The 55,405-nt window shown below is 69.8% G+C and carries 57 protein-coding genes (2 of these 57 running past the window's edge); 21 read left to right on the forward strand and 36 right to left on the reverse strand.

All coding sequences use genetic code 11. From position 1 onward, the window contains the following. Together MIAR_RS17085 and MIAR_RS17090 are read right to left on the reverse strand one after the other, a co-directional pair. Positions 1-119: the beginning of a serine hydrolase domain-containing protein gene (locus MIAR_RS17085; protein WP_285638342.1), read on the reverse strand. Its footprint begins 1,165 nt before the window's first position; only the first 119 of its 1,284 coding nucleotides appear in the window; it begins with the start codon at positions 117-119; the stop codon falls past the left edge of the window. A gap of 62 nt (positions 120-181) precedes the next feature. Beyond that, on the reverse strand, positions 182-1,564 hold the full coding sequence (locus tag MIAR_RS17090) for an ATP-dependent DNA helicase (protein WP_425561612.1): 1,383 nt from the start codon (positions 1,562-1,564) through the stop codon (positions 182-184). A 70-nt stretch (positions 1,565-1,634) separates the two neighbouring features. Between MIAR_RS17090 and MIAR_RS17095 the strand changes: the two genes are divergently transcribed. Next, positions 1,635-2,708 carry a hypothetical protein gene (locus MIAR_RS17095; RefSeq protein WP_285638346.1) on the forward strand — a complete coding sequence of 358 codons (1,074 nt, stop codon included), beginning with the start codon at positions 1,635-1,637 and terminating at the stop codon, positions 2,706-2,708. A gap of 21 nt (positions 2,709-2,729) precedes the next feature. On the opposite strand, the gene MIAR_RS17100 is transcribed toward MIAR_RS17095, so the two are convergent. The 8 genes from MIAR_RS17100 to MIAR_RS17135 all read right to left on the reverse strand — a co-directional run bounded on the left by MIAR_RS17100 (position 2,730) and on the right by MIAR_RS17135 (position 9,480). Further along, entirely contained in the window at positions 2,730-4,730 is a 2,001-nt protein-coding gene (locus tag MIAR_RS17100; protein WP_285638348.1) for a bifunctional copper resistance protein CopD/cytochrome c oxidase assembly protein, read from the reverse strand. 148 nt (positions 4,731-4,878) lie between these two features. Continuing rightward, a complete protein-coding gene (locus MIAR_RS17105; protein WP_285638350.1) occupies positions 4,879-5,166 on the reverse strand; it encodes an HU family DNA-binding protein in 288 nt (95 codons plus the stop codon). Between the two features lie 369 nt (positions 5,167-5,535). Continuing rightward, on the reverse strand, positions 5,536-5,841 hold the full coding sequence (rpsN, locus tag MIAR_RS17110; protein WP_285638352.1) for a 30S ribosomal protein S14: 306 nt from the start codon (positions 5,839-5,841) through the stop codon (positions 5,536-5,538). Between the two features lie 3 nt (positions 5,842-5,844). Then, positions 5,845-6,015, reverse strand: coding sequence for a 50S ribosomal protein L33 (rpmG, locus tag MIAR_RS17115; protein WP_045250846.1), 171 nt, complete (start codon positions 6,013-6,015; stop codon positions 5,845-5,847). Next, the gene (gene rpmB / locus MIAR_RS17120) at positions 6,015-6,251 is read right to left on the reverse strand and encodes a 50S ribosomal protein L28 (RefSeq protein WP_285638363.1); all 237 of its coding nucleotides are present in this window, start codon (positions 6,249-6,251) and stop codon (positions 6,015-6,017) included. The genes rpmG and rpmB overlap by 1 nt, the downstream gene beginning before the upstream one ends. 159 nt (positions 6,252-6,410) lie before the next feature. Continuing rightward, positions 6,411-7,295, reverse strand: a complete 885-nt coding sequence (locus MIAR_RS17125) for a carbohydrate ABC transporter permease (RefSeq protein WP_285638365.1) — start codon at positions 7,293-7,295, stop codon at positions 6,411-6,413. Beyond that, the gene (locus tag MIAR_RS17130) at positions 7,292-8,221 is read right to left on the reverse strand and encodes a carbohydrate ABC transporter permease (protein WP_285638366.1); all 930 of its coding nucleotides are present in this window, start codon (positions 8,219-8,221) and stop codon (positions 7,292-7,294) included. Before MIAR_RS17130 ends, MIAR_RS17125 begins: the two co-directional genes overlap by 4 nt. Then, positions 8,218-9,480, reverse strand: coding sequence for an ABC transporter substrate-binding protein (locus tag MIAR_RS17135; protein ID WP_285638368.1), 1,263 nt, complete (start codon positions 9,478-9,480; stop codon positions 8,218-8,220). The genes MIAR_RS17130 and MIAR_RS17135 overlap by 4 nt, the downstream gene beginning before the upstream one ends. 190 nt (positions 9,481-9,670) lie before the next feature. Between MIAR_RS17135 and MIAR_RS17140 the strand changes: the two genes are divergently transcribed. Together MIAR_RS17140 and MIAR_RS17145 are read left to right on the forward strand one after the other, a co-directional pair. Further along, a complete protein-coding gene (locus MIAR_RS17140) occupies positions 9,671-10,879 on the forward strand; it encodes a Gfo/Idh/MocA family protein (protein WP_285638370.1) in 1,209 nt (402 codons plus the stop codon). After that, positions 10,869-11,873 (forward strand): LacI family DNA-binding transcriptional regulator, encoded by a 1,005-nt coding sequence (locus MIAR_RS17145; RefSeq protein WP_285638372.1) that lies wholly within the window; start codon positions 10,869-10,871, stop codon positions 11,871-11,873. Before MIAR_RS17140 ends, MIAR_RS17145 begins: the two co-directional genes overlap by 11 nt. 39 nt (positions 11,874-11,912) lie before the next feature. On the opposite strand, the gene MIAR_RS17150 is transcribed toward MIAR_RS17145, so the two are convergent. The 8 genes from MIAR_RS17150 to MIAR_RS17185 all read right to left on the reverse strand — a co-directional run bounded on the left by MIAR_RS17150 (position 11,913) and on the right by MIAR_RS17185 (position 19,273). After that, positions 11,913-12,617 (reverse strand): DNA-3-methyladenine glycosylase, encoded by a 705-nt coding sequence (locus MIAR_RS17150; RefSeq protein WP_285638373.1) that lies wholly within the window; start codon positions 12,615-12,617, stop codon positions 11,913-11,915. A 32-nt stretch (positions 12,618-12,649) separates the two neighbouring features. Next, positions 12,650-14,680, reverse strand: coding sequence for a TolB-like translocation protein (locus tag MIAR_RS17155; RefSeq protein WP_285638375.1), 2,031 nt, complete (start codon positions 14,678-14,680; stop codon positions 12,650-12,652). Further along, positions 14,670-15,437: a TIGR03943 family putative permease subunit gene (locus tag MIAR_RS17160; RefSeq protein ID WP_285638377.1), complete on the reverse strand. Its 768-nt coding sequence runs from the start codon at positions 15,435-15,437 to the stop codon at positions 14,670-14,672. The genes MIAR_RS17155 and MIAR_RS17160 overlap by 11 nt, the downstream gene beginning before the upstream one ends. 4 nt (positions 15,438-15,441) lie before the next feature. Next, on the reverse strand, positions 15,442-16,497 hold the full coding sequence (locus MIAR_RS17165; protein ID WP_285638379.1) for a permease: 1,056 nt from the start codon (positions 16,495-16,497) through the stop codon (positions 15,442-15,444). Then, entirely contained in the window at positions 16,494-16,919 is a 426-nt protein-coding gene (locus tag MIAR_RS17170) for a Fur family transcriptional regulator (RefSeq protein ID WP_285638381.1), read from the reverse strand. The genes MIAR_RS17165 and MIAR_RS17170 overlap by 4 nt, the downstream gene beginning before the upstream one ends. Before the next feature lie 36 nt (positions 16,920-16,955). After that, entirely contained in the window at positions 16,956-17,129 is a 174-nt protein-coding gene (locus MIAR_RS17175; RefSeq protein ID WP_285638383.1) for a hypothetical protein, read from the reverse strand. 69 nt (positions 17,130-17,198) lie between these two features. After that, positions 17,199-18,593 carry a DivIVA domain-containing protein gene (locus MIAR_RS17180; protein WP_285638385.1) on the reverse strand — a complete coding sequence of 465 codons (1,395 nt, stop codon included), beginning with the start codon at positions 18,591-18,593 and terminating at the stop codon, positions 17,199-17,201. Positions 18,594-18,700: 107 nt separating this feature from the next. After that, positions 18,701-19,273, reverse strand: coding sequence for a TetR/AcrR family transcriptional regulator (locus tag MIAR_RS17185; RefSeq protein WP_285638387.1), 573 nt, complete (start codon positions 19,271-19,273; stop codon positions 18,701-18,703). A gap of 75 nt (positions 19,274-19,348) precedes the next feature. Between MIAR_RS17185 and MIAR_RS17190 the strand changes: the two genes are divergently transcribed. Beyond that, positions 19,349-20,035 (forward strand): DUF899 family protein, encoded by a 687-nt coding sequence (locus MIAR_RS17190; RefSeq protein WP_285638390.1) that lies wholly within the window; start codon positions 19,349-19,351, stop codon positions 20,033-20,035. 25 nt (positions 20,036-20,060) lie between these two features. Here the strand turns inward: MIAR_RS17190 and MIAR_RS17195 are convergent, their stop codons facing one another. From MIAR_RS17195 to MIAR_RS17205, 3 genes are read right to left on the reverse strand one after another with little or no spacing between them, the layout of a single operon-like run. Then, complete coding sequence (locus MIAR_RS17195; protein WP_285638392.1) at positions 20,061-20,918, reverse strand: metal ABC transporter permease; 858 nt, start codon at positions 20,916-20,918, stop codon at positions 20,061-20,063. Next, positions 20,915-21,781: a metal ABC transporter ATP-binding protein gene (locus MIAR_RS17200; protein WP_285638394.1), complete on the reverse strand. Its 867-nt coding sequence runs from the start codon at positions 21,779-21,781 to the stop codon at positions 20,915-20,917. Before MIAR_RS17200 ends, MIAR_RS17195 begins: the two co-directional genes overlap by 4 nt. Then, positions 21,778-22,806: a metal ABC transporter solute-binding protein, Zn/Mn family gene (locus MIAR_RS17205; RefSeq protein ID WP_285638396.1), complete on the reverse strand. Its 1,029-nt coding sequence runs from the start codon at positions 22,804-22,806 to the stop codon at positions 21,778-21,780. Before MIAR_RS17205 ends, MIAR_RS17200 begins: the two co-directional genes overlap by 4 nt. Positions 22,807-22,949: 143 nt before the next feature. Here MIAR_RS17205 and mshB point away from each other — a divergent pair, with 143 nt between their 5' ends. The 9 genes from mshB (at position 22,950) to MIAR_RS17250 (ending at position 34,754) form a co-directional block, all read left to right on the forward strand. Then, positions 22,950-23,852 (forward strand): N-acetyl-1-D-myo-inositol-2-amino-2-deoxy-alpha-D-glucopyranoside deacetylase, encoded by a 903-nt coding sequence (gene mshB / locus MIAR_RS17210; protein WP_285638398.1) that lies wholly within the window; start codon positions 22,950-22,952, stop codon positions 23,850-23,852. After that, positions 23,852-24,970: an ROK family protein gene (locus tag MIAR_RS17215; protein ID WP_285638401.1), complete on the forward strand. Its 1,119-nt coding sequence runs from the start codon at positions 23,852-23,854 to the stop codon at positions 24,968-24,970. The genes mshB and MIAR_RS17215 overlap by 1 nt, the downstream gene beginning before the upstream one ends. Continuing rightward, positions 24,967-26,142 carry an extracellular solute-binding protein gene (locus MIAR_RS17220; protein WP_285638403.1) on the forward strand — a complete coding sequence of 392 codons (1,176 nt, stop codon included), beginning with the start codon at positions 24,967-24,969 and terminating at the stop codon, positions 26,140-26,142. Before MIAR_RS17215 ends, MIAR_RS17220 begins: the two co-directional genes overlap by 4 nt. Before the next feature lie 8 nt (positions 26,143-26,150). Next, complete coding sequence (locus MIAR_RS17225) at positions 26,151-27,236, forward strand: ABC transporter ATP-binding protein (RefSeq protein ID WP_285638404.1); 1,086 nt, start codon at positions 26,151-26,153, stop codon at positions 27,234-27,236. Next, a complete protein-coding gene (locus tag MIAR_RS17230) occupies positions 27,236-28,978 on the forward strand; it encodes an ABC transporter permease (protein WP_285638405.1) in 1,743 nt (580 codons plus the stop codon). Before MIAR_RS17225 ends, MIAR_RS17230 begins: the two co-directional genes overlap by 1 nt. A 57-nt stretch (positions 28,979-29,035) precedes the next feature. After that, the gene (argH, locus tag MIAR_RS17235) at positions 29,036-30,541 is read left to right on the forward strand and encodes an argininosuccinate lyase (RefSeq protein ID WP_285638407.1); all 1,506 of its coding nucleotides are present in this window, start codon (positions 29,036-29,038) and stop codon (positions 30,539-30,541) included. Positions 30,542-30,561: 20 nt separating this feature from the next. Next, positions 30,562-31,446 carry an ROK family protein gene (locus MIAR_RS17240; RefSeq protein WP_285638409.1) on the forward strand — a complete coding sequence of 295 codons (885 nt, stop codon included), beginning with the start codon at positions 30,562-30,564 and terminating at the stop codon, positions 31,444-31,446. Positions 31,447-31,606: 160 nt separating this feature from the next. Then, a complete protein-coding gene (locus MIAR_RS17245; protein WP_285638411.1) occupies positions 31,607-34,402 on the forward strand; it encodes a PIG-L family deacetylase in 2,796 nt (931 codons plus the stop codon). Between the two features lie 127 nt (positions 34,403-34,529). After that, a complete protein-coding gene (locus MIAR_RS17250) occupies positions 34,530-34,754 on the forward strand; it encodes a hypothetical protein (protein ID WP_285638413.1) in 225 nt (74 codons plus the stop codon). Between the two features lie 45 nt (positions 34,755-34,799). Here MIAR_RS17250 and MIAR_RS17255 read toward each other — a convergent pair whose 3' ends face one another. The 6 genes from MIAR_RS17255 to MIAR_RS17280 form a co-directional block, all read right to left on the reverse strand. Beyond that, positions 34,800-35,375 carry a DUF1349 domain-containing protein gene (locus MIAR_RS17255; protein WP_285638415.1) on the reverse strand — a complete coding sequence of 192 codons (576 nt, stop codon included), beginning with the start codon at positions 35,373-35,375 and terminating at the stop codon, positions 34,800-34,802. Positions 35,376-35,407: 32 nt separating this feature from the next. Continuing rightward, positions 35,408-36,730, reverse strand: a complete 1,323-nt coding sequence (locus MIAR_RS17260) for a dihydrolipoamide acetyltransferase family protein (protein WP_285638417.1) — start codon at positions 36,728-36,730, stop codon at positions 35,408-35,410. 53 nt (positions 36,731-36,783) lie between these two features. Continuing rightward, a complete protein-coding gene (locus tag MIAR_RS17265) occupies positions 36,784-37,764 on the reverse strand; it encodes an alpha-ketoacid dehydrogenase subunit beta (RefSeq protein ID WP_285638419.1) in 981 nt (326 codons plus the stop codon). Beyond that, positions 37,761-38,888, reverse strand: coding sequence for a thiamine pyrophosphate-dependent dehydrogenase E1 component subunit alpha (locus MIAR_RS17270; protein ID WP_285638421.1), 1,128 nt, complete (start codon positions 38,886-38,888; stop codon positions 37,761-37,763). Before MIAR_RS17270 ends, MIAR_RS17265 begins: the two co-directional genes overlap by 4 nt. Before the next feature lie 87 nt (positions 38,889-38,975). Beyond that, on the reverse strand, positions 38,976-40,154 hold the full coding sequence (locus MIAR_RS17275; RefSeq protein WP_285638424.1) for a MalY/PatB family protein: 1,179 nt from the start codon (positions 40,152-40,154) through the stop codon (positions 38,976-38,978). After that, entirely contained in the window at positions 40,151-41,224 is a 1,074-nt protein-coding gene (locus MIAR_RS17280; protein WP_285638426.1) for a histidinol-phosphate transaminase, read from the reverse strand. Before MIAR_RS17280 ends, MIAR_RS17275 begins: the two co-directional genes overlap by 4 nt. Before the next feature lie 139 nt (positions 41,225-41,363). Here MIAR_RS17280 and MIAR_RS17285 point away from each other — a divergent pair, with 139 nt between their 5' ends. After that, a complete protein-coding gene (locus MIAR_RS17285; RefSeq protein ID WP_285638427.1) occupies positions 41,364-41,765 on the forward strand; it encodes a phage holin family protein in 402 nt (133 codons plus the stop codon). A gap of 26 nt (positions 41,766-41,791) precedes the next feature. On the opposite strand, the gene MIAR_RS17290 is transcribed toward MIAR_RS17285, so the two are convergent. Next, a complete protein-coding gene (locus MIAR_RS17290) occupies positions 41,792-43,123 on the reverse strand; it encodes an alpha/beta hydrolase (protein WP_285638429.1) in 1,332 nt (443 codons plus the stop codon). 8 nt (positions 43,124-43,131) lie between these two features. After that, positions 43,132-43,395, reverse strand: coding sequence for a hypothetical protein (locus MIAR_RS17295; RefSeq protein ID WP_285638431.1), 264 nt, complete (start codon positions 43,393-43,395; stop codon positions 43,132-43,134). Positions 43,396-43,508: 113 nt separating this feature from the next. Between MIAR_RS17295 and MIAR_RS17300 the strand changes: the two genes are divergently transcribed. Genes MIAR_RS17300 through MIAR_RS17310 form a run of 3 tightly spaced genes read left to right on the forward strand, consistent with a single transcriptional unit; the run spans position 43,509 to position 45,827 of the window. Beyond that, positions 43,509-44,054, forward strand: coding sequence for a low molecular weight protein-tyrosine-phosphatase (locus MIAR_RS17300; protein ID WP_285638433.1), 546 nt, complete (start codon positions 43,509-43,511; stop codon positions 44,052-44,054). Further along, on the forward strand, positions 44,051-45,448 hold the full coding sequence (gene purB, locus MIAR_RS17305) for an adenylosuccinate lyase (RefSeq protein ID WP_285638561.1): 1,398 nt from the start codon (positions 44,051-44,053) through the stop codon (positions 45,446-45,448). Before MIAR_RS17300 ends, purB begins: the two co-directional genes overlap by 4 nt. A gap of 10 nt (positions 45,449-45,458) precedes the next feature. Beyond that, positions 45,459-45,827: a DivIVA domain-containing protein gene (locus tag MIAR_RS17310; RefSeq protein WP_285638435.1), complete on the forward strand. Its 369-nt coding sequence runs from the start codon at positions 45,459-45,461 to the stop codon at positions 45,825-45,827. A gap of 120 nt (positions 45,828-45,947) precedes the next feature. On the opposite strand, the gene MIAR_RS17315 is transcribed toward MIAR_RS17310, so the two are convergent. Then, positions 45,948-47,366 carry an MFS transporter gene (locus MIAR_RS17315; RefSeq protein WP_285638437.1) on the reverse strand — a complete coding sequence of 473 codons (1,419 nt, stop codon included), beginning with the start codon at positions 47,364-47,366 and terminating at the stop codon, positions 45,948-45,950. A 221-nt stretch (positions 47,367-47,587) separates the two neighbouring features. On the opposite strand from MIAR_RS17315, the gene MIAR_RS17320 reads away from it, so the two are divergent. Then, positions 47,588-48,676, forward strand: coding sequence for a PQQ-dependent sugar dehydrogenase (locus MIAR_RS17320; RefSeq protein WP_285638439.1), 1,089 nt, complete (start codon positions 47,588-47,590; stop codon positions 48,674-48,676). Positions 48,677-48,679: 3 nt separating this feature from the next. Here the strand turns inward: MIAR_RS17320 and MIAR_RS17325 are convergent, their stop codons facing one another. Together MIAR_RS17325 and MIAR_RS17330 are read right to left on the reverse strand one after the other, a co-directional pair. After that, positions 48,680-49,063 carry a hypothetical protein gene (locus tag MIAR_RS17325; RefSeq protein ID WP_285638441.1) on the reverse strand — a complete coding sequence of 128 codons (384 nt, stop codon included), beginning with the start codon at positions 49,061-49,063 and terminating at the stop codon, positions 48,680-48,682. Continuing rightward, the gene (locus MIAR_RS17330; RefSeq protein WP_285638443.1) at positions 49,060-49,701 is read right to left on the reverse strand and encodes an acyl-CoA synthetase; all 642 of its coding nucleotides are present in this window, start codon (positions 49,699-49,701) and stop codon (positions 49,060-49,062) included. Before MIAR_RS17330 ends, MIAR_RS17325 begins: the two co-directional genes overlap by 4 nt. A 158-nt stretch (positions 49,702-49,859) precedes the next feature. Here MIAR_RS17330 and MIAR_RS17335 point away from each other — a divergent pair, with 158 nt between their 5' ends. After that, the gene (locus MIAR_RS17335) at positions 49,860-50,189 is read left to right on the forward strand and encodes a helix-turn-helix domain-containing protein (RefSeq protein ID WP_285638445.1); all 330 of its coding nucleotides are present in this window, start codon (positions 49,860-49,862) and stop codon (positions 50,187-50,189) included. 195 nt (positions 50,190-50,384) lie between these two features. Here MIAR_RS17335 and MIAR_RS17340 read toward each other — a convergent pair whose 3' ends face one another. Together MIAR_RS17340 and MIAR_RS17345 are read right to left on the reverse strand one after the other, a co-directional pair. Then, positions 50,385-50,972: a ClpP family protease gene (locus tag MIAR_RS17340; protein WP_285638447.1), complete on the reverse strand. Its 588-nt coding sequence runs from the start codon at positions 50,970-50,972 to the stop codon at positions 50,385-50,387. After that, positions 50,969-51,616 (reverse strand): ClpP family protease, encoded by a 648-nt coding sequence (locus tag MIAR_RS17345; protein ID WP_285638449.1) that lies wholly within the window; start codon positions 51,614-51,616, stop codon positions 50,969-50,971. Before MIAR_RS17345 ends, MIAR_RS17340 begins: the two co-directional genes overlap by 4 nt. Before the next feature lie 263 nt (positions 51,617-51,879). Between MIAR_RS17345 and MIAR_RS17350 the strand changes: the two genes are divergently transcribed. Then, on the forward strand, positions 51,880-52,800 hold the full coding sequence (locus MIAR_RS17350) for a DMT family transporter (RefSeq protein ID WP_285638451.1): 921 nt from the start codon (positions 51,880-51,882) through the stop codon (positions 52,798-52,800). Positions 52,801-52,852: 52 nt separating this feature from the next. Continuing rightward, positions 52,853-54,562, forward strand: coding sequence for an AMP-binding protein (locus MIAR_RS17355; RefSeq protein WP_285638452.1), 1,710 nt, complete (start codon positions 52,853-52,855; stop codon positions 54,560-54,562). A 173-nt stretch (positions 54,563-54,735) separates the two neighbouring features. Here the strand turns inward: MIAR_RS17355 and MIAR_RS17360 are convergent, their stop codons facing one another. Next, on the reverse strand, positions 54,736-55,131 hold the full coding sequence (locus tag MIAR_RS17360) for a hypothetical protein (protein ID WP_285638453.1): 396 nt from the start codon (positions 55,129-55,131) through the stop codon (positions 54,736-54,738). Positions 55,132-55,281: 150 nt separating this feature from the next. Continuing rightward, positions 55,282-55,405: the 3' end of an MATE family efflux transporter gene (locus MIAR_RS17365; protein ID WP_285638454.1), read on the reverse strand. 1,361 nt of this gene lie beyond the right edge of the window; the window shows 124 of its 1,485 coding nt (coding positions 1,362-1,485); its start codon lies beyond the right edge, outside the window; its stop codon occupies positions 55,282-55,284.

Here is a 55,405-nt window from a genome sequence, read left to right on the forward strand (position 1 = left end):
TTCGGCGGCGTGTAGGTGAGGTCGGGCTGCGATGATCCCGTGCATCCGGTGAGAGCGAGAGCAAGGGCGACGGCGCCGACGACGGCGGCACGCAGGCGGCGCGGCGAACGAAGATGCATGTATCGACTCTCCCGGGGTTGGACCCTCCGAGTCTAGAGTGCGGATGCTGGGAGCACGCCCCTCAGGCCTTCGCGACCTGCTCGGCCTGCCTGGCCTCCCACGCCTCGCGCATGAAGCGGCGCACGTCCTCGTCCACCTGGATGTCGCGCGGCCGCAGCGGCCGGGACAGGTACAGGCCGTCGAGTGAGGTGAGTCTCGACAGCGCCACATACGTCTGGCCGGGCGCGAACGCCCCCGACCCGAGATCGACGATCGCCCGATCGTAGGTCTTGCCCTGCGATTTGTGGATCGTCACCGCCCAGGCCAGTCGCAGCGGGAACTGCGTGAACTCGGCGACCACCTCGCGGGAGAGCGTCTTGGTGCCCGGGTTGTAGGCGTACCGTAGCCTCTCCCAGACCGCCGGCTCGACGTCGAACTCGTCGCCGTCGATGTCCACCCGCACAGTGCCGCCGAGGATGCGGGTGACCGTGCCGATCGAGCCGTTGACCCAGCGCGGCGGCTCGCCCTGCATTCCCACGTCGTTGCGCAGGAACATCACCTGCGCGCCGACCTTGAGCTTCAGCTCGGCATCCGCGGGGTAGTTGCCCTCGCCACGACCGAAATCGCCGCTGACCTCGGCGTGCGCGGTCTGCTCGCGCCCGCCGAGAGCGGCGAGATGGCGGCTGTTGATGCTGTTGACGATGTCGTTGCGGGTCGCGAGCGTGATGATCGGCGGCTCGCCCGGCTCGGGGTCGGGAGGCGTGCGTGCCCCGCGCTCGTTCAGCACGTCCGCGATGTCCTTGGTCACCCGGCCGTATCGCACGGCGTTCAGCATCGACTTGAACCCGTCGTCGGACTGCCGGTGGATCTGCACCAGCTCGTGCACGTGCAGCTTCGCGCCGTGCTCGCCGATGTCCAGCATCCCGCCGTCGTCGCCGGCGAGTCCGCCGGTCCAGACCTTCGCGTCGAAGAACCAGAACGACCGGTAGTGGTCCTGGATGTAGCGCAGCTCGTCGCCCCGCGGTGGCACGGGCGCCAGCTGGTAGGGGTCTCCGAACATGACCACCTGCACGCCGCCGAACGGGATGCCGCGCTTGCCCCGCGCCTGGCGCAGAGACCTGTCGATCGCGTCCATCAGGTCGGCGTTCACCATCGAGATCTCATCGATCACGAGCGTCTGGATGGCGTTGAGGATGCGGCGGGTGGCGTCCGACTGCTCGATCTCGCTCTCGGCGATCAGCCCGATCGGCAGGCGGAACAGCGAGTGGATCGTCTGACCCTCGACATTCAGCGCGGCCACGCCGGTCGGTGCGCAGATCGCGATCTGCTTCTGGGTGTTCCAGGCGAAGTGCTGCAGCAGGGTCGACTTGCCCGTACCGGCCCGGCCCGTGATGAACACGTGCTCGTCGGTGTCCTCGATCAGACGGAACAGCGCCTGCTGTTCATCGGAGAGGGTCACGGACACGCACCCCATGTTAAGTCCTCTGTGTCGCCGCTCGGCTCCGTCCCAGCCCCCGCTCCCTAGACTTGTCGGCATGATGCAGGGTCGGGGGGTGTCACGGCGACGTTCTGCGCTCCGCACCGACCTGACGATCCTCGGGGTCGTGGGGGTGCTGCTCATCGCTGCGCTGGGCGCCGGAGGCATGTCGCTGTACCAGCAGGTGTACAGCCCGTCCGCCTTCGTGCAGCGCTATCTCGACCTGCTCGCCTCCGGCCGTGCGGCCGACGCGCTTCAGGTGCCGGGCGTCTCGGTGGACCTGTCCATCAAGAAGGACACCGACATCCATGCCACCGCATCCGAGGCGCTGCTGCGCACCGCCGCCCTCGCGCAGCTGACCGACTACACCGTCACCTCCGAGACGCAGAAGGGCGGCGTGTACCGCGTCTCGACCGCGTACCGCGCTGGCGGCGTGCGCGGCACCTCCACCTACCGGGTGGTGCAGGACGGCTGGGTGGGCGTTGTCCCCAACTGGCGGTTCGAGCGCAGCCCGATCGCCGAGGTCGAGCTCACCGTGCGCGGCGCGGACGTCTTCAAGGTGAACGGCTTCGAGCTGGACCGCCGCCAGGTGTCGGACAAGGGCGCAGGCGCTTCGCCGCTCGATCCGCTGCATCTGCTGGTCTTCACTCCCGGGGCGTACTCGGTGACCGTCGACACGCCGATCGCCGCGACCCCCGGCGTGCGCGTGCTCGCCGACAAGGCGCTCGCGCACACGCCGGTCGACGTGCAGGCGCAGCCGACCCCCAAGTTCACCGAGCTCGTGCAGCAGCGCGTCGGGGAGTTCCTCACCGCCTGCGCCACCCAGCAGGTGCTGCTGCCGACCGCCTGCCCGTTCGGGCTCGAGGTCTCCAACCGGCTGGCGGACGGCTCGCTGCCGAAGTGGTCGATCACGCAGCAGCCTGTGGTGACCGTGGTTCCCGACGGCGCGAACTGGAAGATCCCCCCGACGGATGCGGTCGCGCACATCGTGGTCTCGATCAAGTCCGTCTTCGACGGCTCGGTGCGCAAGGTGTCCGAGGACGTGCCCTTCCAGATCGACGGCACGATCAGCATCCAGCCCGACGGCACCGCCTCCATCCGGGTCGGCTCCCCGAACATCGACCCCGAATAGCCTCGCTGCAGCCGGCGCAGATCAGGACCGCGATGCGGCGCGGCGGTCCTGATCGGCCAGCTTCGAGAGCCGGGCGTTGTACTCCTCGAGTTCGGCGTCCCCGTCACGGTCGGCGGCGCGATCACTGCGGCGCTGCAGCCGGTCATCCGACCGCGACCACTGGATCGCGACCGTGATCGCGAGGATCAGGGTGGGGATCTCGCCCACCGACCAGGCGATGCCGCCGCCGATGTACTGATCCTCCATGGGCGTCGGGCCCCAGGTGCGGCCCATCGAGCCGAACCATTCGGCGACCATGAGCCCGTTCTGCATCATCAGCGCCATGCCGAAGAACGCGTGCATGGCCATCACGGCGATCAGGGTGATCAGGCGTCCCGCGTGCGGCAGGCGGTACGGCACCGGGTCGACGCCGACCAGCGACATCACGAACAGGTAGCCGGAGATGAGGAAGTGGATGACCATCCACTCGTGCCCGAGATGGTCGTACAGCGACCAGCGCACCAGGTCGGTGAAGTAGAAGGCCCACAGCGAGACGATGAAGATCGCGGCCGCGACGATCGGATGCGTGATCACCCGGGAGAACGGCGAGTGCACCGCCCACATGATCCACTCACGGGCGCCGCGGGTGCCGTCCTCGCGCTTGTGGATCGCGCGCAGCGCCAGCGTGATCGGCGCGCCGCTGACCAGCAGCAGCGGGATCGCCATGCTCAGCACCATGTGCCCGGCCATGTGCACGCTGAACAGGTACTCCTGGTACGCGTTGAGCGGGCCCGACGTGACCCACAGCAGCAGGAGCATCCCCGAGAGCCAGAAGATCGTGCGATGCACGGGCCAGGCGTCCCCGCGCCGGCGCAGGCGGACGACGCCGGCGATGTAGAAGAACACCGCGAAGCCGATCACGACCGCCCAGAGCACGTCGATGTCGTAGGAGGTGAACCAGCGGTCGAGCGTCAGCTCGGGAGGCAGGGGCGAATCGGTCAGCCGCTGAGCCGCGGTCGGATTGGCGGGGGCTTCCTCACCGACGGGCGGAGGCGTGCGTGCCAGCGCCGCGGCGGCGCCGGATGCCATACCCATCAGCAGCAGCTCGCCCAGGATGAGCGTCCAGAACGACCGCTTCTCGTCCGCGCCGCTGAACCGGGGGATGAGCCTGCGGCGGTACCACGCGCCGAACAGGCCCAGGCACAGCAGCAGGATCGCCTTGCCGAGCACGATCAGGCCGTAGGGCGAGAACAGCTCGCTCCAGCTGCCGAGGGCGACGACGGTGCGGGCGATGCCCGAGACGGCGACGACGATGAAGGCGATCAGCGCGATCGAGGAGTACCTCTCGACGAGGACCGGGAGGTCCAGGGCATCCGTCTTCTTCTTGCTCGTGGCCTTCGCGGCGCTGCGCAGGACGATCAGCAGCAGGATGCCGCCTACCCAGGCGGCGGCCCCGAGCGTGTGCAGCAGGATCGCGTTGACCGCGATGTTGTGGCCCTCCACGTCGCCGGAGTGCCCCTGCGTCGCAAGCGGGAGGAAGGATGCCGCGGCGAGGCCGGCGGTGATGAGCGTGCCGGTCCAGCTGCGCCAGCCGAAGGCCAGCAGCGTGATCACGGCGCCCATCAGCACGGTGATCAGCCAGGCCTGACCCAGCGGGAGCGTGAGCAGGAACGTGCCGAGCTGCTCGCCGAAGGTGCGGTCGGCGGAGAGCTTGGGATTGAAGGCCGCGAGCAGCGTCATCCCGGCGGCGATCGCCGAGCTGACCGTGAAGATCGCCGCGCCCACGGATGCCGTGTCGAGAGCGATGTCGAAGGGGCGCGAACCGCTGCGCAGCCCGAACAGTGCGAGCACCAGGGAGCCCAACATGGCCGCGCCCGCGAGGTTCGCGATCAGCTTGACGGCCGGCAGCCCCCACATCACGATGGGCCCCGGATCCAGGAGCTTGGGCGGCACGGCGCCGCCGCCAACGACGAGCGCCGCGATCAGGCCGAACGCCGCGCCGGCGAGGAGGATCGCGAGGCCGACGAGACGGTACGACTTCACCCCTCCAGCCTACGGCGGTTGCCTGTGGACGAGGATCCGAAGCCGTACGTGCGGCACGCGGGCGTGCGTGCCCGGTGGCGCGGCATCGGCACACGCCGGGCACGCAGAAGGCCGCCCCCGCAGGGACGGCCTTCGTGGTGGTGCGGTCTTACTTGACAGCAGCCTTCAGCTTGGAGCCGGCGGTCACCTTGACGCGCTTGCCAGCGGGGATCTTGATCTCGGCGCCGGTCTGCGGGTTGCGGCCGGTGCGGGCGGCGGTGGCCACCTGCTCGAACGAGATCCAGCCCGGGATCGAGACCTTGCTGCCCTTGGCGACAGCGTCGGAGACGGTGCCGAACAGCGAGTCGAGGACGCGCGAAACAGTGGCCTGGCTCTCGCCGGTGGCGGAAGCGATGCTCGCGACGAGCTCGGTCTTGGTGATGGACTTGTCAGCCATGTCATCCTCCAGCGACGACGGTCCGTCGCATCGTGTTGATTTCGGAGTTCCCCCCGTCGGTCGATCGACCGCCTCGAATGTATCAACCACAACCGACAAAACCGCGTCATTTCGCGGGTTTTGGCATGTTTCTCGGCGTTTCCATTCACTTCAGTCACATCAGTCACAGGTTCGCGTGGTCACCGGCATCCGTCCGGCCCAGCCCCGCATCCGAAAACAGGAGAATCGCCCGGAACAGGAGAATCCCATGCAGCATCCTCATGTTTCGGGCGATTCTCCTGTTCCGGGCGACACGCACACCCGGGCACGGACTCCAGGTACGCGTAAGGGGCGAGGATCCGAAGACCCTCGCCCCTTTCAAGCGGATACTTACCAGCTCGACTTGGTGATACCGGGCAGCTCGCCGCGGTGCGCCATGTCACGGAAGCGGACACGCGAGATGCCGAACTTCGTGAGGACACCACGGGGGCGGCCGTCGATGGCGTCACGCGAACGCACGCGAACCGGCGACGCGTTGCGCGGCAGCTTCTGCAGGCCGATGCGGGCGGCCTCGCGGGCCTCATCGGTGGCGTTCGGGTCGACCAGGGTCTTCTTCAGCTCGGCACGACGCTCCGCGTAGCGGGCGACGATGACCTTGCGCTGCTCGTTCTTGGCGATCTTGCTCTTCTTGGCCATGTCTTAACGCTCCTCTCGGAATTCGACGTGCTTACGGACCACCGGGTCGTACTTCTTCAGCACGAGGCGGTCGGGGGTGTTGCGACGGTTCTTCTTGGTCACGTAGGTGTAACCGGTGCCTGCCGTCGAACGCAGCTTGATGATCGGACGGATGTCCTGAGCCTTCTTGGCCATTAGAGCTTCACACCCTTCGCCTGGAGGTCCGCGACAACCTTCTCGATGCCACGAGCGTCGATCACCTTGATGCCCTTGGCGGACACGTTCAGCGTGATCTTGCGACCGAGCGACGGAACGAAGTAGGTCTTCTTCTGCACGTTCGGGTCGAAGCGGCGCTTCGTCCGGCGGTGCGAGTGCGAGACGTTGTGACCGAAGCCGGGAACAGCACCGGTCACCTGGCACACTGCTGCCATGTTGTGACTCCTTCTATACCGTGAGGCCGGACGGCCTCACCCAAGATCCCTTGTCTGCATCCCACCCTCGAACACGGCCACAGAGCCGGGAGGAAGGAGTGGGACACGAACTGCGCACAGGAGTGTGCACAGACAAGGAGTCAGCTTACCAGAACCGGATCACTTCTCCGAACCGGCCACCATGCCCTTGATGAAGTACTTCTGCAGCACCAGATAGACGATCAGCACCGGCAGGGCGGAGAGCAGGGATGCCGCCGCAGCGGCGCCCACGTCGCTCGAGGTGGTGGAGAAGAACGTCGCGGTCGCCGGCGCGATCGTGCGCATCTCCGGGCTGCGCATCAGGTAGACGCTCAGTGCGTAGTCGTTCCACACGTTCACGCTGGTGAGGATCACGACCGTGGCGGTGACCGGCTTGAGCATCGGGACCACCACGCGGAACAGCACCTGCACGGCGTTCGCGCCGTCGACCGACGCGGCCTCCTCGATCGAGATCGGCAGCCCGCGCATGAACGCGGTGTACAGGAAGATCGCCAGCGGCAGCTGCGTGGCGGTCATCACCAGGATCGTGCCCCAGTAGGTGTTGATGGCGTGCCACTGGCTCATCATCGAGTACAGCGGCACGAGGATCGACAGCGGCGGGATCATGATGAGTCCCACCACGCCGGCCAGGACCAGCTTGTTGCCGATCGTGGGGCGCCGCGCCAGCGGGTAGGCGGCGAGGGCACCGAGCACGCACACGAGCACGGTGGCGCCGAGAGTGACGATCGCGCTGTTGCCGATCGCACGCAGGATGCCGCCCTGCTCGATCGCGGTGGCGAAGTTCTGCCAGTGGATGCCGGTGAACGGCGGCAGCCACTGCGAGGACAGGTCGCTGCGCGCCTTCATCGCCGAGGTGACGGTGATGTAGAACGGCAGCAGCTGCAGCACCACCGCGAGCAGCACGCCCGCCCCGATCGCGAGGCGCGCGGGCCACGGCGAGCGCGGGGCGGATGCCGTGCGCCGGGCGTCGCCGGTGACCACGGATGCCGTGCTCGTCGCGCTCACAGCTGCTCCAGCCTTCGCCGGTTGAGCGCGGTGTTCAGCACGAGGGTGAACACCGCGATGATCAGGAACAGCACCACGCCCATCGCCGAGGCGTAGCCGGCGCGCTGACTGCCGAAGTACATCTTGGCGATCAGCGTCGACACGGAGTTCGTGGAGTACCCGGGCCCGCCGGCCGTGAGCACCTGGATCACGTCGAACAGCTTCATGCCGCCGATCAGATTGAGCACGATGCTCGTCGCGAACGCCGGCTGCAGCATCGGGAGCGTGATGCTGCGGAACGACTGCGCGGCATTGGCGCCGTCGAGTCGCGCGGCCTCGTAGTACATGGTGGGGATCGACTGCAGGCCCGCGAGGTAGATCACCATCGAGATGCCGACGAACTGCAGCGAGTTCACCACCACGATCAGCGCGATCGCCGTGCCGGAATCGCTGAGCCACGCGGTGCGCTCACCGCCGAGCGCGATGACCAGGTCGTTGAGCCCGCCGCCGTTGTAGGCGAGGAACAGGTAGTACATCGTGCCCATCACGATCGGCGAGACGAGCACCGGCAGGTAGATGATCGCCCGGGCGACGCCGCGCCCTCGCACGTGGCGGTCCAGTGCGAGCGCGAGCCCCAGTCCGATCACCTGCTGCAGAACGGTCGACCCGATGCCGTACAGAAAGGTGTTCCCGAGCGCGGTGCGGAAGTTCGGATCCTCGAACAGCCGCAGATAGTTCGCGGGGCCGACGAAGGACCGGTCGGGCGAGTAGCCGTCCCAGTTCGTCAGTGACAGCAGCACGCCGTTCAGCAGGGGCCACAGCATGAACACGCCGAGCACGGCGAGCGCAGGCAGGTACAGCAGGTTGAGGCCGCGGCTCGCGAAACGGGGGACCGACCCCTCGGTCCCCCGTCTCGGCCTGTGCACCGTCCTGACGGTGGTCGTCATCCGCGCAGCGAGTCGTAGCTCGACTTCATCTGCTTCACGGCATCCGCCGGAGTCATCTGCCCGGTGAGCACGCCGTCGGTGGTGGTGACCATGGTGTCCCAGATGCCGTTGGGCAGGTAGACGCGGTCGAAGTACGGCTTGAGCGGCAGCGTGCCCGGCTTGACGAACTGGTCGTAGCTGGCGGTGAGGACGCCCAGGTCGCTCTTCGCGTTCGTCAGGCCCGGGATGCCGCCGATCGAGCTGGCGAGCTCGGAGAGGTTGTCGGGCTGGGCGAGGTAGGCGAGGTAGTCCAGCGCCTGCTTCTTGTTCGGAGACGTCCTGGAGACGCCGTACGCACGGCCCTCGCCGCCGACCAGGAACGGCTTGCCGTCCTCGGAGGGGATCGGCATGTAGCCGAGGTCGGCCTTCGGGTCGAAGCCCAGGGCGGTGGCGACCAGGTAGTTCTGCACGAACACGAAGCCGGTCTTGCCCTCGGCGAGCGCACGCCCGAGGTCGTCGGTGGTGGCCGAGGAGTAGTCCGGGTTGATCCAGCCGTCCTTCTGCCAGGTGGAGAGGTGCTCGAGGATGCGGGTGTATCCGGCCTCATCGAAGGTGCCGTCCTTGAACCCGTCCAGCGCCTTCTCGCTGAAGTCACCCGAGCCGATGAAGTCGGTGATGTTGCCCGCGAACCAGCTGTCCTTGCCGGATGACGAGACGGGGGTCACCCCGGCATCCTTCAGCGTCTTCAGTGCCGTCTCGAAGGCGGTCCAGTCCGTGAGCGTCGTCGGGTCGATGCCGGCGTCCTTCAGCACGGTGCGGTTGTAGACGATGCCGGCGACGTCGGTGTCGATCGGCAGCGCGAAGAACTGTCCGTCGGAGTTCTGCATCGCCGGGGCCAGGGCCTTGTTGAAGTCCTTCGCCCAGGACTGGTCGTCCAGCGGCTCGAGGAACTTGCTGTACCGCAGCAGGGACCACCCGTGCGTGGCCCAGATGTCCGGGACGTCGTTCGACGAGAGCCGCACCTTGATGTCGTCCTCGTAGGTGTCGGTGGACGGGACCAGCTCGATCCTGACCCCCGGGTTGTCCTTCTCGTAGGCGTCGGTGATCTTCTTCAGCACCTTCAGCGAGGGGTCGGTCGCGCCGAAGTTGGTCTGCATCTCGATCTTGACGTCACCTCCGGTGCCACCGGAGTCGCCCGAGCATCCGCTCAGGGCGAGAGCCGCGGTCGTGGCGACCGCCGCGCCCGCCAGGAGCCGCTTCGAATTCAGGGATGTCTTCATGTCTGGTCCTCACTGTCCTCGGCGTCGCTGTCGATGGCGGAAAAAACTGATGCGCATTCGTCCTGTTCGTGATACGTTACCCGCGTAGATCACTGGGGTACAGGGGGTCTCGGAATCGTTCTGAGGGGCACGATTCCGGGGCCTCCTTTCATGTTGACACCCGTAGACCCGCGATGGAAGACTCGGGCGCATGGCGTTCACCTTGGGGATCGTCGGCGCGGGCCAGTTCGCCGGCCAGTTCGCGACGCTCTTCCACCATCATCCCGGCGTGTCCGCGGTGCACATCACCGATGTGATCCCCGCGCGGGCCGATGAGCTCGTGCGCGCCGCAGGCCTGGCCGGCACCTTCGCCTCGTTCGAGGAGATGATCGCCTCGCCCGCGATCGACGCCGTCGCCATCTTCACGCAGCGCTGGACGCACGGGCCGCTCGTCGTCAGAGCGCTGCGCGCGGGCAAGCACGTCTACTCCGCGGTGCCGATGGCGATCTCGGTCGACGAGATCGGCGCCATCATCGAGGCGGTCCGCGAGACCGGGCTGACCTACATGATGGGCGAGACCAGCTACTACAACCCGTCCACCGTGTTCGCCCGCCAGAAGCTCGCCGAGGGCGCCTTCGGCCGGCTCTTCTACGGCGAGGGCGACTACGTGCACGACATGGACCTCGGCTTCTACGAGGCGTACCAGTACTCGGGCGGCGAGAACTGGAAGGCCACCGCCAGCTACCCGCCGCTGCTCTACCCGACCCACTCGATCGGCGGGGTGCTCGGCGCCTGGCCCACCCACGCCACGGCGGTCTCGGCCATCGGCGTCGTGGATCAGCGCGGCGACGGGGTGTTCGACCGCGCGGTGAGCCAGTTCGACAACGACTTCTCCAACGCGACCGCGCTGTTCGAGCTCGCCGCGGGCGGATCGATGCGCGTCAACGAGTTCCGCCGCGTCGGCTACCCCTCGCACCTGCGCGAGTCGCGGTTCCGCTGGTTCGGCACCGAGGGCTCGTTCGAGCAGCTGGCGCTCACCACGGTGTGGCAGGACAAGACCGGCGTGGAGGACATCTCGCACCTCATCGACACGCACGCGTCGGTGGCGCACGACGATCCGTCGCTCGCGCACGTGGCCCCCGCGCTGCGCGACGCGTTCGTGTCCGGCTACGCCGCGATCCACGAGGCCGAGCGCGCCCGCATCCCCGCGGAGCTCATCCCCTTGCACAACGGTCACGAGGGCAGTCACCATTTCCTCGTGGATGATTTCGTGCGGGCCGTGAACGAGAACACGCTGCCGCCGGTGAACGCCTGGCAGGCGGCCCGGTTCACCCTTCCCGGCGTGATCGCGCACGAGTCCGCCCGTCGCGGCGGGGAGCGCCTCACGATCCCCGACATGGGAGACGCGGATGCCCGCTGAGCGCCGCTCGCGCTCGGTGACCCGCGCCGACGTGGCCCGCTACGCCGGCGTGAGCACGGCGGTAGTCAGCTACGTGCTCAACGACGGACCGAAGGCTGTCGCCCCGCTCACGAAGGAGCGGGTGCTCGACGCCGTGCGGGTGCTGGGCTACCGCCCGAACGCCGCCGCCCGCGCGCTGTCGATGGGCTCGGCCGACATGTTCGGCCTGCTCGTGCATGACAACCGAAGCCCGTTCTTCGCCGAGCTCTGCCATGCGCTCGACCAGGCGACGGCGGATGCCGGCCGGTCGCTGCTGATCGTGAACTCCGACCGCACGCAGACCTCCACGTCCGAGCAGATCCGCGACCTGCTGTCACGCCAGATCGGCGGGCTGATCATCGCCGATGTGCTCACCGCGGGCGAGCAGTCGCTGGTGGAGTCGCTCGGCATCCCCGCCGTCGTGATCGGGCAGTTCGGCGAGACCGACGGTCTGCACAGCGTCGGAGTGGACTTCTCAGTGGGTGCCCGCGAGGCGACCGAGCACCTGATCGGACACGGCTACCGCGAGATCGCGTTCGCCGGCAGCGCGGCCCGGTACGACGCGCGCGAGCGCGGCTGGCGCGAGGCGCTCACCTCCGCGCACCTGCCACTGGGCCCGCTGGTGCACACCCCGTTCACCTATCAGGGCGGGTACGACGCGGCCGTGGAGCTGCTCGACGGGGCGTCACGGCCCCGGGCGGTGCTGGCGGCATCCGATCAGATCGCGATCGGCATGCTCGCCGCCTTCGGCGAGCGCGGCGTCCGCGTGCCCGACGACATCGCGATCGTGTCCTTCGACGGCACCGTCGTCGCCGACTTCGTGTGGCCGCGGCTCACCACGGCGGTGCAGCCGCTGGAGCAGATGGCGGATGCCGCGGTGCGGCTGCTCCTGGAGCCGGATGCCGTGCGCGATCACCGCGCATTCCGTACGCGGCTGCGCATCCGCGAGTCCTGCGGCTGCACGGCATCCGCCTGACCGGCCCTCCCGCGCCAGCGCCCCGCGCCCGAACTCCACTCAGGCGACGGGATCGCCGAGCTCGTCCAGCAGAGCGGCGGCCTCTGCCGCGCCGCGTCCCCACCGGAACGGCGACACGGTCGGGTCGCCCGAGATCCAGAACCGCCACGGGAACGCGCTCGTGCCCGCGACGCCGGCCACACCGACGCGCGGGCCGGCGGCCACATCCGTCAACGGCTCGTCGGGGAGCAGCAGTCGGGCGACGGCCCCGTTCAGCTCGGCACCGGACACGAAGTCGATGCCGTCGTGCAGCGCATGCCGCAGGCCGACGGCCTGGCCCAGCCGCCCCGGACCGCGGGCGAGATCGCGCAGCGCCGTCCGTCCGAGCGGTGTCGCGACGCCGCGGCGCGCAGCCGCGGCATCCATCCCTCCGACCACCTCCCCGGCGCGCAGCAGCACACCGCCCGCCTCGCCCTCCGGGCCGCACACGACGTTGACGCAGGAGTGGATGCCATGGCTGAGGTACACGTAGAGGTGGCCTGGCTCGCCCCACATCGTGGCATTGCGCGCGGTCGGTCCCATCCGCGCATGCGAGCCGGGATCGGGCACGGCGCCGGTGCCCTTGCCGTGGTACGCCTCGACCTCGGTGATCCGCAGGCGGGTCTCGACGCCGTCGACGACGGTGACCAGCTGCGCGCCGAGCAGCCGCGGGGCCACGTCCACCGGCAGGTCGGCCAGCTCCGCGCGATCGGCGAGATGCGTCATGCCTCCTCCTCGGCGGTCGGCGCTGCGGACGCTCACGGGTGAGGCGCCTGCGCGCACCAGGAGATGTCGAAGCCGTTCAGCGTGGGCAGCTCCCGCTTGCCGTCGAGGTCGATCAGCTGCGTGTGCAGCGTGCCGGGCAGCGGCAGCAGCAGCTCGTCGTAGGGGTTGCTCGGCAAGTCGGGCGCGACCACCACGGCCGCGTACTGCCCGCTGGGCGACACGCACGTCTGCACGATGGCATCCGAGCCGCTGACCTCGGCGACGATCTTCGCGGTGCCCTTGTCGTCGACCCGCACGACGGCCTGGCCGGTGGGCATGCCGCCCTCGTCGCGCTGGGTGACGTGACGCACGGTGCCGCCGGGGAACGGCACGATCGCGTCGGCGTCGCCGTAGTCCGGAGTCGAGGCCGGCAGCGGCGTCTCCGACCCGTCGGTCAGGTCGACCTGCATGATGCTCCCGTCGGCCCGCTCGACGATGGCGGTGTAGGTGCCGCGGCTCACGCCGAGGATGCTGGCGGCGACGCCCATCGACTTCACCGCGCCGTCGGAGCGGACGTCCTGCAGACCCAGGGCGCCGTCGAAGTCGACGAACAGCAGCGACGAGGTGTCCGGCACGAACTGCCACTCTGCGACGCTGGCCTCCTTGCCGCCCACCTCCACGATGCGGGGCTTCCCCTTGCCGTTCAGCGACTGCGTGACCAGCACGCTCGCCCGTCCGGAGGTCTCCGTCAGGTCGCGGTCGGAGTAGCTGTAGCCGACGTAGCCACCGCGGTCGGAGAGCTGCACCGAGGACACGAAGCCGACGCCCGGGAGCTTCAGCTCGCGCTGATGGGAGCCGTCCAGATCCATGACCATCAGGCGCGAGCCGCCCTTCTCCTCGACGGCCACGACCAGGCTGTTCCCGCTGACGCGGTAGTCGTCGATGCGCGGGTGCTCGAACACCGGCTTCGCCCGCTCACCGGTGAGGTCGGTACTGAAGATCTTGTCGTCCTTGCCGCCGGGCGCTCGCTGCAGCAGCAGGATGCGGGATGCCGGAGTGCGGAACGTCGTCGCCAGGTCGGATGCCGGTCCGCCTCCGGCACCGACGACGCCGGACACCTTCACGGAGTACGTGGTGTCGTCGTTCAGCGCCGTGGTGAAGCGGATGCCGATGCTGCGCCCCGCCGCGTCGACGGTGAACGGGACAGCGGGCGTGACGCTGACCTGCTTCGCATCGAGCGAGTCGACCCGCTGGTTCAGCGTGAGAGTGAGGCGGCTGCCCGACGTCTGGATCGCCTGCGCCGCGTTCACGGACGTCGACGAGATCCGCGGACCCTGGGTGAGGCTGACGACGCCGAGCGCCGCCACCACCAGGGCGAGCACGCCGAGCACCGAGAACAGCGCGAGGGCGAAGCGGCGGCTGCGAGGCTGGGTTGCGGCCCGAGTCGACTCGGACTCGGGCGCGAGCGCCGTGTGCGTCGAGCGGCGCCCGCGGACGGGGCCCGGCACACCAGGCTCCCGGGGCTCGGGCTCGGGGACGGCGAGGCCGGTGGTGATGGGCGACGTCGGAGCGGGGATCGCGGGAAGCGGATGCCGGTCGGCGGGCGCGTCCTCGGACGCGTTCTCGGCGGCAACGGGATCAGCGGGCCCCAGATCGGGGGCCCACACGCCAGATTCCGGACGAATCCCACGAATCGGTCCGACATCCGGCGTGTCGGCCTCCGGAGTGTGACCGGGCAGGTCGGGTGCGTCGGTGGTCGCGGGCGCCGGATGCGGCTGTTCCGGATGCTGCGAGGCGGGAGCCGGCCACGCGGGGCGTGGGACGATCCCTGGAGCGGGTACGGGATGCCGGATGGTGGGCGGCGCAGCCGGAGATGCGGCGGTCGCCTCTTCAGTCGTCTCGGCATGCCGGGACTCCTCTGCGCGGGCTGCCGTGCCATCCGGATCGCCCTCGGAGCGCTCGGCAGCGGAGGGCTCGGCCGCGCCGGCGGCCTCCGCGTCCTGAGCAGCTTCAGCGGCCTCTGCCGCGGCACGCAGCGCACGCAGCTGGGCCCGGGTGAGCGGAGCCTCGCCGTCAGTACTCATAGGGGTCCTTCGGCTCGGCGACCTTCTTCACCGACGTCGGCTCGATGCGCAGGGTGCCGTCTGCCTCCGCGCGCACGGTGCCCGTGACCTCGATCCACTGGCCGGTCGAGTACTTGCCGGCCACACCGCCGACAGGGACGGTGGCGGGCTGCGCGTCGATCACGCAGTGCGTGATGATCATGCGGGTGAGACCGGCCTCTCCGCCCTTGCCAGGCGTGACGAAGCCGGTCAGGGTCACGGAGGCGCCGTCGTACTCCTCGGGGCGGGTCGAGGTGGCGAACGCGCTCGCCCAATCGCCGACGCCGAACGTCGTGGTGTCCGCGACGCCGAGCGTCACGTCATCCGCGCCCGCGAAGAGCACCGGGGTCTCCCCCGCCCGCGACACCGCCAGCTGGGCGGAGAGGGATGCCGGTGGCAGCAGCAGCGCGGCGAGCACGACAGCCGACGACACGATGCCGCCGGCCACGACGCCCGCCGTCTGCAGCACCCGGCGGCGATGCGCCGCAGCATCCGGACCCGAGGCTCCGTGAGTGTGGTCGTGGTCGCCCTCCACGCCGAGCGGCAGGGTGCACGACCAGATCGCAGCGGCGAGCATCACAACCGCCGCCAGGCACGCGAACCACACCGTGTCGGGGCTGATGTACATCGTCAGCCGGCCGGCGACGGCGAGCCCGAGCGTCACGACCGCGACCACGGTCGCAAGGCCCAGCCCGAGCCAGCGAGAGGCCAGGGCGTGCAGGCGACGGGGCTCGGCCACGTGATCAGCCAAAGACGTTCACCCCGATCCCGATGGCGCAGGCGCTGAGGACGACCAGGCCCACGAGGCCGGCCAGCACGCGCGCGACGAACGTCGTGCGCAGCAGGGCGAGCATCTTCACGTCGACCAGCGGTCCGACCAGCAGGAAGGCGATGATCGCGCCCGACGAGAACGTCGACGCGAACGACAGCGCGAAGAACGCGTCCACGTTCGAGCAGATCGCCACGGTCATCGCCAGCGCCACCATCGCCAGGATCGACAGCACGGGGTTCGACCCGATCGCCAGCAGCACGTCGCGGGGGACGAGCACCTGCACGGCCCCGGCCAGCGCCGAGCCGATCACGAGAGCCGGCATGACGGCGCGCAGCTCGACCAGGAACTGGATCAGGCTGCGCCGCGTCGGCGAACCGGGCTCATGCACAACCTGCTCGCAGGTCTCCACGAACCGCTCCGTGAGCAGCGACTGCGGGTCGGGGTGGCGGCTGTAGATCCAGCCGATCAGGTTCGCGATCAGGTAGCCGCCCACGAGGCGCGCGATCAGGATGCCGCCGTCCCAGCCGAACGCCGCATGCGTGGTGAGGATCACGATCGGGTTCACGATGGGAGCCGCCACGAGGAAGGTCAGCGCCTCGGCCGGTGCCAGCCCGCGCATCATCAGTCCACGGGCGAAAGGCACGTTGCCGCACTCGCACACGGGGATGAACATGCCCAGCAGCGACAGCACCGCGCGACGCACCCAGGCGTTCTGGGGCAGCCAGCGCTGCACGGCATCCGCGGGCAGCCACACCTGCACCACGATCGACAGCACCACGCCGAGGATCACCCACGGCAGCGCCTCGATCAGCACGCTGAGCGTGAGGGTGAGCCCGTCCTGAGCGCGGTCAGGCAGCGCCTTCGTGAACAGATTCGGCACGAAGACGTCGATGAGCACGAGCACCGCGAGGATGCCGACCCCGATCCCGATCGCCCGTCCCGTGGGGACGCGTCGGGGCGGATGCCGATGGGCGTGCACCGCACCGGAGGATGCCGTCTCCGGCATCCGGGACGGGGCTGAGGTCACTCGCCCGCTCCTGCGGGCTCTGTCTCGCTCGCGAGCCGGGCTGCGCATTCCGCGCACAGGCCGAAGATGTCGACGACGTGCTCGGCCTGCGTGAAGCCGTAGGCGGCGGCGGTGCGCTGCGCCCACTGCTCGACGTCCTTGGCCTCGATCTCGACGGCGCGTCCGCAGGACCGGCAGATCAGGTGATGGTGGTGCCCCTGAGTCGAGCAGGCGCGGTACAGCGCCTCGCCCTCGGGGCTCTGCAGGGAGTCGGCCTCACCGGATGCCGCGAGCCCGGCGAGCGCCCGGTACACGGTGGCCAGGCCGATGCCGGTGTTGGCCTGTCGCAGATCGGCGTGCAGGGTCTGCGCGCTCACGAAACCGCGCGCGTCGGTGAGCGCATCGCGCACGCGCTCCCGCTGCCAGGTGTTCCGCTGAGCCATGCCTCGAGTCTAGGCCGGGCGCCTGTGAGCGGAGCCTCAGTCCTTCCGGAGCAGGTGGATGAACGCCGGATCGACGTGGAACGTCACTTCGCCGGTGTCCGCGTTCACCCGTGCCTTCACCGCAAGGCTGCGAGTGAACCGGTTGCCCGACGAGACGCCGACCCGGTAGCCGGACGCATACACGTCCAGGTCTTCGATGTACTCGGTCATGAGACCTCCTCGACTGGGAGGATATCGGCCGTGCGGTGAGCGGACCGGGGCATCCGCAGCACGCAGCGGTCAGGCGCGAGCGGTCTCGTCCTCTTCGAGCTCGGCCTCTTCGACGTCGTCCTCGTCGGAGTCGTCCGCCTCGTCCTCGATCAGTTCGTCGAGTTCCGTCTCCAGGGCGTCGTCGGGCTCGGCATCCGCCTCGACCTCGGGCGCGGTGGCGTCCGGCGCCGGAGCGGATGCCGGCTTCGCCAGCACGCCCTCGGGACGGATCAGCTCGCGCACCTCGGCCATGAAGCTGTTCAGCTGCTGCTGCTGCCAGCGCAGCTGGCGGGTGCGGTCCTCGGCATCGCGCAGTGCGGCGGTGGCGTGGCCGGTGACCGAGTCGATGATCTTCTGCGCCTTGGCGCGGGCGCGGTCGAGGGTCTCGCGCGAGCGCACCTGCGCCTCGGCCTCGATGGCCTGCGCCTGGCTGCGCATCAGGCGCTCGTAGTCCTCGGCCTTCGCCGAGATGCGCTGCGCGTGCTCGAGCGACGCCGCCACCTGCTCGTTGGCGTCGGTGGTGATGCGCTCGGCGTGCGCGACGGCCTGGTTGTGCAGCACCAGGAACTCCTGCTGCGCGTCGTCCTGACGGCGGGTGAGGGTCTCCTCGAACTCCAGCACGCGCGCGTTCATCTCGCGGACCTCGCGCTCGGCATCCGATCTCTGATCGGTGGTCTCGCGGGTGACCATGGCGCGCAGCGCGGCCGCGCCCTTCTCGGCCTCGGTGCGCACGGTCGCGGCCTCGCGCTCCGCCTGCGTGACCTTCTCGGCCGCGTGGGAGGACTCCCGCTCGAGGCGCGCCTGGTGCGCGGTCAGCTCGGTGTCGATCTTCAGCCGCACCTGGTCCGCGTCGTGCTCGGCCTGCGCGGTGATGCGGGCGACGTCGGCGGCGAGCTCGGCCCGCTTGGACTCCGCCTCCTCGCGTGCGGCCTGCAGCAGGCGCTCGGCCTGGGTGGCGGCGTTGTGGATCAGCACGCTCGCCTGGTCCTCGGCCACGCGCAGCACGGCCTCGAACTGCTGGCGGCTCTGCGGCTCGTCGGCGCCCTTGGGCGCATCGCTCAGCTCGGTCGCAAGGGTGCTCACCTGCGCGGCGGCATCCTCCGCCTGCGCCCTGGCGGCGGCGAGCTCGTCCTCCAGCCGGGCCAGGCGGGCGTCGTTGCCGGCGACGGCGTCGGCGAGCGCACGCGCATGGTCGGCGCGCAGCGCCTCGAGCGCGTCGCGGTGGCGGGAATCCGCGGTCTCCCGGTCGGCGCTGAGGCGGGCGACCTGGTCGCGCAGGGTCGCGAGGGCGGCATCCACTTCGGCCTTGTCGTAACCGCGGAACGCCTGCGTGAACGACGCATGCTCCTTGCCGGGGGCGGAGGTCAGCAGCTGGTCGAAGAAGTCGCCACTCTGCGCATTGTCGGACTCGTGCGTCTCGCTCACCGGACGTCACCCTTTCTGAAGCAGTCGTTCCCCCGCGTCAATGATGGCATCCCGCCCCTTCCGCCGATGTCATGATTCCTCGCGTTCGCGCCCTGTTCCCGGACGTGTCAGGAGCGGATGCCGGCGATGATCGCGTCGACGGCGGATGCCGCCAGGCGGCGCTGCTCGGATGCCGGCACGGCGGCCAGCGGACCGTGCAGGCAGAGCTCGGCGAACCCGTGCACGGTCGCCCAGCACGACCAGGCCGCGGAGGTCGCGTCGTCCGCGGCGACCTCGCCCGCCTGCACCAGGTCGGAGAGCGCGTCGGCGAGAGCACGGAACGCCGGGGTCGCGGCGACGTCGCCCGGTCCGAGTCGGCGCCCGCCGAAGAACGCGACCGAGAACCACCCGGGCTCGGCCAGCGCGAAGTCGACGTACGCCAGGCCGACGGTGCGCAGGCGCCCCGCGGCATCGGCATCCGGCACCGGTGTCATTCCCTCGGCCACGCGGGTGAGGATCGCGGCGGCCACGGCCTCGCGGAGCCCATCCAGGTTCGGGAAGTGCCGGTAGGCGGCGTTCGGCGAGACGCCGGCGCGGCGGGTGACCTCGCGCAGGGTGAGCGCCTCGAGGCCGCCCCCGCGGGTCAGTTCGAGACCGGCGTCGACCAGTGCGGCCGCAAGGTCGCCGTGATGATAGGCCAACCCCTTGTCCTCCCGCCGACGGATGTGTACGGTGTGAACATATCAGATGTGGACGCCGTGAACATAGGAGTGATCATGACCGCACTGCCCCCTGTCGTCGATGAGCCGACCTGGCGCGAGGCGCTGGCCGAGCTGCGCGTGCGCGAGAAGGCCGCCACCCGCGAGCTCGACGCCATCGCCGCGGCCCGCCGCCGCCTGCCGGCCGTGAAGCTTCCCGAGTACCGGCTGACCGCCGAAGACGGCTCGACCGTCACGCTCGCTGAGGTGTTCGACGGCAGGAGCCAGCTGGTCACGTACCACCACATGTGGAGCGACGGGAACCGCTGGCAGTGCCCCGGATGCACCGGCGCCACGGCATCCTGGACCCGCCCCGACCTGCTCTCGGAGCTGGACGTGCGGTTCGTGATCGTCACGAACGGGCCGATGGACGAGGTGCTCGCGTACAAGAAGCGCGTCGGGAACCAGATGACCTGGTTCTCGTCCGCCGGCAGCACCTTCGGCGCCGACGTCGACGCGGGCCCCGGCGAGGGCTTCGCCTACAACGTCTTCCTGCGCGACGGCGACGACGTCTACCGCACCTGGACCACGACCGGGCGCGGCGCCGAGCAGTTCATGCTGTCGTTCGCGATCGCGGATGTGCTGCCCTACGGGCGTCAGGAGGAGTGGCAGGACGTCCCCGAGGGCTGGCCCCAGGAGGAGACGTACAGGCGCTGGCTCTCTTCGAAGGATGTCGCGGCGATGTACGGCGACCCGGACGCCTGAGCCTGCACCCGCCTCCGCACCCGCGTCAGGCGAGACGCCGCACGCGGGTGCGGAGGCGCTGCACTCCCCAGCATCCGAGATAGATGAGGAACGAGATCGTCGTGATGTAGGGGCTGACCGGCAGGCTTCCCGCCAGTGCGAGCAGGATGCCGCCCACCGCCGACACGAACCCGAACAGTGCGGCCAGCAGCGGCACGGCCACCGGCCCCGCCGACACGCGCATGGCGGCGGCCGCGGGCGTGACGAGCAGCGCGAGCACGAGCAGCGCGCCGATGATGTGCACACTCACGGCCACGATCAGCCCGAGCAGCACCATGAACAGCAGGCTGACGGCGCGCACCGGCACGCCGCGCGCGGCGGCGGACTCCGGGTCGAGGGAGTCGAAGCGCAGCGGATGCCACATCAGCAGCAGTCCGACGAGCACCGCCAGGCTGATGCCGATCAGCCAGCCCAGGTCGGGGCTGGAGACCGCGACGATCTGCCCGGTGAGCAGTCCGAAGCGATTGGCCGTGCGCCCCTGCACCAGGGAGAGGAACAGGATGCCCAGGCCCAGGCCGAAGGGCATGAGCACGCCCACGATCGAATTGCGGTCCCGCGCGCGGGAACCGAGGATGCCGATCAGCATGGCCGCCACGAGCGCCCCGCCGATCGAGCCCAGCACGACGCTCCCGCCGAACAGCAGAGCCGCCGCGGCGCCCGCGAACGAGAGCTCGCTCACGCCGTGCACCGCGAAGGCCAGGTCCCGCTGCATGACGAAGACGCCGATCAGCCCGCCGACGATGCCGAGCACGGCGCCGGCGATCAGCGAGTTGGTCAGGAGCACGAGCAGGTCGCCGTAGTCCTGGAACGAGAAGATGTCGCCCCAGTCGAGCATCGGGATCATGCCGCACCTCCCGACACGGGCTCTTCGTGGTCATGGTCGTGATGCGGCTCGGCATCCGGCACACCGACCACCACGAGCCGCCCGCCGGTGCGCATCACGAACACCGGCGTGCCGTACAGCGCGCTGAGCACGCTGGTCTGCAGCACCTCGTCCGGTGTGCCCAGCACGAACCGGCCGCCCGCGATGTAGAGGATGCGGTCGACCATGCCGAGGATGGGATTGACGTCATGCGTGACGAACAGCACGGCGGCCCCGCGCTCGTGGCGCTGCCTGTCGATGATCTCGGTGATGCCTCGCTGGTTGGCCAGGTCGAGGTTCGACAGCGGCTCGTCGCAGAGCAGCAGCATGGGCTGGTCGGCGAGCGCCTGCCCGACCCTCAGCCGCTGCTGCTCGCCACCCGAGAGCAGGCCCACTCGGCGATCGGCGTAGTGCGCGGCCCCCACGCCCTCGAGCAGGGCGTCGACACGCGCCCGATCGTCGCGGCGAGGGATGGGAAGCCCGAACCGCGTCCCCGTCACGCCCAGGGCGATCAGGTCTCGCGCCCGCATGCTCGTGTCCGGGGGCAGCGGACGCTGCTGGGGCACGTAGCCGATGCGGGAGTCACCCCGTCGCGCTGGCGTCCCGCCGACGCGGATGCTGCCGGCCGACAGCGACTGGAGACCGAGGATGCTGCGCAGCAGGGTGGTCTTGCCGGAACCGGACGGGCCGAGAACCGCGATGAACTCCCCCGGCTGCACCTCCAGGTCGAGCCCCGCCCACAGCTCTCGGCCACCGCGATGCAGCGCGGCGGCCGAGATGCCGAGTACGGGTGCTCCCGGTGCGGCCGCGCCCGAGGCGCCGGCCGCTGCGGAAGCGCGGCTCATCGGTGGAGAGCGGCGGCGAGGTCCGTGATCGCGGCGTGCATCCACTCAGCGTACGTCTGATCCGACTTCAGCAGCTCGCTGAAGGTCAGCACAGGCACCCCGGCAGCCTTCGCGGCCTGCTCGACCTTGTCGGTCTCGCCGCCACCGGTCTGCGCGTTCGCCAGCACGGCCTTGACCTCTCCGGAGGAGATCAGGCGCGTGGTCTCGAGCAGGATAGCCGGCGGCACGTCGTTGCCCTCCTCCACGGCGGATGCGAAGCCGTCGGGAGTCACATCGTCGAGCCCTGCGGCCGCCGCCAGCAGCCCGGGCAGAGGCTCGGTCATCACGACCTTCGTGCCCTCGAGCTCGGTGTGCAGCCCCTCCAGCTGGGTCTCGAAGCCGTTGAGCTCGCCGATGAACTTCTTCGACGCCGCCTCGTAGTCGGCCTTGCCTGCCGCGTCGAGCTTCACGAGATCGGTGGTGACCTGCTCCACGACGTGGGTGATGGTGTGCACGTCGAACCAGACGTGCTCGTTGAAGCCCTCGATGTGATCGTGACCGGCGTGGGCGTCATCCGCGTCGCCGTGATCGTCGTGCTCGTCGCCGTGGTCGTCGTGCGCGTCGCCGGTGGGCTCGGGCGTGGATGCGTCGTCGTGCTCGTGGGGGTCGCCCGGGTAGTCGTGGGAGAACTCGGCCGCGACGATGACGGGCGCGTCCGAGCCCTCACGCAGGGTCTCCATGAACGAGTCGTAGCCCCCGCCGTTCTCGACGATCAGGTCGGCCTTCTGCACGGCGAGCCGATCGCGGGCGGTGGCCTCGTAGGAGTGCGGATCCTTGGCGGCGTCATCGATCAGGCTGGTGACGTCGGCGCGGTCACCGGCGATCTGCCGCACGATGTCGCCGTAGACGTTGGTGGACGCGACCACCTGGACCCGGCCGTCGCCGGACCCGCCGTCCTTCGATCCGTCGGCGGGACCGGCCGCGCAACCGGCGAGGACGAGCAGGGATGAGGCGGCGAGCGCCGCGGAGACCAGGATCTTTCGCATGCCCTCATGCTAATCGTTAATGAGAACCATTATCAACTTGAGGGAGTCGGCGACTTATTTTCCGCCCTGTCGCACTTTGATTCTTGCTGTCAGAATCAAAGTCTGCTCCCCCGAAGCAGCCCCGACGATCAGAGGAGATTGCCATGGCATCCGTCGCACACGTGCTTCTCGCCCACGCGCATCCCGACGACGAGAGCTGCGCGACCGGCGGCACCATCGCACGCCTCCTCGCCGAAGGACACGGCGTCACCGTCGTCACCTCGACCCAGGGTGAGCAGGGCCGGATCGCCGTCCCCGAGCTGCAGCATCTCTCCGCCGACGAGGACGATCAGCTCGGCCCGGAGCGCGCGCGGGAGCTCGGCGACGCCATGACCGCGCTCGGCGTCACGGATCACCGCTACCTGGGCGGGGCGGGTCGCTTCCGCGACTCCGGACGCATGGGCATCCCCGCGAACGACCGGTCCGACGCCTTCTGGCAGGCGGACCTCGACGAGGCGGGCCTGCTCATGGCGGAGATCATCCGTGAGACCAGGCCGACCGCCGTCATCACCTACGATCCGAACGGCGGCTACGGCCATCCGGACCACATCCAGACCCACCGCGTCACCATGCGCGGCATCGAGCTGGCCGCCGACGCGTCGGCCGCGTCCGACCTGCCGGTCTGGGACGTGCCGCTCGTGTACTGGACGGCCGTTCCGCGCGAGCTGATCGTGGCGGACCTCACCGAGCTGGCCGGGCACGCCGAGGAGCTCGGCCTCTGGGTCGACCCCGACCCCGCCGAGTACCCCGACGGCGTGCACGACGACGACGAGATCGACGTCGAGTTCGATGTCTCCGCGCATCTCGCCGCGAAGACTGCCGCACTCGCCTGCCACCGGACCCAGCTCACCGTCAAGGGCGAGTGCTGGGTGCTCGCCTCGGGCCGGGGCATGCGCATCCAGGATCGCGAGTGGTTCATCCGCGTGAGGGGCGGGCGGCGCCGGACCCCCGGATACGAGAGCGAGCTGCTCCCGCAGCAGCCGACCACGGAACCGGAGGCCGGCTGATGTCCCGCTCCACCCTCGCCCTCGACGACCGCAGCACGCAGCGTGCGCGGGTGGTCGGCGCACTGCACGAACAGCGCAAGAGCCGCTCCGACCTGGTCGAGCAGTTCGGAGTGAGCTCCTCGCTGATCACCCGGCTCGTACGCGGGCTGATCGACGACGGCATCCTGCGCGAGGTCGGCGCTCAGGCGCAGGCCATCGGGCGTCCGCCGGTGCGCCTCGAGGTCGTCCGCGACCACGGCGCCCTGCTCGCGGTGTCCTGCACGGCCGAGGGGCTGCGTGCGCGCTGCGTCAACCTGCACGGCGGGATCATCGCGGAGACCAGCACCGATCCCGTCGCGGGGGTGGTGAGCCCGGAATCGATCGTCGAGACCGTCGCCCAGCTGATCGCTCGCACGCCGCGCGTGCTCGGCATCGGCGTGGCCGTGCCGGGCGTGGTCGATGCGGAGACCGGCGACGTCAGCGCCGCTCCCGACCTCGGCTGGACCACCGAGGTGCCGCTGCGCACGATGCTGCGGGAGCGGTTCGGCGTGGTCGTCACGATCGACAACGACGTGAACCTCATGATGGCCTCTGAGCGGCGCACCCTGGACGGTCGCGCAGCCCGCAACGCCGTCTACCTCTATCTCGGCGCCCGCGGCATCGGCGCGGGCATCATCGCCGCGGGGCGCCTGATCGAGGGCGACCACGGCGCGGCCGGCGAGATCGGCCTGTCGCCGTTGAGCGCGAACGACCGCACCGACTTCGAGGACACCACCTCCACCCTCGCCATCGCGGCTCGGCTGGAGGCCGCAGGTCATACGGGATCCGAGCCCGCGGTGGATCGACTGCTCGCCCTCGCGGATGCCGGCGACCCGGCCGCCGTGCGCATCCGCGCCGACGTGCTGACGGCGTTCTCGCACGCGATCGCCGTGATCACCGCGCTCCTCGACCCGCACGTCATCCTGCTGGGCGGCCATGCCCGGGCGTTCCGCGAGGCGGAGCACCGCGAGATGCTCCAGCCCCTGCGTGGCGAGCTCCCGTTCGTCCCGGACGTGCGATCCGCCCATCCGAAGCCGGATGCCATCCTCGACGCCGCGCTCAACCGCTGCTGGCAGCAGCTTCTGGCCGGAGGTCTATGAGCATCCATCCCACCCGCACCGATCACCACCCCACCCGCGGCACCCGCCGCATCACTTCGACGAGGAAGAACATGAAGGCACACATCACGCGCCGCCGTCTGGCGGCATTCGCAACATTCGCCACCGCCGGAGCCCTGCTGCTGAGCGGCTGCGCCGGCGACGTCGCCCCGCCCAAGAGCGAGGCGCCCACCGACGGCGGCTCGAAGGTCACGCCCAGCGAGAGCCTGACGATCTACACGGGTCGCGACAAGGACGAGGTCGCCTGGGTCGTCTCGGAGTTCGAGAAGGCCAACCCCGACTACGCGGGCAAGGTCACCACCGTGATCGCCGGCGCCCAGGACAACCTCGACCGCATGCGCGCAGAGGCCGGCAACCCGCAGGCCGGCTTCCTCTGGGGCGGCACCCAGCAGCAGTTCGAGCAGGCGGCGAAGGAGGGCCTGCTGGCCGCCTACGAGCCGAAGAACGGCGACGCGGTCGACGCGAAGTACAAGGACCCGAAGAACCAGTGGATCGCGGAGATGCTGCTGCCCGAGGTCATCATCTACAACTCCGACCTGCTGGACGAGAAGTCCGCGCCGCAGGACTGGGCCGACCTCGCCGAGCCGGAGTGGAAGGACAAGATCGTGATCCGCGACGTCATGCCCTCGGGCACGATGCGCACGATCTACGCCTCGATGGTCTACTCGGCTTTCGCGAAGGACAGCAAGCCCGACGCCGGCTACGACCTGCTGAAGAAGATCGACGCGAACACGGTGTCCTACGCCGCGACCCCGGACGACATGTACACCCAGCTCGATCAGGGCACCGGCCAGGTCACGGTCTGGAACATGCAGGACGCCCTGATCCAGCCGCTCAAGAACAACCGGCCGTGGGGCTACGTCATGCCGAAGTCGGGCGCTCCGGTGCTGGTGGACGGCGTGGGCATCATCAAGAACGAGAAGCAGCAGGCCGCCGCCCAGGCATTCATGGACTTCCTGATGGAGCCCAAGATGCAGGCCAAGCTCGCCACGGACTACTACCAGATCCCCGCGATGGACATCCCCAAGGCGGACCAGCCCGACTGGATGAAGGACTTCAAGCTCAAGGAGATGAAGATCGACTGGGCCGTGTTCGCGGAGCACCAGGACGAGTGGATGACGTACTGGGCCGACAACATCAAGGACAAGGGCTGATCTGACGCATGGTCTCGGTCACACTGCACCAGCTTCGCAAGTCGTTCGCACGCTCCGGCACCGTCGTCGACGGCATCGACCTGACGATCGCCGACGGGGAGTTCTTCACCCTGCTCGGGCCGTCGGGATGCGGAAAGTCGACGACGCTGCGGATGATCGCCGGGTTCGAGGAGCCTGACGATGGCACGATCCATTTCGACGACCGCGACGTGACGTACGCGCCGGCGAACAAGCGCGACGTGGGTCTGGTCTTCCAGAACTACGCGCTGTTCCCGCACATGTCCGTCACGCGCAACGTCGGCTTCGGGCTCGACGTGCGCAAGGTGCAGAAGGCCGAGGCCTCGCGTCGCATCAGCGACGTGCTGGCACAGGTGGGACTGTCCGCTCAGGCGGGCGCCCGCGTCGACGAGCTCTCGGGCGGGCAGCAGCAGCGCGTCGCGCTCGCCCGGGCGCTCGTCTTCCGCCCTCAGCTGCTGCTGCTGGACGAGCCGATGTCCAATCTCGACGCCAAGCTGCGCCTCGAGATGCGCGGGGCGCTGCGCGACCTGCATGCCGAGACCGGGATCACATCGGTCTACGTCACGCACGACCAGGCGGAGGCGCTCGCGATGTCGACCCGCATCGCGGTGATGAACACTGCGGTCGTGCACCAGGTCGGCACGCCCGACGAGGTGTACAGCCGTCCGCGGACCGCGTTCGTCGCCGGATTCCTCGGGCGCAACAACCTCCTGCCCGCGACCGTGCGCCGAGTGGACGGCGGGCGCGCCTCTCTCGAGCTCGCCGACGGCAGCGCGCTGGAGGTGCTCGTCGAGAACGCGGCGCCGGGAGTCTCGTTCGAACCCGGCTCCGCCCTGATCGCCACGGTCCGCGCGGAGAGCCTGCGCCCGGCGGCATCCGGAGAGACCGGCAACGTCGTCTCCGGCACGGTCGCCGACATCGACTTCGTCGGGTACTCGCTGTCCTGCGAGCTCGACACTCCGCTCGGCCGCATCAAGGTCGACCTGACCGGCAGCCACGCCCGTCCGCAGCGCGGCGACGCCCTGCGCGTCGTGCTGCCGGCGGATGCCGCGTACTGCGTTCCGGCGGAGCAGTGATGACGACGCTGACGAACGCGCAGCGGGTCACCGGCCCGTCGAAGCGCCCGCCGTGGATCCGGCGCCGCTGGTCCACCGTGCTCACGCTCATCCTGCTGATGGTCGTGCTGCTCGGCTATGTGATCGGACCCATGATCGCCACTGCCCGGCGCAGCGTCTCCCAGGACAAGGCCGCGGTGCTGGGCTTCTCGTTCAAGGCGTGGAGCGACTTCTTCGCCAATCCCACGCAGACGTCCGCCATCGGCGGGTCGATCGTGCTCTCGCTGCTGTCCGTGCTGTGCGCGGGCCTGCTCGGGACCCTGGTCGCGATCCTGCTCACCCGGTGGGAGTTCCCCGGCCGCCGCATCTGCCAGGTGCTGGCGCTGCTGCCGATCGCGCTGCCTCCGCTGATGGGCGTGTGGTCGTTCAAGCTGCTCTTCGGCGTCGGCGGGCGCATCCCGTTCGCCATGCAGGAGTGGTTCGGCCTGGACCAGAAGATGTTCTGGCTGCAGGGGCTGGCCGGCGTCCTCATCGTGCACGCCATGACGATGTACCCCTACTTCTTCCTCACCGTCTCCGCGGCGCTCTCCAACGCCGACGCGTCGCTGGAGGAGGCGGCCGAGTCGATGGGCGCGGGCAGGGCCCGGGTCTGGGCCAAGGTGGTGCTGCCGATGCTCACCCCGGCGCTGGTCGCCGGGTCGCTGATCACGTTCATGTCGGCGATGTCGTCGTACACGGCCCCGCTGCTGTTCCAGTACACCGACGTCATGACCCAGCAGATCGTGATCGCGAAGACCAACGGCGACATGCGGCTGGCGTCGATCATCTCCACCACGCTCGCGGTCATCTCCATCGTGTTCCTCGCGATCATCCGCTCCTACGAGCAGCGCAAGGTCTACCGCACGCAGTCCAAGGGCGGCGGGCGCAAGCGCTCGACCGTCACCTCCACCCCGGTGAAGGTGCTGCTGTTCGTGATCGCCGTGCCCACGACGGTGTTCCTCGTGCTGCCGATCATCATGATCGCGGTGCTCTCGTTCACCGCGAAGGGTGGGTGGCTGCGCAGCGTGCTGCCCACCGGCTACACCCTCGACTGGTGGGCCCAGCTCTTCGACGGTGCCGAGTTCTGGCGTCCGGTGACCAATTCCCTGCTGATGAGCGTGATCGCCGTCGGCGGTGCGATGATCCTCGGCGCGGGTGCCGCGTACGTGATGAGCCGCATGCACTTCCGCGGCAAGCTCGCGCTGGACATCGCGATCATGCTGCCCTGGGCACTGCCCGGCACCGTCGTCGCGATCAACCTGATCACGGCGTTCTCCAGCCCCTCGCCGTTCGCGTTCGGTCAGGTGCTCGTGGGCACGTTCGCCATCCTTCCGCTGGCGTACTTCGTGAGGTTCAATCCGCTGATCTTCCGGTCCACGTTCGCGTCGTTCTCGCAGCTCGACCCGAACCTCGAGGACGCCGCTCGCAGCCTCGGCGCCAGCTGGTGGTACGCCTTCCGCCGGGTGGTGCTGCCCCTGATCTCGCGTGGCATCATGGCCGGCGCTCTGCTCGCGTTCGTCGACGGAGTCGGCGAGTTCGTGGCCAGCATCCTGATCTACACCCCCGCCTGGGTGCCCCTGTCGATCGCGATCAACAACGAGAACTATCAGGGCAACATCGGCACCGGATCGGTGTACGGCATGATCCAGGTGCTCCTGGTCCTCGGCGTGCTGATCGTCACCCGCCGCATGGAGGCGAAGCAGGCGCTCGCCCCCGCCCTCTGACACATCCCCCGGACGCCGGCGACACGTCGGCGACCGTCCATCTGAGAGAGAAGAAGAATGAACCGCGACGAGATCATCCAGCGCGATGGAGACGCATTCCCCGGCGAGAGCTACACCACTGCCGTGCTCCGTCCCGCCTACGACCAGGCGAAGCGGATGCTGCTGCCGTCGATGATCGAGATCCACCGTGCGCACCTGGTGATGCTGCACGAGGCGGGGATCCTGAACGACGCGGATGCCGCGGTGATCGCGCGCTCGATCGACGAGCTCGACCTCGACGCCCTCGCCGCCAGCGAGTACAACGGGCAGTTCGAGGACCTGTTCTTCACCGTCGAGCACGAGATGATGCGCATCGGCGGCGAGGTGACCGGCAGCCTGCACACGGCCCGCAGCCGCAACGACATGGGGATGACGCTGTACCGCATGGTCATGCGCCGTCAGCTCCTGCGGGTGCTGGATGCCGCCGGCGAGCTGTACGAGACGCTCGTGCGCCTGGGCGCGGAGCACGCCGACACCCTGTCGTTGGAGCACACCCACACCCAGCCCGCGCAGCCGTCGATCCTGGGGCATCGCTTCCTCGCGATCGCCGACGTGCTCGGGCGCGACATCCGCCGCGTACAGCAGGCCTACGAGAGCCTGGACTACTCGCCCATGGGCGGGGCCGCCCTCACGGGCACCGGCTTCGGGATCGACCGCGACCACATGGCGCGCCTGCTGGGCTTCCGCGGTCTGGTCGAGAACTCGTACGACGCGGTCGCCGCGACCGACTACATCGCGCACTCGGCGATCGCCCTGCAGCTCATGGCCATCGACACCGGGCGCAGCTGCGTGGACTTCCTGACGTGGTGCACGGCCGAGTTCGGCCTGTACCGGGTGGCGGCCCCCTACGTGCAGATCTCGTCGATCATGCCGCAGAAGCGCAACCCCGTGTCGATCGAGCACTCCCGATCGCTGCTGTCAGCCGCATCCGCGAGCGCCGCGACGGTCCTGACGATGATGCACAACACGCCCTTCGGCGACATCGTCGACACCGAGGACGACCTGCAGCCGTACGCATGGCGCGCGGTCGAGACGCTCACCGACGTGCTGCACCTGCTGACCGGCGTGCTCGGCACCATCCAGGTGAACACGGCGGTGATGCGCGAGCGCGCGCTGTCCTCGTTCGCGAACGCGACCGAGCTGGCTGACACGCTGGTGCGCGACGGCGGCCTGACGTTCACGCAGGCGCACACGATCGTCTCCCGCATCGTGCGCGAGGCGGATGCTGCCGGGATCACCGACATCCGCTCGATCGACCCGGCGCGCGTGCATGAGGTGACGACCGAGGTCGCCGGACACGACGTGACGCTCACGCCCGAGGACCTCGCGCGCGCACTCGACGCCGACAACTTCGTGGCCGTGCGCACCTCCACCGGCGGCGCGGCTCCGAGCGAGGTCGCCCGGATGGCCGTCGCGCGCCAGGAGACCGCGCAGGAGCTCCGCCGGTGGCGCACGGACGTCCGTGCGCACCTCGACGCCGTCTCCGCTGACCTCGTCACGGCGGCGTCAGAGCTTCGAGCGTGACCGCGGCGGAGGGTGCGGGCATGAACGTCCTCGGCATGGACTTCGGCGGCACGAAGGTGGCGCTCCGCGTGGAGACCGCTGACGGGCGGGCCGACGAGGCGCGGCTGCGCATCGCGCGCGGGGAGCCGGCGCACAGCGTGCTCGACCGCGCCTTCGACTGCGCGCGCGAGCTCGTCGGACGCCATGGAGGCATCGGGGCGATCGGCGTCTCCACGCCCGGCATCGTGTTCGAGGATCGCGTCGAGCTGGCTCCGAACGTGATCGGATGGTCGGATCTCGAACTGGGCGCACGGCTTCGTGACGCCTTCGCGGTGACCGCTCTGACGATCGAGAACGATGTGAAGGCGGCGGCTCTCGCGGAGTGCCGCGAGGGGCGCCTCCGCGGTGTGGACATCGGCCTGTACGTGAATCTCGGCACGGGGATCGCGATCTCGCCGGTGATCGGCGGCGCGGTGCTCCGGGGCGCGCACGGTGCGGCCGGCGAGGTCGGCTACGGCATCGTGGGCCCCCTCCATGAACGCGGGCGTCCGGTGATCACGCTGGAGGAGTTCGCCGGCGGCCTCGGACTGGACGGACGGGTGGCCGCCTCGTCCGAGGTGACGGCGACGGACACCGCCGAGCTCATCGCGGAGTGCGCCGATTCGGATGCGGCGGCACGGATGTGGGCCGAGGCCGTCGACGAGATCGCGCGGCACCTCATCACGGCGGCGCTGACGGTCGACCCGTCTCGCATCGCGATCGGGGGCGGCATGACGCGGGCGGGCGGAGCCCTGCTCGACCCGCTGAGCGCAGCCCTCCACAGGACGCTCCCCTACCCTCCCGAGGTGGTGCTGTCGGACTTCGGGCCGGACGCCTCGCTGCGTGGTGCCGTGATGCTGGCGCGGGAGGCCCAGGGCGCGCGTTAGCCCCGATCCGGACTTATTTTCCGCCGTTGACGACCCGCGCGCCGACCAGTGGAATGGGAGCAACACTTATTTCTGTTCAGAAAATAAGTGTTGCTCCCCCTCTCATCGACGGCATGGAGCGCCACATCGAGGTGCGCCCGTGTGAAAGGTCTGGTCCCCAATGAACGATCTTCAGGAAATCTCCGGCTTCTCCCTGACACGCCGGAACCTGTTCAAGGCGGGAGGCGCCTTCGGCATCGCCGCCGCCTTCACCGGCGCACAGGTCTCGGGGCTCACCGCCGCTGAGCAGGCGCTCGCGGGCGCCCCGCGCGACGCGATCAAGCTCAACGTGCTCTTCATCGGCGCCCACCCCGATGACGAGGCGGGGAACCTCGGTGTCTTCGGTCAGTGGAACGAGTACCTGGGCATGAAGGCCGGCGTCATCACCGTGACCCGCGGCGAGGGCGGAGGCAACGCGGTCGGCCTCGAGGAGGGTCCGCCCCTCGGCATGATGCGCGAGGCCGAGGAGCGCAAGGCGGTCGGCTACGCCGGCATCGAGAACGTGTTCAACCTCGACGGCCTCGACTTCTACTACACGGCGAGCGCGCCACTGTCGTATCAGGTGTGGGACGGCGCCGCCGTGCTCAGCCGCATCGTCCGCGTCGTGCGCGCCACCCGTCCCGACGTCATCGTGACGATGAACCCGTCGGCCGTCGAGGGCAACCACGGCAACCATCAGCAGGCCGCCATGTTCGCGGTCGAGGCCTACCTCGCCGCCGGCGACCCGCAGCGCTATCCCGAGCACTTCGCCGAGGGCTTCGAACCCTGGCAGCCGCGCCGCATCCTGCGCTCGGGCGCCAACGGCACGGGTGCGGCGGGCGAGGGCGGCGTCGCCGCGGGCTACACCCCGACCGTGGCCTCCGACGTCGTGTTCGGCTGCTGGAACGGCACACCGAGCCAGCGCAACGGCAAGCGCTGGTCGGAGATGCTCGACCTCGCGCGCTGGGCGTACGTCACGCAGGGCTGGGCCGAGTTCGCGCCGGGCACGACGGATCCGGCGAAGATCGCGAACTCCTGGTTCACGGTCATCCACTCCCGCTCGCCGCTCGCCGACCCGCGCTCCGGCGGCGACGCGGCGCTGCGCGGCGCCGCCCTGCCGATCGAGGGCGGCCTCCCGTTCGGCACCCTGATCGACGTGCGGCCCGCGCGGTTCGAGGTCGTCGCCGGGCAGGACGTCGAGATCCAGGTGACGGTGACCGCCCCCGCAGACGCGAAGCTCCCCGCCGGGCGGCTCGCACTCGGAACTCCGGCCGGATGGTCCGCCGGCGGCGCGGTCGACGTGCCCGCGCTGAGCCGTGGCCGGTCGCACCAGGCGACGTTCCGGGTCACCGCTGGAGCGGATGCCGTCACCGGCGCCCAGGTGAAGGTGGACGCCACGCTCACCGCGGGCGCGGCGAGCGGAACGACGTTCGCGCAGCTGCGCGTCGCCGGCGCCGTGGAGGCGACGATCCGCCCGCTCGACGAGATCCAGGAGTTCCGCTCCTGGACCGACGGCCTGGGGATGAAGCAGCTCGACGTGCTCGTCCCCGAGCTGTTCGCCGTCGGCCAGGGACGCACCCGCACGCTCGACGTGATCGTCGAGAACTTCTCGGCGCAGAGTCGCTCCGGTTCCGTCTCGCTGACGCTGCCGGCCGGGTTCACCGCGTCGCCCGCCCAGCAGCCGTACTCGGGGCTCGCGGCCGGGCAGACCACCACCGTCAGCTTCGAGGTGACCAACACCGACACCTCGATCCCCACCGCGAACCGCGCGCCCAACAAGGGCAGCTGGCCCGTGAAGGTCACCGCGTCCAGCGAGGTGGGCACCGCCGAGCGCGCCGTCACCATGAACCTCGTTCCGACATTCGCCGTGCAGCGCGCAGCATCCGCACCGGTGATCGACGCCGTCCGCGGCGATGGCGAGTACCCCGGCGAGGCGATCCCCGTGGACACGATCTGGGACGGCAGCCCGATGGGCGGGACGAACCCGTCGATCAGCGCGAAGACGTGGATCACCCATGACGACGCGAACTTCTACCTGTTCATCTCGGTCGTCGACGACGTGCGCGGCACGATCCTGCCCGCCTCGGACAACAAGCGCCAGCGCCGCACGGACTCGGTGGAGATCTACTTCGACCCCCGCGGCACCGCGGGCAACACCGCCCAGACCTTCATCGCGGGAATCATGCCCTCGATGGACTCGATGACGGGTGCGCCCGGCGTCGGCCGCGACCGCGACAACTGGCAGGGCGAGGCTGCGATCACCGCACCCGGGATGCAGGTCGCGGTGAAGATGGCGCCGACCGCGGCCGAGTACACGGGTTACGACATGGAGGTGAAGATCCCGTTCGCGGTGCTGCCCGACAACCTCGACCCGCAGCACGTCGGCTTCAACGTGGTGATCAACGACTCCGACACGCAGAACAAGGCGGCGCAGAACCGCGTGGGCTGGTCGACGTTCCCCGGCATGCGCGCCGACCCGTGGCGCTGGGGCATCATCACCCTCGACGGCGTCCAGGACGCCGGCTCGAAGCCGAAGAAGCCCACCCTCCCCGACACCGCGGCACGGTCCGTGTCGTCGCCGCAGTCGATCCTGCAGTCCGCGGCCGATCAGGTGCCGCTCGGCGGGTTCTCACCCGCCGATCACGCTCTGAAGGTGCTGAAGTCCTCGATCTCCGGAGGTTTCGTCACGCTCAAGCTGCAGACGCCGCGGGCCGGCACGGCGCGCGTGTTCCTGTGGGACGGCGCTCAGGTGCTGGGCAGCGCGGAGGTGAAGCTGGCATCGGGAGCCTCGGATGTGCGGTTCTCCGCGCGCACGGCGGCCACCGGCGACGGCAGCAGCCTCACCGGCACCAAGGCCTCGCCGGTCCTCGCTGTCTCGTTCGAGACGAGCAGCGGCGTATACGCCGCCCGGGCCCCGCTGGGCGGCCGATCGGCCTGACCGGATGCGCGGAACGCCGCCTCCCGTGAAGAGAGGCGGCGTTCTGCATCGGCGCATCCACCCCGGCCCGCCCATCGCGACAGATAGGCTCGCCCTCACACGCTGATCCGCAGAGAGCCGGGCCGACATGGAATTCCTTCTCATCATCTTTCCGATCCTGTACATCCTCGCCGGTGCCGGCCTGGTGTACGCGGTGATCCGCTTCGCGATCGTGCACGCGCTGCGTCAGGCACGGAACGAGGCACGCATCGAGCGCCGCGTGCCTAAGGCGGCAACCTGGCTCGACGAGGATGAACGCCGACTGCTGGATGTGTCGAACGCCTCCCAGGACGGCACGAGCGCCGGCCACTGACATCCGCACCCGGAGACGCACCGGGTGCAGAATGGCCGGGGCGCGCTAGTGCAGCCCACCGTCCGGTTCTGTGACGCGCCAGGCGTGGAAGGGCACCGTGAGGCCGGCGCGCGTGGGCGCGCAGATCATCGGCCCCGCCTGCGCCACCGCATCCGGCGGGAAGGGGACGACACGCACCAGCTGGAGCTCACCGCCGTCGACGGATGCGCGGACGGTGAGCGCATCGCCGGCGCGGCTCACCCGGACGAGGATCCGACGGTCAAGCCAGTCGGGCACCGGGGCGAGCGACCAGTCCGACATGCCGTCGGTGACGACGGCCCCGAGCTGCGGGCGGCCGTCCGCGTACTCGACGCCGGCCTTGATCCAGTGGTCCTCGCGTGCACGGATGAAGACGCCGGCCTGATCGAACTGCTCGGAGAACGCCGCCGTGAACTCGACCTCGACCGCGCTGTCCTGCGCGAACGGCGCCAGAAGCGCGTGCTCGCTGTCGTGTACGAACCCGTACGAGGTCGTGCGCCAGGCGTCGCTGCCCTCCTGCGCCGTGACGAGCAGGTCGGTGCCGCTCTCGACGGCGGACACCGGCGCGTGCGTCCAGCGGCCTTCGGCCCAGGGGATGTCCATTCCTGCTCCTCCGATCGTGTCGTCCCGCCTCATCAGTCGACGAGCAGCGCGGGCTCCTCGAGGATCGAGGCCACGTCGGCGACGAACCGGCTCATGCCGTCGCCGTCGACCACACGATGGTCGAAGGACCCGGCGACCGTGGTCACCCAGCGCGGACGCACCTCGCCGTCGACGACCCACGGCTTCTGCGCGATGGTGCCCATGGCGATGATGCCGGCCTCGCCGGGGTTGATGATCGGGGTGCCCGCGTCCATGCCGAACACGCCGATGTTCGTGATCGTGATGGTGCCGCCCTGCTGATCGGCCGGGGTCGTCTTGCCCTCACGGGCCGTGAGAGTCAGGCGGTTCAGGGCGCGGGCGAGGTCCTTCATGCCCAGGTCCTGCGCGTCCTTGATGTTCGGCACCAGCAGACCGCGCGGCGTGGCCGCCGCGATGCCGAGATTCACGTAGTGGCGCACCGAGATCTCGGCGCCGTCGGCCGTGTCGACCCAGGCCGCGTTCACCATCGGGGTGCGGCGCGCGGCCCAGATCACGGCGCGGGCCATGATCAGCAGCGGCGAGACGCGGATGTCGGCGAAGTCGGGCGACGCCTTCAGGCGCTTGACGAGCTCCATCGTGCGGGTCGCGTCGACCTCCTTCCACACCGTCACGTGCGGCGCGGAGTACGCGCTCTGCACCATGGCCGAGCTGGTCGCCTTGCGCACGCCCTTGACCGGGATCGATTCGGTCCGGTCGTCGGGACGGATGCCGCGGGCGAGGCCGACCGGAGCGGATGCCGGGGCGGGCACGGTCTCCTCGCGCACGTCGCCCCACTCCGGGGTCTGGATGTTGCGGAAGACGCTGGCCTGCTCGGCGTGCTTCACGACGTCGTCGCGGGTGACCTCTCCGTCGGCGCCGGTGGGTGTGACCTCGGTCAGCTCGACCCCGAGGTCGCGCGCGAGCTTGCGGATCGGCGGCTTGGCGATCACGCCGACGGAGGAGCGCACCGGGCGTTCGGCGGGCTTGCGCCTGCGGGAGGTCGCGCCTCCCCCGCTGCCGTAGCCGACGAGCACCGAGCCGCTGCCCTCATCCGCGGCGGGGGCTGCGGGCGCAGTCGCGGGCGCGGCACCCGCAGCATCCGTGACGAAGGTGATGATCGGCGACCCGACCTCGACCGTGACGCCTTCGGCGACGAGGATCTCTCCGACCGTCCCGGCGTGCGGCGAGGGCAGCTCGACGAGCGACTTGGCGGTCTCGATCTCGCAGATCACGTCGTTGATCGCGACGGTGTCGCCGGGCGCGACCTTCCAGGTGACGATCTCGGCCTCGGTAAGGCCCTCGCCGACGTCGGGAAGGGTGAAGGTCTGGGTGGTCATGGTTTCCTCCGTACTCCGGGGCACTTCGACAGGCTCAGTGCCCCGGGCAGCGTTCAGTAGGCCAGCGAGCGATCGACGGCTTCGAGGATGCGGTCGGCATCCGGCAGGTAGACGCCCTCGAGCTTCGCGGGCGGGAAGGGCGTGTCGAAGCCCGAGACGCGCAGCACCGGGGCTTCGAGGGCGTAGAACGCGCGCTCCTGCACGGTCGCGGCGATCTCGCTGCCCAGGCTCGTGAAGCCGGGCGCCTCCTGCGCGTAGACCATGCGTCCGGTGGAGCGCACCGAGTCGAGGATGGGACCGTAGTCGACCGGCGAGAGCGAGCGCACGTCGACGACCTCGCAGCTGGTGCCCTCAGCTTCGGCGAGCGCTGCGGCCTGCAGCAGGGTCGTGACCATCGCACCGTGCCCGACGAGGGTGACATCCGTGCCGCGGCGCACGATCCGCGAGGCGTGCAGCGGAAGCGCGGAGCCGGAGAGATCCACCTCGCCCTTGGGCCAGTAGCGGCTCTTGGGCTCCATGAAGATCACCGGGTCGTTCGACGCGATGGCCTCCTGGATCATCCAGTAGGCGTCGTTCGGCGTGGAGGGCGACACCACCCGCAGGCCCGGGGTGTGCGTGAAGTACGCCTCGGGGCTCTCCTGGTGGTGCTCCACCGCGCCGATGTGCCCACCGTAGGGGATGCGGATGACGATCGGCATCGACAGCGCACCCTCGTGCCGGTTGGTCATCTTCGCGAGCTGCGAGGTGATCTGGTCGAAGGCGGGGAACACGAAGCCGTCGAACTGGATCTCGCACACCGGTCGGAAACCGGCCATGGCCAGGCCGATCGCCGTGCCGACGATGCCGGACTCGGCGAGAGGGGTGTCGAGCACGCGCCGGTCGCCGAAGTCGCGCTGCAGGCCCTCGGTCACCCGGAAGACGCCGCCGAGCTTTCCGATGTCCTCGCCCATGAGCAGCACGCGCGGGTCGTTCTCGAGCGCCTTGCGCAGCCCGGCGTTGAGCGCCTTCGAGAAGGGCATGGTCTCCAGGGTCATGCTGCGCCTCCCTCGAAGGATGCCTCGTACTGCTCCAGCCACGCCTTCTGCTCGGCGATCAGCGGATGCGGTTCGCTGTACACGTGGTCGAAGATCGCCCCGCGTCCCGGCGCGGGGAGCTCCACGGTGCGAGCGCGCAGATCCTCGGCAGCATCCGCGGCCTCGGCATCCACCCCGGCGAAGAACGATTCGCCGGCGCCACGCCCCAGCAGGAACGCGCGCATGCGCTCGATCGGGTCGCGCTGCGCCCAGCGCTGCTCCTCGTCGGAGCCGCGGTACTTGGTGGGGTCGTCGCTGGTGGTGTGCGCGCCCATCCGGTACGTGACCGCCTCGATCGCGCGCGGGCCGAGCCCGGCGCGCGCCTCGTCGAGCAGGGCGCGGGAGACCGCGTAGCTGGCGAGCACGTCGTTGCCGTCGACGCGGACCGAGGGGATGCCGTAGCCGGCGCCGCGCCCGACCAGGGGCACCTTGGACTGGGTCTCGACGGGCACAGAGATCGCCCAGTGGTTGTTCTGCAGGAAGAACAGCACGGGGGCGTCGTAGCTGGCCGCGAACACCATCGCCTCGTGCACGTCGCCCTGGCTGGAGGCGCCGTCGCCGTAGTAGACCACGACGGCCTCGTCGCGCTCCGGATCGCCGGAGCCGGTCTTGCCGTCGAAGGCGAGGCCCATGCCGTAGCCCGCGGCGTGCAGCGTCTGCGAGCCCAGCACCAGAGTGTAGATGCGGGTGTTGCCGTTCTTCGGGTCCGTCGGATCCCAGCCGCCGTGCGAGAGGCCGCGCATCAGCTTGATGATGTCGACGGGGTCGACGCCGCGGATGCGGGTGACGACGTGCTCCCGGTACGACGGGAAGATCGTGTCCTGCCGGCGCGCGGCGTGGGCCGAGCCGACCTGGGCCGCCTCCTGCCCGCGGCTCGGCGGCCAGAGGGCCAGCTGGCCCTGCCGCTGCAGGTTGGTGGCCTGGGTGTCGATGGCGCGGATGATCACCATGTCGCGGTAGAACTGCTCGAGCTCGGCGTCGGTCAGGGCGTCGATGAGCGGCAGGTACTGCTCGGATGCCGGCGACGGAGCGAATGATCCATCCGCTTCCAGGACGCGAACGAGGGGTGCTTCGGTCGTGGTCACGGCTCCACGCTACCCACGTCGGCATGCCCCGTCACGCATAGTTCGGGGGCCCTAGTAAGTGGCCGGGATCTGGATAAATGCGCGCGCTCAGCGCCCGTGGGCCTGCGCGAGCCTCTCCAGCGCCGCGGCGATCGCATGCCGCGGGGCGGCGAGGTTCATGCGTTCGAACCCCTCGCCCTCGGGGCCGAACATGGCGCCCTCGTCGAAGAACACCAGCGCCTCCTGCTCGTGGATGCGCTTGAGCTCCTCGTGAGTGCAGTCCAGCCCGCGGAAGTCCATCCACTGCAGGTAGGTGCCCTCCAGGTCGTAGACGGTGACCTCGGGCATCCGCTCGGCGAGGAACGACCGCACCAGCTCATGGTTGCCGTGCACCAGGTCGATCAGGCCGTCGAGCCAGCCCTCCGCCTTCGTGTACGCCAGCCGGCACGCCTGGAATCCCAGGGCGTTCAGCGTGAAGAATCCGGTGCGGCTCTGCTCTGCGGTGTACTTCTCGCGCAGCTCGGGATTCGGGATGACGATGTTGCTGGTCGCCATGCCTGCGAGGTTGAACGTCTTGCTGGGAGCGGTGCACACGATCGTGCGCGCGGCGGCATCCTCGTTCAGCGTGGAGAAGACGGTGTGCCGGATGCCGGGCATCAGCAGGTCGAAGTGGATCTCGTCGCTGATGACGGTGAGGTCGTGGTCGCGGGCGATGCGCCAGACGGCCTCGAGCTCCTCGCGCTCCCACACCCGGCCGGTGGGGTTGTGCGGGCTGCAGAACAGCAGCGCGGTGGTGCGCGGGTCAGCGGCCTTCGCGGCGAGGTCGTCGAGGTCGAAGCGCCAGCGGCCGTCCTGCAGCACGAGCGGGTTGCGCACGACGACGCGGTCGTTCCCCTCGATCGCGCCGAAGAACGGGTAGTACGCCGGGGTCTGCACGATCACGCCGTCACCGGGCGCGGTCACGGCACGCACGGCGGTGTTGAACGCGGGGACCACGCCCGGCGCCAGCACGATCTGCTCGCGATCGACCGTCCAGTCGTGGCGCCGCTGGAACCATCCGGTCACGGCATCCCAGTAGTCATCGGTCGCGACCGTGTAGCCGAGGACGACGTCGCCGAGGTGGTCGCGCAGCCCGTCGAGGATCTCAGGGGCGAGCTTCAGATCGAGGTCGGCGACCGAGAACGGCGAGATGCCCGCAGGCACGTCCGGATTCGCGGTCAGCATGTGCTGCCACTTGGACGCACCGGTGCCGGTCCGGTCGACGACCGTCTCGAAGTCGTACGTCATGCACGCACCTGCGCCGCGGCCACGGCGAGCACCTTGTCGAGCGATTCCTCCTCGCCGACGGAGATGCGGATTCCGTCGCCCGAGAACGGCCGCACGATCAGGTCGGCGGCGTCGAACGCCGCGGCGACCTCATCGGTGCGCTCGCCCGAGGGCAGCCACACGAAGTTGGCCTGGCTGTCCGGCACGTCCCAGCCCTGCGCGCGGAGGCCGGCGATCAGGCGGGTGCGGCGCTCGACGATCACGGAGACGCGCTCGCGCAGCTCCGCCTCGGCGTCGAGGCTGGCGATGGCGGCGCGCTCGGCGGCGCTGGTGACCGACAGCGGGATGCCGGTGGTGCGGGCCGCGTCGAGCACGCGGGGGTGGCCGATCGCGTAGCCGACGCGCAGGCCGGCGAGGCCGAAGGCCTTGGAGAAGGTGCGCAGCACGACCACGTTCGGGTGCTTCTCGAACACGCGCTCGGCGAGACCGTCGACGGCGTCCGGGGCGGTGACGAACTCGGCGTAGGCCTCGTCGAGGATGATCAGCACGTCCTGCGGCACGCGCTCGACGAACGCCGCGAACTCGGCGCTCGTGACGATCGGGCCGGTCGGGTTGTTCGGCGTGCAGACGATGATCACGCGGGTGCGGTCGGTGACGGCATCCGCCATCGCGTCGAGGTCGTGGCGTGCGCCGGGTGCGAGCGGGACCTGGATGCCGGTGGCGCCGGCGACCAGCGGAAGGCTGGGGTACGCCTCGAAGGAGCGCCAGGCGTAGATGACCTCGTCGCCGACCGACGAGGTGCCGAGCACGAGCTGGTGCAGGATCGAGACGGAACCGGATGCCACGTGCACGGCGTCGGCGTCGACACCGAACTTCTCGCCCAGGCGGGCGCGCAGCGCCCCGGCGGTGGCGTCGGGGTAGCGGTTGATCGGCGTGGTGTGCGTGAGCGCCTCGAGCACCGAGGGCAGCGGCTCGAACGGGTTCTCGTTGCTGGAGAGCTTGAAGGCGTTCGCCCCCGCCTGCTTGCCCTGGCGGTACGGCGGCAGGGCGGCGATCTCGGGGCGGATGCGGGGCAGGATGGGCTCGGTCACGGAATCAGTCTAAGGAGGCGGAACCGGAGGTGGCGACGGCCGTCTCGGGCGGGGACGCGCGGAGCTGAGGATCGGGCCGTCGCGGATTCTGCGACGAACTGTCATCCCGCAGCGACGCATCCCGTGGGACGATCGACAGATGCGATTCATCATCCGCGTCGTCATCAACGCCTTCGCCATCTGGGTGGTCACGCTGATCCCCGTGCTCGGGGTCGTCGTGCGGCCGTTCGCGCCGGGCGAGACCCTGCAGCTGGTGCTCACCCTGCTCGCCGTGGCGGCGATCTTCGCCCTGGTGAACTCGATCATCGGCACCATCATCAAGGTCGTCGCGTTCCCCCTCTACATCCTCACGCTGGGGCTCATCTCGTTCATCGTGAACGGCTTCCTGCTGTGGCTGACCGCCTGGATCACCAGCGGCTTCGGCTGGGGGCTGAGCGTCGAGTCGTTCTGGTGGGGCGTGGTCGCCGCGATCATCATCTCGATCATCAACGCCGTCTTCGGTGCGATCCTGCGCCCGCAGAAGAAGCGACAGCGCAGCTGAGGCGGGAGGGTGCGGCGGATGCCCGGTCACGGGCGCTCAGCGCTGAACTCCATCTGCTCCACCGAGACCGCCTCACCGAGTTCGGCGAAGTACCTCTCGCGCAGCGCGCGCATGCGCGGGTCCTGCGAGGCGTCGGCCTGGCTCGCGGTCTCCACGTACGGCCCGTACAGGTGCGGATCGATGGGGCTTTCCCTGGTGCCGTCCCGCTCGATCGTGAAGCTGTCGGGGGACCCCGTTCCGCCGGCGGCACCACCGAGGGCCAGGCCGTTCACGGGGTCGGCGCCGTTCTCGAGCCTGATGAGCGTCTGATCCGGCGCGAGTGCCGGATCCACAGGATCGCCGGCGACGATCACGGTGCCGACCTTGTACGGACTGTCCATCGCGACGTGAGAGGCGATCATCGCGCCCTGCGAGTACCCGACCAGATCGACCTTGTCGCCCGGCCGCGCACCAGCGGCGGCGATCGCCTGGAGCGTCGCCTCATGAGAGGCCGCATCGCGGCGTTCCATGTACATCTCCCAGTCCGAGACGGAGTCCCAGGGCTCCTTCGTTCCCGGTTTCATCTCGCGTGTGCCGTCGATGTAGGCGACGAACCTGGTCGATCCGTCCTTCATGGTGTACTTCTCCACCGCCACCTGCCCCGTGCTCTCGTAAGGCACGCGCGTCATCATGTCCTTCAGCCCCGCGGCCGGAGCGACCGGCTCCGACCGGACCATCGAGACGTTCACGGGCGGTGGGTCCCCCTGCAGCCTCGTGCCTGCGGGGAGAAGGCCGCGATCGGACTTCAGCGCGAGATCACGCAGGAACCCCATCGTCGAACCCACCGGCCGCGACGTCAGCCAGGGCGTGAGGAAGATGTAGAACGCCGGCGACACCACGGCACCCAACACGCCGACCGCGGCGAGCGCGTCGTCCCAGGACTGGTCTGTCAGGCCCTCGAACCGGCCTCCTTCCCACGCGGCAACGAGCTGATCCGCTCTCATCTCGACATCGGGGTACGAGGCGATCAGCGCGTCGATGCGGTCCTGCAGCACCTTCTCCTCGGCTGACTCGCCCACTCCGAGTGCTTCCTGCTGCGCCCGCAGCTCGACCAGTTCAAAGACATCGGCCATGAGAAGAGTGCCGGTCGCCGCCTTCCCCGCGTCCCCCGCGTGCACCTCCAGGCGGTGCTCGCGGGAGGCCAACTCGGCAAGCCGTATGCGCAGGGATGGCTCCGACACCGACTCCAGCACGTGCTGGGTGCGCCGGACGATGTCGAGCGCGCGGACGAGCTCCCACGAGAGTGTCTCCAGGCGCTCGCCGATACCGCGGAACGCCTCCGAATCGACACTGATCGCACCGCCCGATGTGATGTTCACGCCGCCGCTCATGCCAGCGCCGTCCGTGCGATCTGATCACGCAGGAACCTCAGTTCATCGCACTCATCCCGTAGCCCGGAGCACAGATCCGCCAGAGCCCATCGCAGGGCCCGGACGCCCTGGTTCTCCCATCGCGCGTCGTCGACGAGCCGCCCCGCCTCGATCGCGGCGTCCCCCACCGCCTCCGTCGCGTCGTCGAGAAGCCTGAGCGCCGAGAACACCGCCCACAGGTCTTCGCTCGCCAGGCCCTCGGCCGCTGTGATCGTCTGCATGCCTCCAGGGTGCGTGCCGACGGGCATCCGCTCCGGCCGGAAACCCACCCGCTGTGGACAACTCCCCCTGCCTGACGATTGGGGAGAGAAGTCGATACCGGCAGAATGGACGCATGACCGACTCGGATCCCTTCCGCGTCATCTTCGTCTGCACGGGCAACATCTGCCGATCCCCGATGGCCGAGGTGGTGCTCCGCGCGCTCGCCGAGCAGCGCGGCCTCGGCACGCGCGTGCTCTCCCGCAGCGCAGGCACCGGCGACTGGCATCTCGGCGAGCGCGCCGACCAGCGCACCCTGGAGTCCCTGTCCCGACGCGGCTATGACGGCTCGGCCCATCGGGCGAAGCAGTTCAGCGCAGCATCCTTCGCGGAGAACGACCTGATCGTCGCCCTGGATCGCACGCATGAGCGCATTCTCAAGGCCTGGGCGCGCACCGACGACGACGAGGGCAAGGTCACCCTGCTGCGCGCCTTCGACCCGCATGCCTCGAGCATGGACGTGCCCGACCCGTACTACGCGGGCCCGGCGATGTTCGATTCGGTGCTGGCTATGATTGAGACCGCGACGCGTGGCCTCTTCTCGCAGCTCGAACCGGCTGTGCGCGCCCCTCGTACGACGCTCCGCCCGCTGCGGAGCCCCGATCAGGAGGATCTCCCCTGACTTCTCAGCCCGCTCTCCCCGCCCCTCCTCTTCCGGCCCAGCCGCTCAGCCCCCTGGACGGCCGGTACCGCGCCTCCGTCTCCGGGCTCGCCGACTTCCTCTCCGAGGCCGGGCTCAACCGCGCCCGTGTCGAGGTCGAGGTCGAGTGGCTGATCGCCCTCACCGATCGCTCGCTGTTCGGCACCACTCCCCTGTCGGATGCCGACAAGGAGCGCCTGCGCGCGCTGTACCGCGACTTCGGGCAGGCCGAGATCGACTGGCTCGCCGAGAAGGAGGCCGTCACCCGTCACGATGTGAAGGCCGTCGAGTACCTGGTGCGCGACCGCCTGGCGACGCTGGGCCTGGACGCCATCGCCGAGCTCACGCACTTCGCGTGCACCAGCGAGGACATCAACTCCGCGTCCTACGCGCTGACCGTCAAGCGCGCCGTCGAGGGCGTGTGGCTGCCTGCGCTGGACTCGGTGATCGCCAAGCTCCGTGAGCTGGCCGTGGAGCACGCGGATGCCGCGATGCTCTCCCGCACGCACGGACAGCCGGCCACGCCGTCGACCATGGGCAAGGAGCTCGCCGTCTTCGCATGGCGCCTGGAGCGCGTGCGCGGCCGCATCGCGGCATCCGAGTACCTGGCGAAGTTCTCCGGCGCGACCGGCACCTGGTCGGCGCACCTCTCCGCCGACCCCGACGCCGACTGGCCGACGATCTCGCGCGAGTACATCGAGGGTCTGGGCATCGACTTCAATGTCCTCACCACCCAGATCGAGTCGCACGACTGGCAGGTCGAGCTGTACGACCACGTGCGTCACGCCGGCGGCATCCTGCACAACCTCGCCACCGACATCTGGACGTACATCTCGCTGGGCTACTTCGCGCAGATCCCCGTCGCCGGTGCGACCGGATCGTCGACCATGCCGCACAAGATCAACCCGATCCGGTTCGAGAACGCCGAGGCGAACCTCGAGCTGTCCGGTGCGCTGCTGAACTCGCTGTCGCAGACACTGGTCACCTCGCGGATGCAGCGCGACCTGACCGACTCGACCACGCAGCGCAACATCGGCGTCGCCTTCGGCCACTCGCTGCTCGCGCTGGACAACCTGCGCCGCGGTCTGGACGCGATCTCGCTGTCGCGCGACGTGCTGCTGGACGATCTCGACCACAACTGGGAGGTCCTCGCCGAGGCCATCCAGACCGTGATCCGTGCGGAGGTCGTCGCCGGCCGCTCCACCATCACCGACCCCTACGCCCTGCTGAAGGACCTCACCCGCGGACACCGTGTCGGTGCGGCCGAGCTGGCGGAGTTCGTCGAGAAGCTGGAGATCGGGGATGCCGCGAAGCAGCGCCTGCTCACGCTGACCCCGGCCACCTACACGGGCATCGCCGAGCAGCTCGCACGCTGACGCCGAGTCGATGCGCTCCTTCGAGGTCACCGCGGCACGGCTTCCGCAGACGCGCCTCGGAACCCGGTACGCGGTCGCGCAGGTCGACGACTTCCTCGACGAGGCGGCCGCCGCACTGACGTGCTGGGAGGGCGGCACCCCGTCCGCCCTGCACGCCGATGACGTCGTGCACAAGGAGTTCCGGTCGGTCGCACTCTTCGCCGCCGGCTACGACGCGGACGCCGTCGACGATCTGCTCGATCGCGTCGCGGTGCAGCTGCGCGAGTACGAGCCCGGCGCACAGCTCCAGGCCGACCAGGAGCGGCAGGACGAGCGCCAGGTGCGCGGGATGCTCGAGAGGGCGCAGCAGGAGCTCCGCGACAAGCGCGGCGAGGCCTGAGGCACACTGCACGCGCAGCACGGATCAGAAACGCCTCCCCACCCTCAGGCCGGATCAGAAATGCACCCCTGCGCGCGATGGCGGAAGCATTTCTGATCCACGCCGCGTCCCCCGCACGGCTCAGGCGTCGACGGCGACCGGATCCCGCGGCATGAAGAGCAGGGCGACGAGCGTGATCGCGGCGGTCACCGCCGCGCCGATGAACACCCAGGTGGATGCCGAGATGATCGTCGCCGGATCCTGAGGGCCCGCGCCCTGCGCGATGACGGCGTTCGAGATCGCACCGAGCACGGCCACCCCGACCGCGCTGCCCGCTGAACGGGCGAACGTGTTCATCCCGGTCACGGCGCCGCGCTCGCCCCAGCCGACCGACGCCTGCGCGGCGATCAGCACCGGTGCGGACGCCCACCCCAGTCCGAAGCCGAGCACGAACGCGATACCCGCCAGCAGGTACACGTTGGGCCAGGGCCCGCTGACCGCCAGCCCGATCGCCGCGATCGTCGCCGTGCACATGCCGATCAGGGCGGTGCGGCGGAATCCGATGCGCAGGTACAGGTGCCCGACGTTCGCCGCGGCGAGCGGCCACCCCAGCGTGAGAGCCGCGACGGCGAGACCGGAGAGCAGCGGGGCGATGCCGAGCGAACCCTCCAGGTAGGCGGGCGCGAAGCTCGTGACGCCGATCAGCAGCGCGCCGATCCCGAACGACACGATCGTCGTGCTGAGGATCAGGCGCCGTCCGATAAGGGAGAAGTCGATGATCGGCTCGGACGCCCTGCGCTCCACGAACGCGAAGATCACCAGCGCCACCGCTCCCCCGCCGAAGCAGATCGCGCTCGGCACCGAGACCCACGCCCACGCGCTGTCACCCTCGAGCAGCCCGAGGATGATGCCGGTGAGACCGATCGTGAGCAGGGCGGCACCGCCGAAGTCGATGCGGTGCCGACGGGGCTGCTTCTCCTCGTGGTAGCGGCGCACCAGCATCCATCCGGCGAGCGCGCACAGCGGGATGTTCACGAAGAAGATCCACCGCCAGGCATCCAACTGGGCGAAGATGCCGCCGAGCGCCGGTCCCACGACCGAGGCGATGGCCCACACGCTGGCGAGGTAGCCCTGCACCTTGGCGCGCTCGGGAACCGTGTAGATGTCACCCACGATCGTCATCGACATGGGTCCGACCGCGCCGGCGCCCAGTCCCTGCACGATGCGGAAGATGATCAGCCACAGCATGCTGCCGGCGAACCCGCACAGCACGGAGCCGAGCAGGAACAGCGCGATGCCGAGCAGGATGATCGGCTTGCGCCCGAGCATGTCAGCGAACTTCGCGTAGATCGGCACGCTCACGGCCTGCGCGAGCAGGTAGACCGAGAACAGCCAGGGGAACTGCGTGTACCCGCCGAGGTCGCGCACGATGCTGGGCACCGCGGTGGCGAGGATGGTCGCATCGATCGCGATGAGCCCGGTGGCGAGCATGAGCGCACCGAGGACGGGTCCGCGCTCGGATCGCAGTCCGACGGTGGCGCGATCGACAGAGGCGGTCATAACAGGGTCAAGTCTGCCCCCATGCCCGGTATTCCCGATGTCGCGCTGGTGGGAGCCTGCCGAGTGCACCGATTCTCGCCGAGTGCACCGCCCGGCCCCGCGAACACGTGGTGCACCCGACGGGACCCGGTGCACTCGACGTCGTCGCGACACAACCGTCGCTATGGCGGATCGCCATGGACTCGGGGATGCTGGAGGACATCGGATGCGAGGAGGCGGACATGCGCAGGGATCACCGCTCCGCACGCCTCGCCGTCGCGACCGCGGGCGTCGCCGCGATGCTCGCCCTCGCGGGCTGCACGGTGTCCTCGACACCGTCGCCGTCGTCTTCGGAAGGCTCGAGCACCCTGGCCACGGGCCTGCAGGCACCCTGGTCGATCGTGGTGCTCGACGACGGCGGCGCCCTCATCTCGCAGCGCGGCGACGGGAAGGTGCTCGAGGTCACCGCCTCCGGCCAACTGCGCACGGCAGGCACCGTGCCCGGTGTCGTGTCCGGCGGCGAGGCGGGGTTGAACGGCCTGGCGGTGCGGGAGATCGACGGCATCCGATGGCTCTACGCGTACCACGCGACGGAGGAGGACAACCGGGTGGTGCGGATGCCGCTCAGCGGGGAGCCGGGATCACTGAGCCTGGACACCGGCCAGGTCGAGGACGTGGTCACGGGCATCCCGCGCGCGGCCAACCACGACGGCGGGCGCATCGCGTTCGGCCCGGACGGGATGCTGTACATCGGTACCGGCGACGCCGGACAGCGCGAGCGCGCCCGGGACCGCGCATACCTGGGCGGCAAGATCCTGCGGGTCACACCCGATGGCGAGCCCGCACCCGGGAACCCGTTCGGCACTGCGGTGTACTCCATCGGGCACCGCAACGTGCAGGGCCTCGCGTGGGACGACAGCGGCGCCCTGTGGGCGAGCGAGTTCGGACAGGACACCTGGGACGAGCTGAACCGCATCGAGGCGGGCGGCGACTACGGCTGGCCGGACCACGAGGGCAAGGCGGGGGCCGCGGATGCCATCGATCCGATCGCCGTGTGGAAGCCGGCGGATGCCAGCCCCAGCGGCATCGCGATGGTGGACGGCACACTGTTCATCGCGGCGCTCCGCGGTGAGCGGGTGTGGGCGTTCGACCCGTCGCATCCGGAGACCGAACCCTGGCGGGCGCGGTTTACCGAGGAGTACGGGCGGGTGCGGGACGTCGCGGCGGGTCCGGGTGGCAGGCTCTGGCTGCTGACGAACAACACCGACGGGCGGGGTCAGCCGCGGGAGGGCGATGACCGGCTCGTGCAGCCGGCCTTCGTCGAGGGCTGAGCCTCAGGCGCCGGAGGCGCCGGGCTTCTCGGTGCCGTCGATCCCGGCATCCGCCCCCGCATCGCCCCCACGGGACTTCTTCTGCTTGGGGTCGAGGAGCACCGGCTTGTCGATGGTCTTGGTGACATCGGCAGGGTTCACGGCGAGCATCAGCATCGCGAGCACCAGCAGCGTGACGATGAAGCAGATCCCACCCACGACGAGGCCGAGGGTGAACGGCGGGAGGTCGCGATACGTGCCGTTCGCGATGGCGCTGTTCACGCGCGCGGTGAATCCGCCGGTGGAGAAGATCGTGACCAGCGCCGCGAAGACGCCGCATGCCAGGGCGATGCCCAGCAGGTGCAGCGGGCGCAGGATCTCGCGTCGCGTCGGCTTCTGGTCGGTCATGCGTGTCCTCCATGTTCGGCCAGACGGTCCGCGTCGGTGCCGGTCTCGGCATCCGCCGTCTTCTTCGTGCCGGGGGTGAGCCCCGCGATGCCGAGGAAGACCGCGACGATGGCGGCATAGCCGCCGAACAGCCCCACGCCGATGATGATGCTGGTCAGAGTAGAGGTGACACCGCCGGCGAGCACCGACTCCTGCACGAACCCGGCCGGCACCAGCGCCAGCAGCAGGGCGAGCAGCAGCCCGAGGCTGCCGACGAGCATCGCATCCCGGGCGCCGTCGGTGCCCTTGGAGCGGATGCCCGCGATGAGCTCGACGAGTCCGGTGGCCGCAGCCCAGGCGATCACGAGGGTGAAGAACAGGCCCTCGGAGCGCAGCCCCGGAATGCCCCCGAACATCCCCGCCGCGAACGAGACGGCGGCGATGATGACAGACGGCCAGCGGTGGCCGCTGGGATGCACGATGATCGCCGCGAGCAGGTGAACGAGACCAGTGGAGAGCGCGAATCCGGCGAACACCGCCAGCCCGACGAATGCCGAGTGGTCGGGCGAGAAGGTGATCATGACGGCGGCCACAGCCGCCAGGGCGGCACGGGTCAGCTGCACGTGGCGTGCAGTGAAAGTGCGGGTGGCGGCGGGCATGACAGTCCTCGGATCGGTGGCCCTGCCAGTCTACGCCGGGAGGCTATGAGCCCACCCGTCACGGGCGCGGAGGGGACCGGCCATCCGTGCACCGCCTCCGCATTCTGCTGTGGGCGGAAGAGGTGGATCCTCGTCGGCGCCCGTGCCTACCGTGGGCCATGGCCTCGATCCTTCCGTTCCGCTCGCCCCGCACCCCTCGTCAGCCCGAGCCGTTGTGGCGCGAGCTGCTCGGCGCCGAGCTGCGCCGGCTGCGCCACGAACGCGGTGACACCCTGACCGAGACAGCGGAGGCCGCCGGCGTCTCGCCGCAGTACCTGTCGGAGATGGAACGGGGCCTGAAGGAGCCGTCGAGCGAGATGATCGCGGCGGTCGCCGGCGCACTGGACTCCTCGCTGCTCGAACTCACCAGCGCGGTCGCGCAGGGCCTCCGGCCCGCCGAGCCCGCCGCGCAGCCGGCCACCGGTGGGGCGTTCGCCCTCGCCGCCTGAGGCATCCGGCCGCACGCCGGGCATCCGCGGCATCCCCGATCCCGGTCCGTCGCGGTCGCGGCTCCACGCCCGCAGGGACACCTGCACGGCGCGGGAACGGATGCACGACGATCGGGGCGTTCCCGTCGTGCATCCGTTCCCGGATCGTGCATCCGCACCCGGCCGCAGGTCATCACCAGGACCCGGCGGATGGGATCAGCGCGGCGCGAGCACCTGGTCGATCAGGCCGTACTCCAGCGCCGTCTGCGCGGTGAAGACCCGGTCGCGGTCGGTGTCGGCACGCAGCGCCTCGACGGTGCGCCCCGTGTGATGCGCGAGCACCTGCTCCATCTCGGAGCGCACGCGCACCACCTCGTCTGCGGCGAGGATCAGGTCGGGCACGGCCCCGCGGGTCTGCGCCGCCGGCTGATGCAGGACGATGCGTGAGTGCGGGAGCGCGGATCGCATGCCGGGGGCGCCGGCTGCCACGAGCAGCGCTCCGACCCCGATCGCCTGGCCCACGCACGTGGTCGTGACCCGCGGGCGGATGTGCTGCATCGTGTCGTAGATCGCGAGAGCCGCGCTCGGGTCTCCCCCAGCGCAGTTCACCGAGAGCTGCACGTCGCTGTCGGGGCTGTCCGCGTCCAGGTGCAGCAGCTGGGCGATGATCGTGTTCGCGACGCCGGCATCCACCTCGGTGCCGAGGTAGACGATCCGCTCCGAGAGCAGATGCGAGTAGACGTCCATGATCCGGTCGCCGCGCGGGTTCTGGGCGATGACGTTCGGGATCGTGTAGCCGCTCATCGCGACTCCTCCTTCGCAACGACCGCATCGGCGCCGTCAGCGCCGAGTCCGATCCGCGCCCGGCGCCGCGGGAACACGTCGGCGAGCGAGGTGACGACGCCATCGATGAAGCCGTACTCCAGCGCCTCGTCCGCGGTGTACCAGTGGTCGTGCAGCGAGTCCTCGAACACGCGCTCGCGCGGCTGCCCGGTGTCGTCGGAGATCAGGCCGATCACGGTGTCGCGCATGTGCCGCAGGTCGTCGGCCTGCACCTCGATCTCGACCGCGGAACCGCCGATGCCCGACGACCCCTGATGCAGCAGGATGCGGGAGTGCGCCAGCGCCCGCCGCTTGCCCTTCGTGCCTGCCGAGAGCAGGAACTGGCCGGCGCTGCAGGCGAGCCCCAGTGCGACGGTCGCGACGTCGTTGGGGATCGCGTGGATGATGTCGCGGATGCCGAGCATGGCCGGCACCGACCCGCCCGGCGAGTGGATCCAGAGTGCGATGTCGGCGGCCGGATCCTCGGCGGCGAGGCTGAGCAGCTGGGTCATGAGCAGGGTGCCGTTGTCGTCGTCGAGCGGTCCGTCGAGCACGAGGACGCGCTCGTGGAACAGCGCGCGGCGCGCCTCGGCGCCGAACTGCGGGATGGGCTTGTCATCGGTCATGGCTCCAGCGTGCGCCGGGCGGGACACCGCTGTCGCGGGTATCCGCCCCGGGCGGATCCGCCGTGGGCGGAGCAGCGGATGCCCGGCGGAGCATCGGATGCCCGAGATCCTCAGCATCCGCCCCGCGATCCCGGCATCCGAGGAACACCTGCACGATCCGGGAACACCTGCACGACCGGATCGCGGGATCGACCGTGCATCCGTTCCCGGATCGTGCATCCGTTCCCGCGTCTGCACGCCTCCCGGATGCGGGAGAATCGGCTGTGCCCTCGAATCTCCGCTGGATGCGGCTGCGCCCGCAGGAACTCGCCCTCATCGCCATCACGGCGGTCTGGGGCAGCACGTTCCTGCTCGTGCACTGGGCGATGCAGCACTCCGATCCCTGGTTCTTCGTGGGTCTGCGGTTCCTCGTGGCCGGGCTGGTCAGCATCCTGATCTTCCGCCACTCGCTGCGCGGGATGCGCTGGACCGACATCGCCGCGGGGGCCTCGATCGGCGTGATGATCTACGGCGGCTACGGCCTGCAGACCCTGGGCCTGCAGACCATCAACAGCAGCACCTCGGCGTTCCTCACGGCGCTGTACGTGCCGATGGTGCCGTTCGCGCAGTGGATCTTCTTCCGCAAGCGCCCGCCCGCCATGGCCTTCCTCGGCGCAGGTCTCGCCTTCGTCGGACTGCTGCTGATCGCCGGGCCGGACGCGTTCTCGCTGTCGCTGGGCGTCGGCGAGACGGTGACGCTGATCAGCACCATCCCGATCGTCGGCGAGATCATCCTCATCAGCGTGTTCGCCGGTCGCGTCGACCTGGGGCGCATCACCATCGTGCAGCTGCTCACCGCGGGCCTGCTGGGGCTCGCGACCATGCCCTTCGTCGGCGAGAGCCTCCCCGCCTTCGACTGGGCGTGGGTGATCGCCGGCGTCGGCCTGGGCATCGCGAGCTGCATCATTCAGCTGACGATGAACTGGGCGCAGAAGTCGGTCTCCCCCACGCGCGCCACCATCATCTACTCGGGCGAGCCGGTGTGGGCCGCCGTGATCGGGCGCATCGCCGGGGAGCGCCTGCCCGCGGCCGCGCTGGTGGGCGGCCTGCTGGTGGTGCTGGGCATCCTCGCCAGCGAGCTGCGGATCGTGCGGCGCCGCAGCCGGGGCGGATCCGGAGAAGGCCATACCCCCATTCGGGGGTGAACTCCCCCGCTCTTCGGGTCGAAGATGGAGGGATCGAGCAAGGGAGCCTGAGATGACACGCGACGCCACCGCCGCCACGAACGCCGTCCGCGAGATGCGCGACTTCCTCTTCGCGCACGGCGACGACTACGACGGCGCCCGCGCCGGGTTCGCCTGGCCGCAGGTGGACTCCTTCAACTTCGCGCTGGAGTGGTTCGACGTGATCGCGGGCGAGAACCCCGACCGCCCGGCCGTGCAGATCGTCTCGGCAGATCTGTCCGTGCAGAGCTGGAGCTACGGCCGGCTCTCCGAACGATCGGACCAGGTCGCGAACTGGCTGCGCGACCTCGGCATCCGCCGCGGCGACCACCTGATCGTGATGCTGAACAACACGATCGAGCTGTGGGAGATCATGCTCGCCATCACCAAGATCGGCGCGATCGCGATCCCCACCTCGACCCTCCTGTCGGCATCCGACCTCGCCTACCGCATCGACCACGGCCGCGCCCGCGCCGTGGTCGCGCTGGGCGGGCTGGCGGATCGCGTCGAGGATGCCGACGTGCTCCGCATCGCGGTCGGCGACGCCACCGCCGGCTGGCACGACTTCGCCGCGTCCGCCGATGCCGCCGCGGTCTTCGAGCCGGACGGCCCCACCCCGGCATCCGACACCGCCCTGCTGTACTTCACCAGCGGCACCACGAGCCGGCCGAAGCTCGTGCAGCACACGCACGTCTCCTACCCGGTCGGCCACCTGTCGACCATGTGGTGGCTGGGCGTGCGGCCCGACGACGTGCACCTGAACATCTCCTCGCCCGGCTGGGCCAAGCACGCCTGGTCGAGCTTCTACTCGCCGTTCCTCGCCGAGGCGACCGTGTTCGTCTACAACTACGACCGCTTCGACGCGAACACCCTCATGCAGGTGATGGACACGCACCACGTGTCGACCTTCTGCGCACCGCCGACCGTGTGGCGGATGCTGATCCAGGCCGACCTGTCACGACTGACGAACCCGCCCCGCGAGCTCGTCGGCGCGGGCGAGCCGCTGAACCCCGAGGTCATCAACCGCGTGCGCGAGGCATGGGGCAGCACGATCCGCGACGGATACGGGCAGACCGAGATGACCGCGTGTGTGGGCAACTCCCCCGGGCAGGTCGTCAAGGACGGCTCGATGGGCCGCGCGTTGCCCGGCTACCCTGTGGTACTGCTCGACCCGGTCACCGGCGAGGTGACGGACGCCGAGGGTGAGATCGCGCTGGACCTCTCCGAGGCGCCGCTGGGCCTGATGTCGGGGTACTACGAGGATCCGGAGAAGACCGCCGAGTCCCGTGCTGGCGGCTTCCACCACACCGGCGACATCGCCGCGCGCGACGCCGACGGGTATCTGACGTACGTCGGACGCGCAGACGACGTGTTCAAGGCATCCGACTACAAGATCTCGCCGTTCGAGCTGGAGTCCGCGCTGCTCGAGCACGAGCTGGTCGTCGAGGCGGCGGTCGTGCCGAGCCCCGACCCGACGCGCCTGGCGGTGCCGAAGGCGTACGTGATCCTGCACGGGTCCGCGGGCAGCGGAGCGGATGCCGAGCATGCCGCGGCCGCGCAGATCTTCGGCTTCGCGCGCGAGCGGCTCTCCTCGCACCTGTGGGTGCGGATCATCGAGTTCGTGCCGGAGCTGCCCAAGACGATCTCGGGGAAGATCCGGCGCGTGGAGCTGCGGGCGCGGGAGGCCGAGCGCGTCGCATCCGGCGACGCCACGGGACAGCACCTGGACCGCGACCACCGCTGACGGCCCATGGGCCGGATGCCTGCGGTACGGATGTCGGCTCAGAACACGGATGTCCGCTGATTCGGGCGATCTCGACCGACATTCGTGCTTTCGACCGACATCCGTATCGGACGTCGGGAGTCCCGGGTGCCGCCAGACGTCAGACGTCCTCGGCGTCGGGCGCCCCGTCGCGGTCAGGCGACCGCGACGACGTCCGTGCTGAGCGTGGCCGGTCGTGGAGCGGAAGCTGCGGCCGGGGCCTTCGCGGCGGCCGACTCGGCCTCGACCTCGGCCTGCTCGACCGCGGCGGCGCGCCGTGCGAGCAGCGGGGCGAGAACGACGCGCAGGACCGTCCCGGCGATCAGTGCGACGCCGAGCCCGATCGCGGCGACGAAGAACGGCGTCCACAGGGCGGCGAAGGATGCCGAGACGCTGAGCAGCGCACCGACGATCCACACGCCGATCGCCCCGCCTGCGAGCCCGGCAGCGCCACGAGCGATCGCGAAGGCTGCGACGAGCGCGCAGACGAGGGCGATGACTGCTCCGGTCACTCCGATCGGCACGAAGACCGACACGAGCGTGTTGGTCAAACCGAGTGTTGACATTCTGACGACCCCCCGTCACGGACACGCATCCGCGTGTTCCTGAACTCAAGGTTACGCGGGTGGATTCGCGGAGTCACTCCCCCTGAAGAACGATTCGGCATCATCCTGAAGGATGACGCGTGAACGCCCGGTGACTCAGCGACGGGTCCTGCGCGGGAGGCGCAGGCGGGTCAGCCGAGGCGGCACCACGGGCACCGGCGCGGTGAAGACGGCATCCACCACCATCGATCCGTCAGTGGGGCCGATCACCGGGATCGGC

Origin of the sequence: Microbacterium arabinogalactanolyticum (assembly GCF_030268005.1) — a bacterium.
GTDB classification, from domain to species: domain Bacteria; phylum Actinomycetota; class Actinomycetes; order Actinomycetales; family Microbacteriaceae; genus Microbacterium; species Microbacterium arabinogalactanolyticum.

Excerpts from the sequence above, each read along its gene's own strand:
- MIAR_RS17230 (WP_285638405.1), top strand. The coding sequence starts at position 27,236 with ATGACGACGCTGACGAACGCGCAGCGGGTCACCGGCCCGTCGAAGCGC.
- MIAR_RS17285 (WP_285638427.1), top strand. The coding sequence starts at position 41,364 with ATGCGATTCATCATCCGCGTCGTCATCAACGCCTTCGCCATCTGGGTG.
- MIAR_RS17140 (WP_285638370.1), top strand. The coding sequence starts at position 9,671 with ATGGCGTTCACCTTGGGGATCGTCGGCGCGGGCCAGTTCGCCGGCCAG.
- MIAR_RS17150 (WP_285638373.1), bottom strand. The coding sequence starts at position 12,617 with ATGACGCATCTCGCCGATCGCGCGGAGCTGGCCGACCTGCCGGTGGAC.
- mshB (WP_285638398.1), top strand. The coding sequence starts at position 22,950 with ATGGCATCCGTCGCACACGTGCTTCTCGCCCACGCGCATCCCGACGAC.
- MIAR_RS17340 (WP_285638447.1), bottom strand. The coding sequence starts at position 50,972 with ATGAGCGGCTACACGATCCCGAACGTCATCGCCCAGAACCCGCGCGGC.
- MIAR_RS17260 (WP_285638417.1), bottom strand. The coding sequence starts at position 36,730 with ATGACCACCCAGACCTTCACCCTTCCCGACGTCGGCGAGGGCCTTACC.
- MIAR_RS17345 (WP_285638449.1), bottom strand. The coding sequence starts at position 51,616 with ATGACCGATGACAAGCCCATCCCGCAGTTCGGCGCCGAGGCGCGCCGC.
- MIAR_RS17315 (WP_285638437.1), bottom strand. The coding sequence starts at position 47,366 with ATGACCGCCTCTGTCGATCGCGCCACCGTCGGACTGCGATCCGAGCGC.
- MIAR_RS17205 (WP_285638396.1), bottom strand. The coding sequence starts at position 22,806 with ATGCGAAAGATCCTGGTCTCCGCGGCGCTCGCCGCCTCATCCCTGCTC.
- MIAR_RS17325 (WP_285638441.1), bottom strand. The coding sequence starts at position 49,063 with ATGACCGACCAGAAGCCGACGCGACGCGAGATCCTGCGCCCGCTGCAC.
- MIAR_RS17245 (WP_285638411.1), top strand. The coding sequence starts at position 31,607 with ATGAACGATCTTCAGGAAATCTCCGGCTTCTCCCTGACACGCCGGAAC.
- MIAR_RS17200 (WP_285638394.1), bottom strand. The coding sequence starts at position 21,781 with ATGAGCCGCGCTTCCGCAGCGGCCGGCGCCTCGGGCGCGGCCGCACCG.
- MIAR_RS17310 (WP_285638435.1), top strand. The coding sequence starts at position 45,459 with ATGCGCTCCTTCGAGGTCACCGCGGCACGGCTTCCGCAGACGCGCCTC.
- MIAR_RS17130 (WP_285638366.1), bottom strand. The coding sequence starts at position 8,221 with ATGACGACCACCGTCAGGACGGTGCACAGGCCGAGACGGGGGACCGAG.
- MIAR_RS17155 (WP_285638375.1), bottom strand. The coding sequence starts at position 14,680 with ATGAGTACTGACGGCGAGGCTCCGCTCACCCGGGCCCAGCTGCGTGCG.
- rpmB (WP_285638363.1), bottom strand. The coding sequence starts at position 6,251 with ATGGCAGCAGTGTGCCAGGTGACCGGTGCTGTTCCCGGCTTCGGTCAC.
- rpsN (WP_285638352.1), bottom strand. The coding sequence starts at position 5,841 with ATGGCCAAGAAGAGCAAGATCGCCAAGAACGAGCAGCGCAAGGTCATC.
- MIAR_RS17215 (WP_285638401.1), top strand. The coding sequence starts at position 23,852 with ATGTCCCGCTCCACCCTCGCCCTCGACGACCGCAGCACGCAGCGTGCG.
- MIAR_RS17175 (WP_285638383.1), bottom strand. The coding sequence starts at position 17,129 with ATGACCGAGTACATCGAAGACCTGGACGTGTATGCGTCCGGCTACCGG.
- argH (WP_285638407.1), top strand. The coding sequence starts at position 29,036 with ATGAACCGCGACGAGATCATCCAGCGCGATGGAGACGCATTCCCCGGC.
- MIAR_RS17255 (WP_285638415.1), bottom strand. The coding sequence starts at position 35,375 with ATGGACATCCCCTGGGCCGAAGGCCGCTGGACGCACGCGCCGGTGTCC.
- MIAR_RS17320 (WP_285638439.1), top strand. The coding sequence starts at position 47,588 with ATGCGCAGGGATCACCGCTCCGCACGCCTCGCCGTCGCGACCGCGGGC.
- MIAR_RS17190 (WP_285638390.1), top strand. The coding sequence starts at position 19,349 with ATGACCGCACTGCCCCCTGTCGTCGATGAGCCGACCTGGCGCGAGGCG.
- MIAR_RS17295 (WP_285638431.1), bottom strand. The coding sequence starts at position 43,395 with ATGCAGACGATCACAGCGGCCGAGGGCCTGGCGAGCGAAGACCTGTGG.
- MIAR_RS17170 (WP_285638381.1), bottom strand. The coding sequence starts at position 16,919 with ATGGCTCAGCGGAACACCTGGCAGCGGGAGCGCGTGCGCGATGCGCTC.
- MIAR_RS17145 (WP_285638372.1), top strand. The coding sequence starts at position 10,869 with ATGCCCGCTGAGCGCCGCTCGCGCTCGGTGACCCGCGCCGACGTGGCC.
- MIAR_RS17095 (WP_285638346.1), top strand. The coding sequence starts at position 1,635 with ATGATGCAGGGTCGGGGGGTGTCACGGCGACGTTCTGCGCTCCGCACC.
- MIAR_RS17335 (WP_285638445.1), top strand. The coding sequence starts at position 49,860 with ATGGCCTCGATCCTTCCGTTCCGCTCGCCCCGCACCCCTCGTCAGCCC.
- MIAR_RS17240 (WP_285638409.1), top strand. The coding sequence starts at position 30,562 with ATGAACGTCCTCGGCATGGACTTCGGCGGCACGAAGGTGGCGCTCCGC.
- MIAR_RS17195 (WP_285638392.1), bottom strand. The coding sequence starts at position 20,918 with ATGATCCCGATGCTCGACTGGGGCGACATCTTCTCGTTCCAGGACTAC.
- MIAR_RS17265 (WP_285638419.1), bottom strand. The coding sequence starts at position 37,764 with ATGACCCTGGAGACCATGCCCTTCTCGAAGGCGCTCAACGCCGGGCTG.
- rpmG (WP_045250846.1), bottom strand. The coding sequence starts at position 6,015 with ATGGCCAAGAAGGCTCAGGACATCCGTCCGATCATCAAGCTGCGTTCG.
- MIAR_RS17220 (WP_285638403.1), top strand. The coding sequence starts at position 24,967 with ATGAGCATCCATCCCACCCGCACCGATCACCACCCCACCCGCGGCACC.
- MIAR_RS17355 (WP_285638452.1), top strand. The coding sequence starts at position 52,853 with ATGACACGCGACGCCACCGCCGCCACGAACGCCGTCCGCGAGATGCGC.
- MIAR_RS17105 (WP_285638350.1), bottom strand. The coding sequence starts at position 5,166 with ATGGCTGACAAGTCCATCACCAAGACCGAGCTCGTCGCGAGCATCGCT.
- MIAR_RS17135 (WP_285638368.1), bottom strand. The coding sequence starts at position 9,480 with ATGAAGACATCCCTGAATTCGAAGCGGCTCCTGGCGGGCGCGGCGGTC.
- MIAR_RS17300 (WP_285638433.1), top strand. The coding sequence starts at position 43,509 with ATGACCGACTCGGATCCCTTCCGCGTCATCTTCGTCTGCACGGGCAAC.
- MIAR_RS17330 (WP_285638443.1), bottom strand. The coding sequence starts at position 49,701 with ATGCCCGCCGCCACCCGCACTTTCACTGCACGCCACGTGCAGCTGACC.
- MIAR_RS17250 (WP_285638413.1), top strand. The coding sequence starts at position 34,530 with ATGGAATTCCTTCTCATCATCTTTCCGATCCTGTACATCCTCGCCGGT.
- MIAR_RS17225 (WP_285638404.1), top strand. The coding sequence starts at position 26,151 with ATGGTCTCGGTCACACTGCACCAGCTTCGCAAGTCGTTCGCACGCTCC.
- MIAR_RS17275 (WP_285638424.1), bottom strand. The coding sequence starts at position 40,154 with ATGACGTACGACTTCGAGACGGTCGTCGACCGGACCGGCACCGGTGCG.